The organism is Bacillus sp. FSL P2-0069 (assembly GCF_038593315.1).
Classification (GTDB): domain Bacteria; phylum Bacillota; class Bacilli; order Bacillales; family Bacillaceae; genus Bacillus; species Bacillus safensis.
Genome location: NZ_CP151984.1, coordinates 115,343 through 170,951, shown reverse-complemented (window position 1 = coordinate 170,951; position 55,609 = coordinate 115,343). Strand labels below are relative to the sequence as shown.

Annotated in this window: 70 protein-coding genes, 3 rRNA genes, 1 pseudogene and 2 other annotated features (1 of these 76 only partly in view); of the genes and pseudogenes, 3 read left to right on the top strand and 71 right to left on the bottom strand. The window is 43.0% G+C overall.

All coding sequences use genetic code 11. The annotated features are described in order from the left end of the window. Window positions 1-16: 16 nt before the first annotated feature. The 3 genes from rrf to NSQ34_RS00970 all read right to left on the bottom strand — a co-directional run bounded on the left by rrf (window position 17) and on the right by NSQ34_RS00970 (window position 4,855). A 5S ribosomal RNA gene (gene rrf, locus NSQ34_RS00980) occupies window positions 17-132 on the bottom strand. Window positions 133-193: 61 nt separating this feature from the next. Next, a 23S ribosomal RNA gene (locus NSQ34_RS00975) occupies window positions 194-3,124 on the bottom strand. A 182-nt stretch (window positions 3,125-3,306) separates the two neighbouring features. Further along, a 16S ribosomal RNA gene (locus tag NSQ34_RS00970) occupies window positions 3,307-4,855 on the bottom strand. Together the 16S, 23S and 5S rRNA genes form the textbook arrangement of a ribosomal RNA operon. A 376-nt stretch (window positions 4,856-5,231) precedes the next feature. Here NSQ34_RS00970 and pdaB point away from each other — a divergent pair. Further along, window positions 5,232-5,996: a polysaccharide deacetylase family sporulation protein PdaB gene (gene pdaB, locus NSQ34_RS00965; RefSeq protein WP_024425619.1), complete on the top strand. Its 765-nt coding sequence runs from the start codon at window positions 5,232-5,234 to the stop codon at window positions 5,994-5,996. On the opposite strand, the gene NSQ34_RS00960 is transcribed toward pdaB, so the two are convergent. Further along, window positions 5,989-6,591, bottom strand: coding sequence for a KinB-signaling pathway activation protein (locus NSQ34_RS00960; RefSeq protein WP_034283864.1), 603 nt, complete (start codon window positions 6,589-6,591; stop codon window positions 5,989-5,991). The two genes, pdaB and NSQ34_RS00960, sit on opposite strands and share 8 nt — an antisense overlap. 90 nt (window positions 6,592-6,681) lie before the next feature. Here NSQ34_RS00960 and gerD point away from each other — a divergent pair, with 90 nt between their 5' ends. Beyond that, window positions 6,682-7,257, top strand: a complete 576-nt coding sequence (gene gerD, locus NSQ34_RS00955; RefSeq protein WP_098677672.1) for a spore germination lipoprotein GerD — start codon at window positions 6,682-6,684, stop codon at window positions 7,255-7,257. A 41-nt stretch (window positions 7,258-7,298) separates the two neighbouring features. Here the strand turns inward: gerD and NSQ34_RS00950 are convergent, their stop codons facing one another. The 3 genes from NSQ34_RS00950 to NSQ34_RS00940 form a co-directional block, all read right to left on the bottom strand. Next, window positions 7,299-8,357, bottom strand: a complete 1,059-nt coding sequence (locus tag NSQ34_RS00950) for an Mrp/NBP35 family ATP-binding protein (protein WP_098677673.1) — start codon at window positions 8,355-8,357, stop codon at window positions 7,299-7,301. Between the two features lie 103 nt (window positions 8,358-8,460). After that, window positions 8,461-9,174, bottom strand: coding sequence for an N-acetylmuramoyl-L-alanine amidase CwlD (cwlD, locus tag NSQ34_RS00945; RefSeq protein ID WP_034283867.1), 714 nt, complete (start codon window positions 9,172-9,174; stop codon window positions 8,461-8,463). Between the two features lie 58 nt (window positions 9,175-9,232). Beyond that, a complete protein-coding gene (locus NSQ34_RS00940) occupies window positions 9,233-9,676 on the bottom strand; it encodes a DUF2521 family protein (RefSeq protein ID WP_034283869.1) in 444 nt (147 codons plus the stop codon). 152 nt (window positions 9,677-9,828) lie between these two features. On the opposite strand from NSQ34_RS00940, the gene NSQ34_RS00935 reads away from it, so the two are divergent. Next, entirely contained in the window at window positions 9,829-10,398 is a 570-nt protein-coding gene (locus tag NSQ34_RS00935; protein ID WP_098677674.1) for a DUF4825 domain-containing protein, read from the top strand. 37 nt (window positions 10,399-10,435) lie between these two features. Here the strand turns inward: NSQ34_RS00935 and NSQ34_RS00930 are convergent, their stop codons facing one another. The 64 genes and pseudogenes from NSQ34_RS00930 to gltX form a co-directional block, all read right to left on the bottom strand. Then, a complete protein-coding gene (locus NSQ34_RS00930) occupies window positions 10,436-11,254 on the bottom strand; it encodes a serine hydrolase (protein WP_242026033.1) in 819 nt (272 codons plus the stop codon). Next, complete coding sequence (locus NSQ34_RS00925; protein WP_242026031.1) at window positions 11,220-11,426, bottom strand: hypothetical protein; 207 nt, start codon at window positions 11,424-11,426, stop codon at window positions 11,220-11,222. Before NSQ34_RS00925 ends, NSQ34_RS00930 begins: the two co-directional genes overlap by 35 nt. Before the next feature lie 111 nt (window positions 11,427-11,537). Next, the gene (locus tag NSQ34_RS00920; protein ID WP_141545668.1) at window positions 11,538-12,011 is read right to left on the bottom strand and encodes a GNAT family N-acetyltransferase; all 474 of its coding nucleotides are present in this window, start codon (window positions 12,009-12,011) and stop codon (window positions 11,538-11,540) included. A gap of 278 nt (window positions 12,012-12,289) precedes the next feature. Continuing rightward, on the bottom strand, window positions 12,290-12,814 hold the full coding sequence (locus NSQ34_RS00915) for a GNAT family N-acetyltransferase (RefSeq protein ID WP_034283874.1): 525 nt from the start codon (window positions 12,812-12,814) through the stop codon (window positions 12,290-12,292). Window positions 12,815-12,990: 176 nt separating this feature from the next. Beyond that, window positions 12,991-13,383: a 30S ribosomal protein S9 gene (rpsI, locus tag NSQ34_RS00910; RefSeq protein WP_039175996.1), complete on the bottom strand. Its 393-nt coding sequence runs from the start codon at window positions 13,381-13,383 to the stop codon at window positions 12,991-12,993. A gap of 20 nt (window positions 13,384-13,403) precedes the next feature. Then, on the bottom strand, window positions 13,404-13,841 hold the full coding sequence (gene rplM, locus NSQ34_RS00905; protein WP_003217042.1) for a 50S ribosomal protein L13: 438 nt from the start codon (window positions 13,839-13,841) through the stop codon (window positions 13,404-13,406). Window positions 13,842-14,006: 165 nt separating this feature from the next. Further along, on the bottom strand, window positions 14,007-14,750 hold the full coding sequence (truA, locus tag NSQ34_RS00900; RefSeq protein WP_034283879.1) for a tRNA pseudouridine(38-40) synthase TruA: 744 nt from the start codon (window positions 14,748-14,750) through the stop codon (window positions 14,007-14,009). A gap of 11 nt (window positions 14,751-14,761) precedes the next feature. Next, window positions 14,762-15,559: an energy-coupling factor transporter transmembrane protein EcfT gene (locus NSQ34_RS00895; RefSeq protein WP_034283880.1), complete on the bottom strand. Its 798-nt coding sequence runs from the start codon at window positions 15,557-15,559 to the stop codon at window positions 14,762-14,764. Beyond that, window positions 15,556-16,425 carry an energy-coupling factor ABC transporter ATP-binding protein gene (locus tag NSQ34_RS00890; RefSeq protein WP_176967284.1) on the bottom strand — a complete coding sequence of 290 codons (870 nt, stop codon included), beginning with the start codon at window positions 16,423-16,425 and terminating at the stop codon, window positions 15,556-15,558. Before NSQ34_RS00890 ends, NSQ34_RS00895 begins: the two co-directional genes overlap by 4 nt. After that, complete coding sequence (locus NSQ34_RS00885; RefSeq protein WP_061110679.1) at window positions 16,401-17,243, bottom strand: energy-coupling factor ABC transporter ATP-binding protein; 843 nt, start codon at window positions 17,241-17,243, stop codon at window positions 16,401-16,403. The genes NSQ34_RS00890 and NSQ34_RS00885 overlap by 25 nt, the downstream gene beginning before the upstream one ends. 125 nt (window positions 17,244-17,368) lie before the next feature. Continuing rightward, the gene (rplQ, locus tag NSQ34_RS00880) at window positions 17,369-17,731 is read right to left on the bottom strand and encodes a 50S ribosomal protein L17 (RefSeq protein WP_003216944.1); all 363 of its coding nucleotides are present in this window, start codon (window positions 17,729-17,731) and stop codon (window positions 17,369-17,371) included. A gap of 75 nt (window positions 17,732-17,806) precedes the next feature. Beyond that, entirely contained in the window at window positions 17,807-18,751 is a 945-nt protein-coding gene (locus NSQ34_RS00875) for a DNA-directed RNA polymerase subunit alpha (protein WP_003217009.1), read from the bottom strand. Between the two features lie 175 nt (window positions 18,752-18,926). Beyond that, window positions 18,927-19,322: a 30S ribosomal protein S11 gene (gene rpsK / locus NSQ34_RS00870; RefSeq protein ID WP_003217231.1), complete on the bottom strand. Its 396-nt coding sequence runs from the start codon at window positions 19,320-19,322 to the stop codon at window positions 18,927-18,929. Between the two features lie 20 nt (window positions 19,323-19,342). Beyond that, the gene (rpsM, locus tag NSQ34_RS00865) at window positions 19,343-19,708 is read right to left on the bottom strand and encodes a 30S ribosomal protein S13 (RefSeq protein ID WP_003217023.1); all 366 of its coding nucleotides are present in this window, start codon (window positions 19,706-19,708) and stop codon (window positions 19,343-19,345) included. A gap of 21 nt (window positions 19,709-19,729) precedes the next feature. Further along, entirely contained in the window at window positions 19,730-19,843 is a 114-nt protein-coding gene (gene rpmJ, locus NSQ34_RS00860) for a 50S ribosomal protein L36 (RefSeq protein WP_003156543.1), read from the bottom strand. A gap of 31 nt (window positions 19,844-19,874) precedes the next feature. After that, the gene (infA, locus tag NSQ34_RS00855) at window positions 19,875-20,093 is read right to left on the bottom strand and encodes a translation initiation factor IF-1 (RefSeq protein ID WP_003217190.1); all 219 of its coding nucleotides are present in this window, start codon (window positions 20,091-20,093) and stop codon (window positions 19,875-19,877) included. After that, window positions 20,071-20,359, bottom strand: a pseudogene (locus NSQ34_RS00850) (RNA-binding protein). Before NSQ34_RS00850 ends, infA begins: the two are co-directional and overlap by 23 nt. 45 nt (window positions 20,360-20,404) lie before the next feature. After that, window positions 20,405-21,151, bottom strand: coding sequence for a type I methionyl aminopeptidase (gene map, locus NSQ34_RS00845; RefSeq protein ID WP_003217210.1), 747 nt, complete (start codon window positions 21,149-21,151; stop codon window positions 20,405-20,407). Next, window positions 21,148-21,801: an adenylate kinase gene (locus NSQ34_RS00840; RefSeq protein WP_034283883.1), complete on the bottom strand. Its 654-nt coding sequence runs from the start codon at window positions 21,799-21,801 to the stop codon at window positions 21,148-21,150. Before NSQ34_RS00840 ends, map begins: the two co-directional genes overlap by 4 nt. Window positions 21,802-21,856: 55 nt before the next feature. Then, window positions 21,857-23,149 carry a preprotein translocase subunit SecY gene (gene secY, locus NSQ34_RS00835; protein ID WP_024425603.1) on the bottom strand — a complete coding sequence of 431 codons (1,293 nt, stop codon included), beginning with the start codon at window positions 23,147-23,149 and terminating at the stop codon, window positions 21,857-21,859. Window position 23,150: 1 nt separating this feature from the next. Continuing rightward, complete coding sequence (rplO, locus tag NSQ34_RS00830; protein WP_003216888.1) at window positions 23,151-23,591, bottom strand: 50S ribosomal protein L15; 441 nt, start codon at window positions 23,589-23,591, stop codon at window positions 23,151-23,153. A 30-nt stretch (window positions 23,592-23,621) separates the two neighbouring features. Next, a complete protein-coding gene (gene rpmD / locus NSQ34_RS00825) occupies window positions 23,622-23,804 on the bottom strand; it encodes a 50S ribosomal protein L30 (protein WP_003217067.1) in 183 nt (60 codons plus the stop codon). Window positions 23,805-23,817: 13 nt separating this feature from the next. After that, window positions 23,818-24,318, bottom strand: coding sequence for a 30S ribosomal protein S5 (gene rpsE / locus NSQ34_RS00820; RefSeq protein WP_007496332.1), 501 nt, complete (start codon window positions 24,316-24,318; stop codon window positions 23,818-23,820). A 24-nt stretch (window positions 24,319-24,342) separates the two neighbouring features. Beyond that, window positions 24,343-24,705 (bottom strand): 50S ribosomal protein L18, encoded by a 363-nt coding sequence (gene rplR, locus NSQ34_RS00815; RefSeq protein ID WP_008356544.1) that lies wholly within the window; start codon window positions 24,703-24,705, stop codon window positions 24,343-24,345. Window positions 24,706-24,737: 32 nt separating this feature from the next. Then, on the bottom strand, window positions 24,738-25,274 hold the full coding sequence (gene rplF, locus NSQ34_RS00810) for a 50S ribosomal protein L6 (protein ID WP_024425602.1): 537 nt from the start codon (window positions 25,272-25,274) through the stop codon (window positions 24,738-24,740). A gap of 31 nt (window positions 25,275-25,305) precedes the next feature. Next, window positions 25,306-25,704 carry a 30S ribosomal protein S8 gene (gene rpsH, locus NSQ34_RS00805; RefSeq protein WP_007496327.1) on the bottom strand — a complete coding sequence of 133 codons (399 nt, stop codon included), beginning with the start codon at window positions 25,702-25,704 and terminating at the stop codon, window positions 25,306-25,308. Between the two features lie 31 nt (window positions 25,705-25,735). Further along, entirely contained in the window at window positions 25,736-25,921 is a 186-nt protein-coding gene (gene rpsN, locus NSQ34_RS00800; RefSeq protein ID WP_008356542.1) for a 30S ribosomal protein S14, read from the bottom strand. A 22-nt stretch (window positions 25,922-25,943) separates the two neighbouring features. Further along, the gene (gene rplE / locus NSQ34_RS00795) at window positions 25,944-26,483 is read right to left on the bottom strand and encodes a 50S ribosomal protein L5 (protein WP_003217159.1); all 540 of its coding nucleotides are present in this window, start codon (window positions 26,481-26,483) and stop codon (window positions 25,944-25,946) included. A gap of 25 nt (window positions 26,484-26,508) precedes the next feature. Continuing rightward, complete coding sequence (gene rplX, locus NSQ34_RS00790; RefSeq protein ID WP_008356538.1) at window positions 26,509-26,820, bottom strand: 50S ribosomal protein L24; 312 nt, start codon at window positions 26,818-26,820, stop codon at window positions 26,509-26,511. A gap of 35 nt (window positions 26,821-26,855) precedes the next feature. Next, window positions 26,856-27,224 (bottom strand): 50S ribosomal protein L14, encoded by a 369-nt coding sequence (rplN, locus tag NSQ34_RS00785; protein WP_003216882.1) that lies wholly within the window; start codon window positions 27,222-27,224, stop codon window positions 26,856-26,858. Window positions 27,225-27,263: 39 nt separating this feature from the next. After that, the gene (rpsQ, locus tag NSQ34_RS00780) at window positions 27,264-27,527 is read right to left on the bottom strand and encodes a 30S ribosomal protein S17 (protein WP_003216906.1); all 264 of its coding nucleotides are present in this window, start codon (window positions 27,525-27,527) and stop codon (window positions 27,264-27,266) included. Window positions 27,528-27,552: 25 nt separating this feature from the next. Then, entirely contained in the window at window positions 27,553-27,753 is a 201-nt protein-coding gene (gene rpmC, locus NSQ34_RS00775; RefSeq protein WP_003217155.1) for a 50S ribosomal protein L29, read from the bottom strand. After that, window positions 27,743-28,177, bottom strand: coding sequence for a 50S ribosomal protein L16 (gene rplP / locus NSQ34_RS00770; protein WP_003156478.1), 435 nt, complete (start codon window positions 28,175-28,177; stop codon window positions 27,743-27,745). The genes rpmC and rplP overlap by 11 nt, the downstream gene beginning before the upstream one ends. 1 nt (window position 28,178) lies before the next feature. After that, window positions 28,179-28,835 carry a 30S ribosomal protein S3 gene (gene rpsC, locus NSQ34_RS00765; RefSeq protein ID WP_003217241.1) on the bottom strand — a complete coding sequence of 219 codons (657 nt, stop codon included), beginning with the start codon at window positions 28,833-28,835 and terminating at the stop codon, window positions 28,179-28,181. Between the two features lie 3 nt (window positions 28,836-28,838). After that, entirely contained in the window at window positions 28,839-29,180 is a 342-nt protein-coding gene (gene rplV, locus NSQ34_RS00760; RefSeq protein WP_007496316.1) for a 50S ribosomal protein L22, read from the bottom strand. Between the two features lie 17 nt (window positions 29,181-29,197). Beyond that, a complete protein-coding gene (gene rpsS, locus NSQ34_RS00755; RefSeq protein ID WP_003216920.1) occupies window positions 29,198-29,476 on the bottom strand; it encodes a 30S ribosomal protein S19 in 279 nt (92 codons plus the stop codon). 57 nt (window positions 29,477-29,533) lie between these two features. After that, window positions 29,534-30,367, bottom strand: coding sequence for a 50S ribosomal protein L2 (gene rplB, locus NSQ34_RS00750; protein WP_024425599.1), 834 nt, complete (start codon window positions 30,365-30,367; stop codon window positions 29,534-29,536). A gap of 28 nt (window positions 30,368-30,395) precedes the next feature. Continuing rightward, the gene (gene rplW / locus NSQ34_RS00745) at window positions 30,396-30,683 is read right to left on the bottom strand and encodes a 50S ribosomal protein L23 (protein ID WP_003217016.1); all 288 of its coding nucleotides are present in this window, start codon (window positions 30,681-30,683) and stop codon (window positions 30,396-30,398) included. Next, window positions 30,683-31,306, bottom strand: coding sequence for a 50S ribosomal protein L4 (gene rplD, locus NSQ34_RS00740; RefSeq protein ID WP_024425598.1), 624 nt, complete (start codon window positions 31,304-31,306; stop codon window positions 30,683-30,685). The genes rplW and rplD overlap by 1 nt, the downstream gene beginning before the upstream one ends. 27 nt (window positions 31,307-31,333) lie before the next feature. Beyond that, on the bottom strand, window positions 31,334-31,963 hold the full coding sequence (gene rplC / locus NSQ34_RS00735; protein ID WP_024425597.1) for a 50S ribosomal protein L3: 630 nt from the start codon (window positions 31,961-31,963) through the stop codon (window positions 31,334-31,336). Window positions 31,964-32,000: 37 nt separating this feature from the next. Continuing rightward, window positions 32,001-32,309: a 30S ribosomal protein S10 gene (rpsJ, locus tag NSQ34_RS00730; protein WP_003156464.1), complete on the bottom strand. Its 309-nt coding sequence runs from the start codon at window positions 32,307-32,309 to the stop codon at window positions 32,001-32,003. A 218-nt stretch (window positions 32,310-32,527) separates the two neighbouring features. Beyond that, a complete protein-coding gene (locus NSQ34_RS00725; protein WP_034283889.1) occupies window positions 32,528-33,487 on the bottom strand; it encodes an alpha/beta hydrolase in 960 nt (319 codons plus the stop codon). A gap of 109 nt (window positions 33,488-33,596) precedes the next feature. After that, window positions 33,597-34,787: an elongation factor Tu gene (gene tuf, locus NSQ34_RS00720; protein WP_034283892.1), complete on the bottom strand. Its 1,191-nt coding sequence runs from the start codon at window positions 34,785-34,787 to the stop codon at window positions 33,597-33,599. Between the two features lie 118 nt (window positions 34,788-34,905). Next, on the bottom strand, window positions 34,906-36,984 hold the full coding sequence (fusA, locus tag NSQ34_RS00715) for an elongation factor G (protein WP_024425594.1): 2,079 nt from the start codon (window positions 36,982-36,984) through the stop codon (window positions 34,906-34,908). Window positions 36,985-37,038: 54 nt separating this feature from the next. Then, entirely contained in the window at window positions 37,039-37,509 is a 471-nt protein-coding gene (gene rpsG / locus NSQ34_RS00710; protein WP_003216884.1) for a 30S ribosomal protein S7, read from the bottom strand. Between the two features lie 121 nt (window positions 37,510-37,630). Continuing rightward, window positions 37,631-38,050: a 30S ribosomal protein S12 gene (gene rpsL, locus NSQ34_RS00705; protein WP_003216962.1), complete on the bottom strand. Its 420-nt coding sequence runs from the start codon at window positions 38,048-38,050 to the stop codon at window positions 37,631-37,633. A 113-nt stretch (window positions 38,051-38,163) separates the two neighbouring features. Further along, complete coding sequence (locus NSQ34_RS00700; RefSeq protein ID WP_024425593.1) at window positions 38,164-38,412, bottom strand: 50S ribosomal protein L7ae-like protein; 249 nt, start codon at window positions 38,410-38,412, stop codon at window positions 38,164-38,166. A gap of 145 nt (window positions 38,413-38,557) precedes the next feature. After that, a complete protein-coding gene (gene rpoC / locus NSQ34_RS00695; RefSeq protein WP_024425592.1) occupies window positions 38,558-42,157 on the bottom strand; it encodes a DNA-directed RNA polymerase subunit beta' in 3,600 nt (1,199 codons plus the stop codon). Between the two features lie 61 nt (window positions 42,158-42,218). After that, window positions 42,219-45,800: a DNA-directed RNA polymerase subunit beta gene (gene rpoB, locus NSQ34_RS00690; RefSeq protein ID WP_024425866.1), complete on the bottom strand. Its 3,582-nt coding sequence runs from the start codon at window positions 45,798-45,800 to the stop codon at window positions 42,219-42,221. A 255-nt stretch (window positions 45,801-46,055) separates the two neighbouring features. Next, the gene (locus NSQ34_RS00685) at window positions 46,056-46,661 is read right to left on the bottom strand and encodes a class I SAM-dependent methyltransferase (RefSeq protein WP_034283897.1); all 606 of its coding nucleotides are present in this window, start codon (window positions 46,659-46,661) and stop codon (window positions 46,056-46,058) included. Window positions 46,662-46,757: 96 nt separating this feature from the next. Next, the gene (rplL, locus tag NSQ34_RS00680) at window positions 46,758-47,123 is read right to left on the bottom strand and encodes a 50S ribosomal protein L7/L12 (RefSeq protein ID WP_008345418.1); all 366 of its coding nucleotides are present in this window, start codon (window positions 47,121-47,123) and stop codon (window positions 46,758-46,760) included. A 48-nt stretch (window positions 47,124-47,171) separates the two neighbouring features. Then, on the bottom strand, window positions 47,172-47,672 hold the full coding sequence (gene rplJ / locus NSQ34_RS00675; RefSeq protein ID WP_024425590.1) for a 50S ribosomal protein L10: 501 nt from the start codon (window positions 47,670-47,672) through the stop codon (window positions 47,172-47,174). A gap of 69 nt (window positions 47,673-47,741) precedes the next feature. Next, window positions 47,742-47,882: a sequence feature (ribosomal protein L10 leader region), on the bottom strand. 49 nt (window positions 47,883-47,931) lie between these two features. Next, complete coding sequence (gene rplA, locus NSQ34_RS00670; protein ID WP_007496292.1) at window positions 47,932-48,630, bottom strand: 50S ribosomal protein L1; 699 nt, start codon at window positions 48,628-48,630, stop codon at window positions 47,932-47,934. A gap of 99 nt (window positions 48,631-48,729) precedes the next feature. Further along, the gene (gene rplK / locus NSQ34_RS00665; protein WP_003216956.1) at window positions 48,730-49,155 is read right to left on the bottom strand and encodes a 50S ribosomal protein L11; all 426 of its coding nucleotides are present in this window, start codon (window positions 49,153-49,155) and stop codon (window positions 48,730-48,732) included. 171 nt (window positions 49,156-49,326) lie between these two features. Further along, window positions 49,327-49,860: a transcription termination/antitermination protein NusG gene (gene nusG / locus NSQ34_RS00660; protein ID WP_003217197.1), complete on the bottom strand. Its 534-nt coding sequence runs from the start codon at window positions 49,858-49,860 to the stop codon at window positions 49,327-49,329. A 171-nt stretch (window positions 49,861-50,031) separates the two neighbouring features. Further along, window positions 50,032-50,208: a preprotein translocase subunit SecE gene (gene secE, locus NSQ34_RS00655; protein WP_008345422.1), complete on the bottom strand. Its 177-nt coding sequence runs from the start codon at window positions 50,206-50,208 to the stop codon at window positions 50,032-50,034. Between the two features lie 34 nt (window positions 50,209-50,242). After that, window positions 50,243-50,392, bottom strand: coding sequence for a 50S ribosomal protein L33 (gene rpmG / locus NSQ34_RS00650; protein WP_008356502.1), 150 nt, complete (start codon window positions 50,390-50,392; stop codon window positions 50,243-50,245). 76 nt (window positions 50,393-50,468) lie between these two features. Beyond that, window positions 50,469-51,125 carry an RNA polymerase sporulation sigma factor SigH gene (sigH, locus tag NSQ34_RS00645; protein ID WP_008345424.1) on the bottom strand — a complete coding sequence of 219 codons (657 nt, stop codon included), beginning with the start codon at window positions 51,123-51,125 and terminating at the stop codon, window positions 50,469-50,471. 63 nt (window positions 51,126-51,188) lie between these two features. Next, window positions 51,189-51,701, bottom strand: a complete 513-nt coding sequence (gene rae1 / locus NSQ34_RS00640) for a ribosome-dependent mRNA decay endonuclease Rae1/YacP (protein ID WP_024425589.1) — start codon at window positions 51,699-51,701, stop codon at window positions 51,189-51,191. A 2-nt stretch (window positions 51,702-51,703) separates the two neighbouring features. Then, window positions 51,704-52,453 carry a 23S rRNA (guanosine(2251)-2'-O)-methyltransferase RlmB gene (rlmB, locus tag NSQ34_RS00635; RefSeq protein WP_024425588.1) on the bottom strand — a complete coding sequence of 250 codons (750 nt, stop codon included), beginning with the start codon at window positions 52,451-52,453 and terminating at the stop codon, window positions 51,704-51,706. Further along, window positions 52,437-52,868, bottom strand: a complete 432-nt coding sequence (locus NSQ34_RS00630) for a Mini-ribonuclease 3 (protein WP_046314371.1) — start codon at window positions 52,866-52,868, stop codon at window positions 52,437-52,439. The genes rlmB and NSQ34_RS00630 overlap by 17 nt, the downstream gene beginning before the upstream one ends. Window positions 52,869-52,871: 3 nt before the next feature. After that, window positions 52,872-54,272: a cysteine--tRNA ligase gene (gene cysS, locus NSQ34_RS00625; protein WP_034283904.1), complete on the bottom strand. Its 1,401-nt coding sequence runs from the start codon at window positions 54,270-54,272 to the stop codon at window positions 52,872-52,874. After that, window positions 54,269-54,922 carry a serine O-acetyltransferase gene (cysE, locus tag NSQ34_RS00620; RefSeq protein ID WP_034283914.1) on the bottom strand — a complete coding sequence of 218 codons (654 nt, stop codon included), beginning with the start codon at window positions 54,920-54,922 and terminating at the stop codon, window positions 54,269-54,271. The genes cysS and cysE overlap by 4 nt, the downstream gene beginning before the upstream one ends. Window positions 54,923-55,004: 82 nt before the next feature. Continuing rightward, window positions 55,005-55,235: a binding site (T-box leader), on the bottom strand. Then, window positions 55,235-55,609, bottom strand: partial view of a glutamate--tRNA ligase gene (gene gltX, locus NSQ34_RS00615; RefSeq protein ID WP_176967283.1) — the 3' portion only. Its footprint extends 1,077 nt past the window's final position; 375 of the gene's 1,452 nt are visible here — the last part of the coding sequence; the start codon falls outside the window, past its right edge; the stop codon is at window positions 55,235-55,237. It overlaps the preceding feature by 1 nt.

The following is a 55,609-nucleotide window of genomic DNA, read 5'->3' as shown; positions in this document are numbered from 1 at the left end:
AGGATATAAACAAAAAGCTTGGCGGCGTCCTACTCTCACAGGGGGAAACCCCCAACTACCATCGGCGCTGAAGAGCTTAACTTCCGTGTTCGGTATGGGAACGGGTGTGACCTCTTCGCTATCGCCACCAAACCTGATGGAGAGAATGTTCTCTCAAAACTAGATAACAATGTTCATGCTTCACATTAGAATATAGGTTAAGTCCTCGATCTATTAGTATCTGTCAGCTCCACGTGTCACCACGCTTCCACCTCAGACCTATCAACCTGATCATCTTTCAGGGATCTTACTTCCTTGCGGAATGGGAAATCTCATCTTGAGGGGGGCTTCATGCTTAGATGCTTTCAGCACTTATCCCGTCCGCACATAGCTACCCAGCGATGCCCTTGGCAGAACAACTGGTACACCAGCGGTGCGTCCATCCCGGTCCTCTCGTACTAAGGACAGCTCCTCTCAAATTTCCTGCGCCCGCGACGGATAGGGACCGAACTGTCTCACGACGTTCTGAACCCAGCTCGCGTACCGCTTTAATGGGCGAACAGCCCAACCCTTGGGACCGACTACAGCCCCAGGATGCGATGAGCCGACATCGAGGTGCCAAACCTCCCCGTCGATGTGGACTCTTGGGGGAGATAAGCCTGTTATCCCCGGGGTAGCTTTTATCCGTTGAGCGATGGCCCTTCCATGCGGAACCACCGGATCACTAAGCCCGACTTTCGTCCCTGCTCGACTTGTAGGTCTCGCAGTCAAGCTCCCTTGTGCCTTTACACTCTGCGAATGATTTCCAACCATTCTGAGGGAACCTTTGGGCGCCTCCGTTACATTTTAGGAGGCGACCGCCCCAGTCAAACTGCCCACCTGACACTGTCTCCCTGCCCGATAAGGGCAGCGGGTTAGAAGGTCAATACAGCCAGGGTAGTATCCCACCGATGCCTCCACCGAAGCTAGCGCTCCGGTTTCCAAGGCTCCTACCTATCCTGTACAAGCTGTACCAACATTCAATATCAGGCTGCAGTAAAGCTCCACGGGGTCTTTCCGTCCTGTCGCGGGTAACCTGCATCTTCACAGGTACTATAATTTCACCGAGTCTCTCGTTGAGACAGTGCCCAGATCGTTGCGCCTTTCGTGCGGGTCGGAACTTACCCGACAAGGAATTTCGCTACCTTAGGACCGTTATAGTTACGGCCGCCGTTTACTGGGGCTTCAATTCGCACCTTCGCTTACGCTAAGCGCTCCTCTTAACCTTCCAGCACCGGGCAGGCGTCAGCCCCTATACTTCGCCTTACGGCTTCGCAGAGACCTGTGTTTTTGCTAAACAGTCGCCTGGGCCTATTCACTGCGGCTTCTCGGGGCTTTAACACCCTAAGAAGCACCCCTTCTCCCGAAGTTACGGGGTCATTTTGCCGAGTTCCTTAACGAGAGTTCTCTCGATCACCTTAGGATTCTCTCCTCGCCTACCTGTGTCGGTTTGCGGTACGGGCACCTCTCACCTCGCTAGAGGCTTTTCTTGGCAGTGTGGAATCAGGAACTTCGCTACTAAATTTCGCTCGCCATCACAGCTCAGCCTTTACGGGAAACGGATTTGCCTATTTCCCAGCCTAACTGCTTGGACGCGGATATCCAATACCGCGCTTACCCTATCCTCCTGCGTCCCCCCATTGCTCAAATGGTGAGGAGGTGGTACAGGAATATCAACCTGTTGTCCATCGCCTACGCCTTTCGGCCTCGGCTTAGGTCCCGACTAACCCTGAGCGGACGAGCCTTCCTCAGGAAACCTTAGGCATTCGGTGGACGGGATTCTCACCCGTCTTTCGCTACTCATACCGGCATTCTCACTTCTAAGCGCTCCACCAGTCCTTCCGGTCTGGCTTCACAGCCCTTAGAACGCTCTCCTACCACTGTTCGTAAGAACAGTCCGCAGCTTCGGTGATACGTTTAGCCCCGGTACATTTTCGGCGCAGAGTCACTCGACCAGTGAGCTATTACGCACTCTTTAAATGGTGGCTGCTTCTAAGCCAACATCCTGGTTGTCTAAGCAACTCCACATCCTTTTCCACTTAACGTATACTTTGGGACCTTAGCTGGCGGTCTGGGCTGTTTCCCTTTCGACTACGGATCTTATCACTCGCAGTCTGACTCCCAAGGATAAGTCATCGGCATTCGGAGTTTGACTGAATTCGGTAACCCGGTAGGGGCCCCTAGTCCAATCAGTGCTCTACCTCCGAGACTCTTACCTTGAGGCTAGCCCTAAAGCTATTTCGGAGAGAACCAGCTATCTCCAGGTTCGATTGGCATTTCACCCCTACCCACACCTCATCCCCGCACTTTTCAACGTGCGTGGGTTCGGGCCTCCATTCAGTGTTACCTGAACTTCACCCTGGACATGGGTAGATCACCTGGTTTCGGGTCTACGACCACGTACTCATGCGCCCTATTCAGACTCGCTTTCGCTGCGGCTCCGCATCTTCTGCTTAACCTTGCACGGGATCGTAACTCGCCGGTTCATTCTACAAAAGGCACGCCATCACCCGTTAACGGGCTCTGACTACTTGTAGGCACACGGTTTCAGGATCTATTTCACTCCCCTTCCGGGGTGCTTTTCACCTTTCCCTCACGGTACTGGTTCACTATCGGTCACTAGGGAGTATTTAGCCTTGGGAGATGGTCCTCCCGGATTCCGACGGAATTTCACGTGTTCCGCCGTACTCAGGATCCACTCTGGAGAGAACAACATTTCAGTTACAGGGCTGTTACCTTCTTTGGCGGGCCTTTCCAGACCTCTTCGCTTATATCGTTCCTTTGTAACTCCGTATAGAGTGTCCTACAACCCCAAGAGGCAAGCCTCTTGGTTTGGGCTGTTCCCGTTTCGCTCGCCGCTACTCAGGGAATCGCATTTGCTTTCTCTTCCTCCGGGTACTTAGATGTTTCAGTTCCCCGGGTATGCCTTCTCATACTCTATGTATTCAAGTATGGATACTACTCCATTACGAGCAGTGGGTTTCCCCATTCGGAAATCTCCGGATCAAAGCTTGCTTACAGCTCCCCGAAGCATATCGGTGTTCGTCCCGTCCTTCATCGGCTCCTAGTGCCAAGGCATCCACCGTGCGCCCTTTCTAACTTAACCATTTCTTACTTTAGAAAGAATCACTATGTGTGATGAACTTTGCATTGCATTCAATGTGAATGTATTACTTATTGTTATCTAGTTTTCAAAGAACAATCCTGTCTCGCTAGAGACATGTTTTGAAGGAATGATCCTTCAAAACTAAACAAGACGAAAACGTACGCTGCTCCATATATCCTTAGAAAGGAGGTGATCCAGCCGCACCTTCCGATACGGCTACCTTGTTACGACTTCACCCCAATCATCTGCCCCACCTTCGGCGGCTGGCTCCATAAAGGTTACCTCACCGACTTCGGGTGTTGCAAACTCTCGTGGTGTGACGGGCGGTGTGTACAAGGCCCGGGAACGTATTCACCGCGGCATGCTGATCCGCGATTACTAGCGATTCCAGCTTCACGCAGTCGAGTTGCAGACTGCGATCCGAACTGAGAACAGATTTATGGGATTGGCTAAACCTTGCGGTCTTGCAGCCCTTTGTTCTGTCCATTGTAGCACGTGTGTAGCCCAGGTCATAAGGGGCATGATGATTTGACGTCATCCCCACCTTCCTCCGGTTTGTCACCGGCAGTCACCTTAGAGTGCCCAACTGAATGCTGGCAACTAAGATCAAGGGTTGCGCTCGTTGCGGGACTTAACCCAACATCTCACGACACGAGCTGACGACAACCATGCACCACCTGTCACTCTGTCCCCGAAGGGAAAGCCCTATCTCTAGGGTTGTCAGAGGATGTCAAGACCTGGTAAGGTTCTTCGCGTTGCTTCGAATTAAACCACATGCTCCACCGCTTGTGCGGGCCCCCGTCAATTCCTTTGAGTTTCAGTCTTGCGACCGTACTCCCCAGGCGGAGTGCTTAATGCGTTAGCTGCAGCACTAAGGGGCGGAAACCCCCTAACACTTAGCACTCATCGTTTACGGCGTGGACTACCAGGGTATCTAATCCTGTTCGCTCCCCACGCTTTCGCTCCTCAGCGTCAGTTACAGACCAGAGAGTCGCCTTCGCCACTGGTGTTCCTCCACATCTCTACGCATTTCACCGCTACACGTGGAATTCCACTCTCCTCTTCTGCACTCAAGTTTCCCAGTTTCCAATGACCCTCCCCGGTTGAGCCGGGGGCTTTCACATCAGACTTAAGAAACCGCCTGCGAGCCCTTTACGCCCAATAATTCCGGACAACGCTTGCCACCTACGTATTACCGCGGCTGCTGGCACGTAGTTAGCCGTGGCTTTCTGGTTAGGTACCGTCAAGGTGCGAGCAGTTACTCTCGCACTTGTTCTTCCCTAACAACAGAGCTTTACGATCCGAAAACCTTCATCACTCACGCGGCGTTGCTCCGTCAGACTTTCGTCCATTGCGGAAGATTCCCTACTGCTGCCTCCCGTAGGAGTCTGGGCCGTGTCTCAGTCCCAGTGTGGCCGATCACCCTCTCAGGTCGGCTACGCATCGTCGCCTTGGTGAGCCATTACCCCACCAACTAGCTAATGCGCCGCGGGTCCATCTGTAAGTGACAGCCGAAACCGTCTTTCATCCTTGAACCATGCGGTTCAAGGAACTATCCGGTATTAGCTCCGGTTTCCCGGAGTTATCCCAGTCTTACAGGCAGGTTACCCACGTGTTACTCACCCGTCCGCCGCTAACATCCGGGAGCAAGCTCCCTTCTGTCCGCTCGACTTGCATGTATTAGGCACGCCGCCAGCGTTCGTCCTGAGCCAGGATCAAACTCTCCGAAAAAGTACAAAACCGAAGTTTTGCTTTTCGCCAGTTTGACTGACTACCTATGAAGTTTCATAGGATTTTTTTATAAAAACTCGAATTAACAGGTACGTTTTGTCTTGTTTAGTTTTCAAAGATCATCTCCGCCGTTCTTAGCGGCTTTAATAATATAACATTTCGCTTCATCTTATGTCAACAACTTTTTTCAAGTTTATTTCCCGAAGCGTTTTGTGTTTGTCACTGTGTGTCAGCGACGATTAATAATATATCACGAAAACATTCTATTGGTCAACGCCTTTTCGAAACTTTTTTTGAAATAGTTTTATTAAGCATCTTAAACCCTTGTCCTGCATACAATCAAGTAACAATCTTGGACAAGGCAGGAGTGTTTGAATTGAGTCGATTATATGTGTTGCCTATTAAACGGCTGAAGCAAGTTGTCATTATTCTTGTAGCAGCCCTTGCAGCTGCAACCTTTTTTTATGTACAAAAGGCACCGCCGCTGTCGGTATTTAAAACTGAACATGGACCCCGAGCCATTTATAAAGGAGAGACTTCATCAAAACATGTCTCTCTCACTTTTAATATTGGCTGGGGGGATGAGAAGGCTGTTCCTATTTTAAATGTCCTTCGAGAGTACGGTATAAAGAACGCCACTTTCTTTCTGTCTGCTTCTTGGGCTGAGCGTCATCCTGATATCGTGAAACAAATTAGGGAGGACGGCCATCAAATTGGAAGCCTCGGCTATGCTTATAAAAATTATAGCCAGCTTGAAGATAGTGAAATCAAGCAAGATCTTGTCCGTGCACAAAATACATTTCAAAAGCTTGGACTAGATGACATTCAACTATTAAGACCGCCAACTGGACAGTTTAACGAAACAGCACTGAAAATTGCCACACAGTACGGTTATACCGTTGTTCATTACAGCATCAATTCACAGGATTGGCTGAATCCGGGTGTCGACCAAATTGTTCAAAATGTAAATGATCGAATGAAAAGCGGAGACATTGTTCTCCTTCACGCCTCAGATTCAGCAACCCAAACCGCTCAAGCCTTACCAGCTATTTTGAAACAAATAAAAGAAAAGCATTTAAAAAATGTGACAGTTGGCGAACTGATCTCCAACACGAAAACAAAGTCATCAGAAGTTAAGTAGCTTTCGCTTTTGAAAACCGCGGCATCGCTAAAAGCTGAAACGCATTACAGCCTAATAGCGGGAACAGCATTAAATACAGCCAGTCCTCTTCATTGACTCTGAGCGCCGGGAACCATTCTAACGACGTGATGACGACCATGAGAAACATTGCAGAAACAAATGTTTTCTTAGAGGACTGCTGCTGTTTAAAATAAGCCACGATCAATGCAAACACACCGATAAAAACAGGCAGCCACAAGTATGGAAGAAATGAATCATTCTCCCCGAAAAACAAAAATCGCAAGTAAGCTAAATCAAACAGCACAAAAATCACAAGAAACAGCTGAATGGTATTCCATAAAGAATGTGACCGGAAAATCTCTAACGCAAACCGGTGCACCGTCAAGAAGACAACAAACCCCATCTGGCTAATGACACTAAAGATCATCCCTACACCAATGAACCAAAACAATACAGATGCGATCTCTAGAATTTCAAACGATATAAAAAGCTTCTGATATTTCCCCCACTCCAGCGCAAAGCCTACCACGCTTGTAATGACCGCTCCAACAGCTAGCACAGAGAAGAAAAAACGAACTAAATCCCGACTTTTCATTGAATTGATCCAACCCCTATTTTTGTTATGTATAAATTTACGTGAAACATTCATATTAAAAGTAAGACATGTAACGAAAGGAGCCACAGTATGTCAAAAGGCATCTTGCGTATAATGAGCTGTTTTCTTCTTTTATCTCTAACAGCTTGTGCTCCCAAAACCCAATCCTCATCTAATATGGACTATGACGAAACAAAAAAAATGGTCGTCGATATATTAAAGACAGATGACGGTAAAAAGGCCATTCAACAGTTATTAAATGACGAGGCAATGAATGAAGCTTTGGTAATGGATGAACAAACTGTGAAAAAAACGATAGAGAAAACACTGACTTCTGATAAAGGCAAAGAGTTCTGGAAGAAGGTCTTTGAGGATTCTAAATTTGCCGAGACTTTCGCAAAATCCATGCAGCAACAGCATGAAAGAATGTTAAAACAGCTAATGAAGGATCCTGACTATCAACAGCTGATGATGGATATTCTCAAGGATCCTGAGATGGAAAAGAAATACGGTGAACTGGTAAAAAGCAAAGAGTTTAGAAAACACTTAGAAAAAGTCATTACGGAAACATTAAGCAGCCCTCTTTATAAGAAGAAATTCGAAGATGAGCTCAAAAAGGCAGCATCTGAAAGCAGCAGTGATTCCGGATCGCAAGGAAGCGATTAGTTAAACATCACCCGAGTGGCATTCATCCACTCGGGCTTTCATTATGCTTTCACTGCTAATTGTTCAATGACTTTATTCGCAATGTGTTGATACACTTCTCCTGTCGGATGACTTGCATCATAGACAGAAGGCGCAAAATCATCCTCATTCCAATCAGGCTGTCTTAAAGGAATTTGGCCAAGGACTGATACACGCAGCTCTTCAGCCAGCTTGTCCCCGCCGCCTTTTCCAAAGACGTATTCCTTTTCACCTGTTTTTTTGCTTTCATAATAGCTCATATTCTCAACGACCCCGAGCACCTCATGATCTGTTTGCAGTGCCATTGCGCCTGCTCTTGCTGCAACGAAGGCAGCCGTTGGATGCGGTGTAGTGACAATAATTTCTTTACAGCTAGGCAGCATTGTATGAATATCAAGCGCTACATCTCCCGTTCCAGGCGGAAGGTCTAATAGTAAGTAATCTAATTCTCCCCACTCAACTTCGTGGAAGAAGTTATTTAACATTTTTCCAAGCATCGGTCCTCTCCAAATAACCGGTGCATTTTCTTCAACAAAAAAGCCCATTGAAATCACTTTGACACCAAAGCGCTCCACAGGAATAATTTTTTCCCCTTTAACTGTTGGTCTGACAGTGATTCCCATCATATCCGGTACACTAAAGCCATAAATATCAGCATCAATCAGCCCGACTTTTTTCCCTAGACGAGCCAGCGCTACAGCAAGGTTAACAGAAACAGTCGATTTACCAACGCCGCCCTTTCCACTCGCAATCGCTAAGAACTCAGGCGGATTTTTAGAGTTAAGCAGGGTTTCTTCCTCATCTTGTGATGGCATAAACTTTTCAAGTGTTTCCTGAGGCAGTTCCTCAAAACGAAGTCCTACTGTGTTAACGCCTGCTGTTTTCAAGGCTTGTACGATGTCTTGCTGCAGCTTCATCTGCTCAGCAGTGCCTGTTTTGGCAATGGCCACCTTTAGGCTCACATGCTCTTTCTCAGGCTTTAGGCTGATTTCCTTGATGGCATCCAGCTCACCAAGCGGTATATGAAGGAAAGGTTCGTCCATCTTCCCAACTAGTTTTCTCACATCATCTTGTCCGATCATAGCAGAACCTCACCCTTTATTGAATTCGTTTACAATCCAAGTATATCATACATATCCTTACAATGTCTGTCCTGTTTGCCTGCGATCAAAAGGAAAAAGCCCCTTATTCAGGCGGCTCTTTTTGCTCTGTTAAATATCTTAAAATCCCTTTATAAATAGAGGCAGCAATTTGATCCTGATATTTAGGTGTTGCCAGCTGGCCAGCCTCTTTCGGGTTGGAGAGAAATCCAATTTCCACAAGAGCTCCTGGCTTTGTGACATTTTGCATTAAATAAATGCCATTAATCCGCTTCGCCTTTCGATCTGTGTTTTCAAGATTCCTGCGCAATTCATCTTGAATGAACTTCGCTGCCTTTTCATTTTCTTCATACTTTCCGTAAAAAAACGTCTGAGCCCCGCTCCATTTGTTTGATGGTATCGCATTTAAATGAATGCTTAAATAGAGATCCGCTTCAGATTCATTGATGACTTTGACGCGGTTCCTTAAATCCTCCGCTTTCTTTCTGGCATATCCCCTTGTATTCTTTGATGATAAATCAGAATCATCCTCTCGGGTCATGAGAACAAGCGCTCCCTGCTCCTGCAAATAGTCACGTATCTTCATGGATACATCCAGTGCAATCTCTTTCTCAAGCAGTTCTCCTCCTACAGCCCCTCCATCTGGACCGCCGTGCCCCGGATCTAAATAGATGATCTTCCCGCTTAGAGGCAAATTCCACGATTTCCACGAATCATCATTTAGAAATTGAAACCTGAATAAGAATAAGAGGACAATAAACCCAATTAAAAACCCTGTCCACTTCAGCTTTCTTTTCATCCCTGTCCCTCCCATACACCATTATTTTATAGATATGGGACAAGGACTGGAAATATGCTTAGTGCAGCCGAAGCTTGTGTCTTTTTTCTGATTCACGAAAGCCTTCCTGCCACCACATGCTTAAAAAATCCTTTGCAAATGGATATAAACATGACATTTTCCGCTCCATACGGAACATATTCCCCCACGATTGCAAGCATCCTGCCAGCTCTTCAATCAGCTCAGCTTCCTCCTGGAAGGACCGCTTTTTGATATCGTCGAATGATTCGCCGTATTTACTCGACTCACCGTATCTCCCGCCAGCTAAGAAAGCTTCAATGGCGAAATCGATGCAGCCATCACTCATAATACCCGCTGGATCATCTGCAAATGGAAACAGCTTCTTTGTGAATTTCTCGGAAGCAGCCGTTACTTGTTGAAGAGACAATGTACGCAAAAGCTTCTTTTCAAGCGTGACATCTCGTTTTGTTTTCAGTTGATAAAATGAAAGCACTTCTGCCATGGACTGAACTCCTTTTTTCTTTGTATTGTTCGTTGGTTTGAACAAAACATGCAGTTCAGTAAATGGAAATGACGGCCTGTGAACGATCGGAATGGAAAATTGTGATAAAATAGACATTTACATATAGAAAGAAAAATAAAGGGGCAAAATCAATGAAGAAATGGATGTATATCCTGCTGCTACTTACAGTCGTCCTATCTGCGTGCAGCAGTCAAGCCAGCGAGAAAAAGAGCGATATGAAAGGAATAGCAGACATATCCTTAAAACAACTTTCAACACACAAAAACACGTATCTCGGTGACAATTCAGCCATTCGTGAAATCTTATCAGATCTTCCTGGAGGCGTCATTCGTGAATTTGAAATCATCGATAGGAAAGCATTAGACGTCACGTATGGAGTAAAAGAAAATGCAGGCTATACAGAAGAACAGTTTGACGCCTTCTGGTTTGATCAAAAGGATACGATCGAAAAAACGTATTTATACAACGCCATCGCACTTTTTATTCTGGTCGATAACGTAGAGCAAGTGACACTTAACATGAGCTCTAAAGACGAGCCGTCCGTCACGTTTAAAAGAAAACAGCTAGAAAAAGAGCTCCCTCACCCTTTTAAAAAGTACAAAGACGATACAGCGCTTTGGCAAAAGGAACTGGTTGATGGAGTTGTGAAGTCAAAAAAGAAACGCCAAGATGTATACAAAGCGTTTCCAATGCAGAAATAATAAAACAGAGGGCGATATCCCTCTGTTTATTTGATAATTATGTAGTGAAAGCCTGAATCAATCGTTGTCGAAAGTTTTGATCCCCTGCTGCAGTAAACATAAATTCGTTGAATACTTCCCCAATCCAGTGAGAATTCTTCGCTTTTGGATCATTGATAAAAAGAGAAATGCATATAGATGAGATATCCGTTTTTCGATATAAATTAGCTGTGAAAACAAACAACGTCGCTCCGCCTTTATACCAAATATATTGATCTTTTTCCGTCTTCAATGTTTCTCCAAGCACAATTTGGCTAAAAAGACCCTTTTCTTCTGTTGTTAACAACTCATCCTGCAGACGTTTCATAAAATGTGCATATTGATTGGTTGTAGACTTTGTCAGCTTTTGTGTCAGTAATGATTGAATATGAAAGCTTAATAAGTCATTTTTCATCATTTTTTCTTCTAACACCTTTTTATGCTCTGGGTCATTTTTCATGATATTAAAAATCTCACTCATTAGAGATTTATATTGCTCATGAGATACACCGCTCATTTGCTTTAATGCATCCTGCTCATGATCAGATACATAAGCGGGCCACAACAACTTTGGCGTCAGCGGCATGAGTTCATCATGTTCTATAAGACCAGCTTCTTTCATCCGATCATTGATCTTTTCTAAGCCCAGCCGGTCAATCAAATAATCCGTACAAGCATTCGAACTGAATTGCATCATCCCTTTGGCAACATCTAATAAAGTCGCATGCTCAGAAAAATTATTGACCTCCAGCCAGTACTTGTGTGAACCACCGTCTGTTCCATCAATATAATACCGTTCTATATCAGACAATGCCACTGCTGGATACAGCTTTAACAAAATGAAATAAAACCACTAATTTCACCGTACTTGCAAGTGGCGTTTTTTGATCAGCATTCCACTCTAACACCACATCTTCATTTTCAATGATTGTCACTGATACTTCCTTTTTGTTCTTTGTTACAAATGTCAAAAGGTCTTCCATCGCTTCCTTTAAACCGATTTTCTGCAACATGTTTCTCCTTTCCAAATAACAGAGGATTTACATGTTTAATATAACAAATATTTCAAATAAAGGCACAAAAAAGGCAGAGGTTCGTGAATCCTCCGCTTCTTGTTGTCCTTATTCATGGGGCAGATGCAGCTTCATTCCTTCATGTGTGGCTTCAAACCCTAATTTCTCATAAAAATGGCGTGCTTCTGGCCTCTGTTTGTCTGTTGTCAGCTGAATCATATGACATCCGCGGTCGCTTGCGCGTTGTATAGCCCACTTTATGAGCATCGAGCCGACTCCTTTTCCTCTATGGGCCGAAGCCGTACGAACTCCTTCGATGGATGCTCTCCATCCTCCTTGATGTGTAAGAAATGGCGTCATGGTTAACTGAAGAACCCCAACTGCTTCTTCCTGGTCACACGCAACAATGAGTTCAATATTTGGATCAGCATCGATTGAATGAAAGGCTTTAATATAGCTTTCTAATAACGGGCGAGTGTAACGCTCTCTCTTTTGACCTAACTTATCATCTGAAAGCATGAAAATGATTTTGTCGAGGTCTTCTTGCACAGCTTCTCTAAATGTCAATTGATTTAAATTCAATGAAAGCACCTCCTATGATGGATGGAAACCATCTTCACTTACCAAAATACCAATTGCAACCGTTTTTTTTATAAGATTTGATCAGCTGCTTTTTTTAACCACATAACTAGGCGGCAGTGTGTACCCTTGGTTTTCTTGAATGGGAAAACTCAATGATAAGAAATGCTTCAAAGATCCTCATGGCGAAGTCCCTCTTCTGCTTATTTGATCTGATTATATCAACATCGAAAGCGGAGTGATATTTGAAATGGTGAATTACTTCATATCATGAAAACTTATCAAGCCCTCTTCACGAACCATTCCTCTTGTAAGATGGCATAGTAAAACTCATCCCACCACTCATTTCCTTGTGGTATACATTTTTTAAAATACCCCTCTCTCCTCATCCCCATTTTCTCCATCACTCTCCACGATGGCACATTCTCAGGCTGACAAGTGGCAATGATCCGATGTAAGTTTAGTGTGTGAAAACCATGATGTAAGACAGCATACGCCGCTTCTGATGCATAGCCCTTGTTTTGATAGGCAGGATTGAAGACCCAGCCAATCTCATATGTGTGCTCACCAAAGTAAGAATGAAACACGATATGTCCGATGCATATCTGATCTTCTTTTAATAGAACAGCAAAATTCTTGGCTTTTTTAAGACGATTATTTTTAACAAATTCCTTCGCATTTTCTTTAGAAAAAACACCTTCCGGAATATACTTCATCACCGCCGGATCAGATGTATATGCATAAACATCATGCCAATCATCCTCAGCAAATGATCGAATGAAACACCTTTCTGTTGTTAGATTCATATGACACCCCTCCATAGACTTCGTTTTTTAAACAGAAACCTTGCTATGATCCTATTTTATATGTTTCCAAACAGAAAAAAACACAAATAAAAAAGCACCAGCAGGATGCTGATGCTTTTTTTATAAGGTTTGTCTGTAACAAACCTTTGTAAAACGTCCATACAATATAAAATTGATTAACGTTTTGAGAACTGAGGTGCGCGACGTGCGCCTTTAAGACCGTATTTCTTACGCTCTTTCATACGAGGGTCACGAGTAAGAAGTCCAGCACGTTTAAGTGATGTACGGTACTCAGGATCTACTTCTAGAAGAGCACGAGAGATACCGTGACGAATTGCTCCAGCTTGACCAGAGAATCCACCACCGTGAACATTTACAAGAACATCGTAGCTGTTAGCTGTTTCTGTGATGTTCAAAGGCTGTTTCACGTCTTCGATTAAAGCAGCGAATGGAATGTATTCAGTAATTTCACGATTATTAACGACGATACGGCCTTCACCTGGAACTAAGCGAACGCGCGCTACAGAACTTTTACGACGACCTGTACCGTAATATTGAACCTGTGCCAAATTGTTAACCTCCCTTATAATTAACCGCGAAGTTCGTAAACTTCAGGTTGTTGTGCTTGATGTGGATGCTCAGAACCACGGTACACATTTAATTTTTTGAACATTTGACGACCTAGTGGACCCTTTGGAAGCATACCTTTGATAGCAAGCTCCAGCATTTTCTCAGGGTAGTTTGTACGCATCTCAAGAGCAGTTCTTTGTTTCAAACCGCCTGGGTGCATCGTGTGACGGTAGTAAATTTTGTCCGTCAATTTCTTACCTGTTAATTCAATTTTCTCAGCATTGATGATGATGACGTGATCACCTGTATCAACGTGTGGTGTATAAGTTGGTTTGTGCTTACCGCGCAAAAGTGATGCTACTTCAGTAGAAAGACGACCTAGAGTCTTGCCTGCCGCATCAACAACTAGCCATTTGCGCTCAATTGTGCTTGCGTTCGCCATTGGTGTTGTACGCATGAGTTTCCCTCCTAAATAAATCAATGAATTTTCCTTGAATCAAATGCTACGTTCTATTTCAAAACACAGATAAGTCTTCCGGGGCTTATTTGTGGGGTTGAAATACATACCATATGATATCTTATAACTTTCTGCTTCCTGTGTCAAGAACATGTTACACCTGGTTTAGTTGTCATAGAAAACTTCCCATAAATACAGTCCGTGACTAGGCGCAGTCTTGCCTGCCGCTTCGCGATTTCGGGCGGCAAGCATAGCTTTTATCTCCTCAGGGTGAAATTTACCAGAACCGATTTCAAGCAACGTTCCAGCGATAATCCGCACCATGTTGTATAAAAAGCCATTCCCTCTCACACGCATTTCAAGCCCGTCTGAGACGTTTTTCCACTCGAGGGCATAAATAACCCTCACCTTGTCCTGAACCTCTGTATTGGCCGCACAAAAGCTTGTAAAGTCATGTGTCCCAATCAGGTGCTCAGCGGCTTCTCTCATTTTATCGATATCCAGCCGGTAAGGATAGTGGCAGGCATACTGTCTCGTGAACACATTTTGGTGTGTTTCCGTTGAGACCTTATAACGGTACTCCTTCGAAACAACACCAAATCTGGCATGAAACGAGTCATCGACCTCCTCAGCCTTTAGAACACGGATATCATCCGGCAGCAAGCTGTTAAGGGCAAAAGGCCATCTCTCCATCGGGATCGAGAGCGGGGTGTCAAAATGGATGACCTGTCCCTTTGCATGGACACCGCTGTCCGTCCGGCCGGAAGCCACAATCGGAATCAGTTCATCCTGTTTGTGCATTCTTGCAAGGGCTGACTCTATCTCCGTCTGAACGGTTCGCTGCCCTGGCTGCACCTGATAGCCTTTAAAATGTGTCCCATCGTAGGATACGGTACATTTGACCTTCATCTAGGAATCACCTAATTTCTAAGCAGCACAAGGAGTGCTGTTAACAAGATGAATAAAAGCAGCGTGAACGTGTCCTTCATGCCCCAGACAAGCTGACGGTACTTCGTCCGTCCTTCTCCCCCGCGGTAGCCTCTCGCTTCCATCGCGGTCGCCAGTTCTTCTGCACGCTTAAACGCACTGACGAAAAGCGGAACAAGCAAAGGAACGATGGCTTTCATGCGATCCTTTAAAGGCCCGCTTGTAAAATCAACACCTCGTGCCATTTGTGCCTTCATGATTTTATCCGTCTCTTCTAATAACGTCGGAATAAACCGAAGAGAGATGGACATCATGAGAGCAAGCTCATGAACAGGCAGTTTGATTTTACGGAATGGGTGCAGAAGCTTCTCCATCCCGTCTGTCACTTCTATAGGCGTTGTAGTTAACGTAAGAAGTGTCGTCATCATGATGAGATAGACAAAACGGAGTGAAATGAATATTCCTTGCTTTAAACCTTCTTCATAAATATTCAGAAAACCAAAATGGAATAGCAAGGCGCCATCCTTTGTCATGAAAATATGCAGAATAAAGGTAAACAGGACAATCCATAGGATCGGCTTCATTCCCTTGAGAATAAAGTATAGCGGCACCTGAGAAACCATCACCACAAGGATGGTAAAGACACCTAAAAGCCCGTAAGTGATGTAATTATTAGCAAAAAAAACAATAAAGACAAAAAAGAAAATTGATAACAGCTTTGTCCTTGGATCAAGACGATGGACAAAGGATGAACCTGGCACATATTTGCCGATAATCATACTATCCATCATGATGTCGTGTCCTCCTGATAAAGAGCTGTTAAGGCTTCTGCCATTTCATCCATGGTCAGAAGCGGCCTTGGAAACGTAATACCAAGCTTTTCTTCTACAGTCTGCTGGAATTTAATCGTTTCTGGGAGGTCGAGACCAAACGAAGACATGTCTGTACGATTGGCAAACAACTCTCTCGGCGTGCCTGTCGCCTTCACTGTCCCTTTATGCATCACAATCATTTGATCCGCATAATGAGCGGCATCTTCCATACTGTGTGTGACCAGAATCGTGGTGAGGTTTGCCTTTTGATGAAGGTCATAGAACATGTCCATGATTTCCTTCCGCCCGCGTGGATCCAGCCCAGCAGTCGGCTCATCAAGCACAAGCACCTCTGGCTCCATCGCTAAAACGCCTGCAATCGCCACACGTCTCATTTGACCGCCGCTTAGTTCAAAGGGAGATCGAGATAATAAGGACTCAGGAAGACCAACCAGTTTCAGCATCTCCTTCGCCTTCGCTTCTGCCTTCTCTTGAGGAACGCCGAAGTTCATCGGGCCAAAGCAGATATCCTTGAGGATGGTTTCCTCAAAGAGCTGATGCTCAGGAAACTGAAACACGATGCCTACCTTTTTCCGGAGGGGTTTCATATCCTTCTGCTTTTTATTGGCTTGTAAAACTGTCTTTCCAAGCACAATGCTCCCCTTCGTTGGTTTGAGCAATCCATTTAAATGCTGCAGCAATGTAGACTTACCAGAGCCCGTATGACCAATGACAGCGACATAGCTGCCCTCTTTGATGGAAGCATTGACATCATACAAAGCGAGACGCTCAAACGGCGTTTTCATTTGATAACGATGCTCTAATTCTTTGATCGTAATGTCCATAGCTCTTTCACCAATCCTTCTTGTGTCAAATGGGCATTTGCAAGCGGCACACCTTGCTGCTTCAATTGCTTGCTCAATCGATAGGAAAATGGCAGATCAAGTCCAATCTGAACCAGCTGTTCATCTAGTTCAAATACTTCCTCTGGCGTTCCCTCGGCAAATTTCTTCCCGCCATTCATCACAATGACGCGGTCTGCTTTGGCAGCCTCGTCTAAATCATGTGTGATGGAAATGACTGTGACTGTTCCTTGTTCCTTCAGTAGTCTAACAGTCTCTAACACTTCTTCACGGCCAATCGGATCAAGCATTGATGTTGCTTCATCCAAGATCATGATGTCAGGGCTTGCGGCAAGCACACCTGCAATGGCGACTCTCTGCTTCTGCCCGCCTGATAGATGGTGCGGCTCTTGATCAAGAAACTCCTGCATATTGACCTGTTTGACAGCCCAATCTACACGTTCTATCATCAATTCCCGCTCAACCCCGTTATTTTCTAAACCAAAAGCCACATCATCACGAACTGTTGAGCCCACAAATTGGTTATCTGGGTTTTGAAAGACCATTCCGACCTTTTTGCGAATATCCCACACACTTTCTTCTTTAAGCTCAATCTCTCCAACCTTGACCGTACCAGCATCCGGTAAAATGAGCCCATTCAGCACACGGGCAAGTGTGGATTTACCTGAACCGTTATGACCAACAATGGCGAGCCATTCATTTTGATTCACATGCAGTGACACTTGATCTAAAGCGGGCTTGTCCACATCCTTGTGATAACGAAATACAATGTCCTTTACGTCAATTAATGTCTTCCCCATCTCTACCGGACCTCCTCTCAGCTCAACCTCTTCTTTGCTTATTCTTAAAAAAGCCGTAGTACCTAAAAAAGGGCATAGATCCAGTTATGAACTGTCCCGCCCTTTCTTAGATACACGATATGTGATTAAACTAATTCAATGACAGCCATTGGTGCGCCATCGCCGCGACGAGGTCCAAGCTTCATGATACGAGTGTATCCACCTTGGCGATCTTCGTAGCGAGTTGCAACGTCAGCGAATAATTTTTGAAGTGCATCTTGGTTTGTTTCAGCGTTAGCTACTTCATTACGAATGTAAGCTGCAGCTTGACGGCGAGCATGAAGATCTCCGCGTTTGCCAAGAGTGATCATTTTTTCAACTACAGAGCGAAGTTCTTTCGCACGTGTTTCAGTTGTTTCGATGCGTTCGTTGATGATCAAATCAGTCGTTAGGTCACGAAGCATTGCTTTACGTTGTGCACTAGTGCGTCCTAGCTTTCTGTATGCCATGTGATGTCCCCTCCTTAATTAGAGATGCTGTATGAATAAAAAACACACGAAAATCCTAGTTCACAATGAAACTAGTCAATCGTCTTTACGAAGACCCAGTCCAAGTTCTTCTAGTTTCGCTTTCACTTCTTCAAGAGATTTACGTCCAAGGTTACGAACTTTCATCATATCCTCTTCTGTCTTGTTAGCAAGCTCTTGAACAGTGTTAATACCCGCACGCTTCAAACAGTTGTAAGAACGAACAGAAAGATCAAGCTCTTCAATTGTCATTTCAAGCACTTTTTCTTTTTGGTCTTCTTCTTTCTCAACCATGATTTCAGCATGCTGAGCTTCGTCAGTTAACCCAACGAAAATATTCAGGTGTTCAGTTAAAATCTTAGAACCTAGAGCGATCGCTTCTTTCGGTCCTGTGCTTCCATCAGTCCATACATCTAGTGTTAATTTATCATAGTTTGTGATTTGCCCAACACGGGTGTTCTCCACTTGATAAGTCACACGAGATACAGGTGTATAGATTGAGTCGATCGGAATCACACCGATTGGCTGATCGTCTCTTTTGTTTGCATCAGCAGGATTATACCCGCGACCTCTTTGTGCAGTTAAGCGAACACGGAAGCTCGCATTCTTGCCAAGAGTTGCGATGTGAAGATCTGGATTTAAGATTTCAATATCGCTGTCGTGTGTAATATCAGCAGCTGTTACAGTACCTTCATCTTGTACATCAATTTCAAGCGTCTTCTCTTCTTCAGAGTAGATTTTGAGTGCAAGCTTTTTAATGTTTAAGATAATCGTTGTAACATCTTCAACCACGCCTTCGATCGTTGAGAATTCGTGTAAGACACCATCTATCTGGATCGATGTTACAGCTGCACCAGGAAGTGAGGATAAAAGGATACGACGAAGGGAGTTCCCTAAAGTGGTACCATATCCACGCTCAAGTGGCTCTACGACAAACTTGCCATACTTGGCATCGTCGCTGATTTCAACCGTTTCGATTTTTGGTTTTTCAATTTCGATCATCTAATAAAACCCTCCTTCAAAACGTCGAAACCTCGAATAGAATCATATGAGATTCCATCCGAAATTCCTCATTGTTTAGTCCCGTATGTGCTCAGGCAACGAGTCGTGTATTCGTCTCATAAATAACTGTATCATAACCCATTATTGACAGGGACACAAAATCTATACAAACAAATTACACGCGGCGACGTTTTGGTGGACGGCATCCGTTATGAGGAACTGGAGTTACGTCTCTAATTGCAGTAACTTCAAGACCTGCAGCTTGAAGTGCACGAATTGCAGCTTCACGACCAGAACCAGGACCTTTAACAGTTACTTCAAGTGTTTTAAGACCATGTTCGATAGAACCTTTAGCAGCAGTTTCAGCAGCCATTTGTGCAGCGAAAGGAGTAGATTTACGAGAACCTCTGAATCCTAATGCACCAGCACTTGACCAAGAAATTGCGTTTCCATGAACATCAGTAATCGTTACAATCGTGTTGTTGAAAGTGGAACGGATATGAGCGATTCCAGCTTCAATATTCTTTTTCACGCGACGTTTACGCGTATTTTGTTTACGAGCAGCAGCCATTCTTTAACTACCTCCTTTACTTATTTTTTCTTGTTAGCTACAGTACGACGCGGACCTTTACGAGTACGCGCGTTGTTTTTTGTGTTTTGTCCACGAACAGGAAGTCCTCTACGATGACGGATTCCGCGGTAGCTTCCGATTTCAATTAGACGCTTAATGTTAAGTGAAACTTCACGACGAAGGTCACCTTCTACTTTAAGTTTGTCAATGATATCACGGATTTTACCAAGTTCGTCTTCAGTTAGATCGCGAACGCGAGTGTCTTCAGAAACACCTGCTTCTTTAAGGACTTGTTGCGCAGTCGTACGACCAATTCCAAAAACATATGTTAAAGAAATGACAACACGCTTATCACGTGGAATATCTACACCAGCAATACGAGCCATGATTTGGGCACCTCCTTGTTATTAGCCTTGTTTTTGTTTATGTTTTGGGTTTTCACAGATCACCATTACTTTTCCTTTTCTGCGAATCACTTTACATTTTTCACAGATAGGTTTAACAGATGGTCTCACTTTCATGTGTTTCCAACCTCCTTCTTCCGGAGTTGCTTTATTTGTAACGGTACGTAATTCTACCACGAGTTAAGTCATATGGAGATAATTCTACCGTAACTTTGTCTCCAGGTAAAATGCGAATGAAGTGCATACGGATTTTTCCTGATACATGAGCCAAAACTGTATGACCATTCTCTAGTTCAACTTTGAACATTGCGTTTGGCAAAGTTTCTGCTACAGTACCTTCCACTTCAATTACATCGTCTTTCGCCATTCAAGTGTTCTCCCTTCTTCAAATCAGTAACTTGCTCTCTGACAAATGCCCAAATGAGAATCTCTCAATTGTTCATCTATCACCCGACCTGTTTTGAATATACTGTTCTGAACTTCCGGAGATACGCAATCATAAAAGGTTATATGATTGATATTTTTTCTTAGGAGAATGAAATTTACGCTTTTCTCCGTCTGCGATTAGTACATGGCAGCCAACGAACATGCCGATGACACCTGTATACTGATCTTGTTCTTTCTTTGGACTATACAGACAACCTGCCCGATTTGGGCCTGAAAGGCTTCAGTGAAGACCTAAATCTTAGTCAGTATATCAAAACCTGTATCTGTAATCGCAATCGTATGCTCAAAGTGAGCACACTTTTTCCCATCAACCGTTACAACCGTCCAGTTATCAGCCAATGTTTTCACATATCGGCTGCCTGCGTTCACCATCGGTTCGATGGCCAACACCATCCCAGGTTTTAGCCGCGGGCCTTTGTTGGGCGGACCATAATGAGGAATTTGAGGGTCCTCATGAAGATCCTGTCCGACCCCATGTCCAACATATTCTCTAACAACTGAAAAATTTTCATTTTCAACATACGTTTGTATGGCATGGGAAATGTTCGACAGACGTTCGCCTGGCTTTGCTTCCTGTAAGCCTTTATATAGAGATTCCTCTGTGACTTCCAGTAGTTTGCGGTCTTCATCACTGATTACCCCAACTGGATAAGTCCAAGCAGAGTCACCATGATAGCCATTTAACTTTGCGCCAATATCGATACTAATGATGTCACCATCACGTAAAACCCGTTTACCAGGAATACCGTGAACGAGTTCTTCATTCACCGAAACGCAAATGCTCCCGCGAAAACCATTATACCCTTTAAAAGATGGGATTGCACCCTGCTTTGTAATAAAACGTTCGGCAATTTGATCCAATTCTTTTGTCGAAATACCTGGTTTTATATGTTTCTTCAGCTCTTCATGAGTCAGTGCGACAATACGTCCAGCTTCTCTCATAATCTCAAGCTCGCGAGGAGTTTTACAGATAATCATTTATTTAATCCTCCAAGCAGGTCCTTGATATCTGCATACACATCGTTAATGTGCTTCGCACCATCAATGTTTACAAGATATCCTTTTTCTGAATAGAAGTTCAGTAAAGGTTCAGTCTGCTTTAAGTTTACTTCAAGTCTAGTCGAAACGGTTTCTGCATTATCATCTGCACGTTGATAAAGCTCGCCTCCACACTTGTCGCAAACATTTTCTTTCGCAGGTGGATTGAATACTAAATGATATGTTGCTCCGCAATTTTTGCAAATTCTTCGGCCAGTCAGACGCTCCATCAAAGCATCTTTATCGACTTTAATATTAATGACATAATCAATCGTTCTGCCAAGGTCCTTTAGAATTTCTTCTAAAGCTTCAGCCTGAGCGACTGTTCGCGGAAATCCGTCCAGAAGAAAACCTTGTTCACAATCATTTTTGCCAAGTCTTTCTCTAACAATACCGATTGTGACCTCATCAGGAACAAGCTCTCCTTTATCGATAAAGGATTTTGCTTCGAGCCCAAGTTGTGTCTCCTCTTTCATAGCAGCGCGGAACATATCTCCTGTTGAGATATGAGGAATCCCATAATCATCAACAATTCGTTCTGCCTGAGTGCCTTTACCAGCACCCGGAAGCCCCATTAAGACTAAGTTCATTTCGGATTTCCCCTTCCTTACTTAGAGAGGTTGGGCAGCTGCCCAGCCCTCTGTTTTATTTCATAAATCCACGGTAATTTCGTTTCACTAATTGGCTTTCAAGCTGTTTCATTGTTTCAAGTGCAACACCTACAACAATGAGAAGACTTGTGCCGCCAATTTGTGCAGCGGAAGGTAATCCAGCGAATTGAATGAAAAAGATAGGAAGTATTGAAATCACGGCTAAGAAAATGGCGCCCACAAACGTGAGTCGGTACAAAATGCTCGTAATTCTATCTTGAGTCATTTTCCCTGGACGAACTCCCGGGATATAGCCACCCTGCTTTTGCAGATTTTCAGCCATTTGTTCAGGATTGACTTGGACAAAGGCATAAAAATATGTGAAAGCAACAATCAGTGCTACATAAATCGTCATACCGATTGGCTTAGTATAGTCAAAGTTGTTGGTTATCCAAGTTGTCACATTATTGGTTCCGAAGAACGATGCGATCGTCTGCGGAGTAATAATGAAAGAAACGGCAAAGATGACTGGAATCACCCCTGCTGGATTCACTTTCAATGGAAGGTGCGTTGCTTGACTAGCAGACATTTGTGCACGGCCAGTTCCCTTTGAATATTGAATTGCAATCTTTCTCACTGCCATTTGAATGTAAATAACACCGATAACAATGACAAGAATGGCAATGACAATAAGGGCAATTTTAAGGATTTGCATGAACAGCTGTCCATCTCCACCTACAAATTGTTGAGCGTACACTTGTTTTAATGTTTGAGGGATACCAGCGATGATACCGGCAAAGATAATAATCGAAATACCATTACCAACACCGTGAGCAGTAATCTGCTCACCCAGCCACATTAAAAATGCTGTTCCCGCAGTGAGTACGACCGCAATTAAGAGATACGTTGAAACACCAGGGTTTTCAATCAGCATGCCTCCTGCCATATTGTTGAATCCATATGACATTCCCAGCGCCTGGATAAATCCTAGAACAATTGTAAAATACCTTGTGAATTGTGCTAATTTTCGGCGGCCAACCTCTCCTTGCTTTGACCACTCAGTAAACTTCGGAACAACATCCATCTGCAAGAGCTGAATGATGATCGAAGCAGTGATATACGGCATAATCCCCATTGCAAGAATGGAGAATTGGAAAAGTGCCCCGCCCCCAAACGTGTTGAGGATTCCGAAAACACTCATTTGATCCTGTGCCTGGAGAACATCGGCGTTCACATTAGGCACAGGGATGAAAGCACCTATACGAAAGACGACTAACATTAAAAGTGTGAATATAATCTTATTCCGTATATCTTTCACGCGCATAAAATTGGAGATTGTCTTAAACAAGTTAGATCACCTCGGCTGTACCGCCAGCAGCTTCAATCGCTTCTTTCGCAGAAGCAGAGAATTTATTGGCTTTTACAGTTAATTTTTTTTCTAATTTACCGTTGCCAAGAATTTTTACTCCTGCTTTTAACTTGCTTATTGCACCAGTCTCTAGAAGAAGTTCAGGAGTTACTTCCGTTCCTTCGTCAAAACTGTTTAATCTGTCTAAGTTGATTACCGCGTAATCTTTACGGTTAATGTTTGTAAAACCACGTTTTGGAAGGCGTTGGAATAAAGGCATCTGACCACCTTCGAAACCAGGGCGTACACCGCCGCCAGAACGAGCGTTTTGACCTTTATGACCTTTACCAGAAGTTTTACCGTTACCTGATCCAATACCACGACCAACACGGTTGCGTACTTTACGTGAACCTTCTGAAGGCTTCAATTCATGAAGTTTCATTTGGGCACCTCCTTATCGATTAAAAATGTTTTATTGTTCTTTAACAGAAACTAAATGAGACACCTTGTTAATCATGCCGCGGATCGCTGCATTGTCTTCATGTACGACTGTTTGGTTTGTTTTCTTAAGACCAAGAGTACGAACAGTGACACGCTGATCTTCAGGGCGACCGATTACACTGCGTTTGAGGGTAATTTCTAATTTATTTGCCATTATTGTTCCCTCCTTATCCTAACAGGTCTTCTACAGATTTTCCACGAAGCTTCGCTACATCTTCAGCACGTTTAAGCTCACTTAAACCTTGAAGTGTTGCGCGGATCATGTTGATCGGTGTATTAGAACCTAGAGATTTAGAAAGGATATCAGCTAGACCAGCAAGCTCAAGTACCGCACGAACTGGGCCTCCAGCGATAACTCCTGTACCTTCTGAAGCAGGCTTCAATAGAACGTTTCCTGCACCGAATCGACCGATGATTTCATGTGGAATTGTAGTTCCAACCATTGGTACTTCAATTAAATTCTTTTTCGCATCTTCAACAGCTTTGCGGATCGCTTCTGGTACTTCTTGTGCTTTACCAGTACCGAAACCTACATGACCGTTTTTGTCACCGACAACAACTAAAGCTGCAAAACGGAAACGACGTCCACCTTTAACAACTTTCGCTACGCGGTTAACCGTAACTAAGCGTTCTTCTAACTCTAATTTGCTTGGGTCAATACGACTCATTCGGATGTGTCCCTCCTTCTTTTATTAAAATTTAAGTCCAGCCTCACGAGCAGCTTCAGCTAGAGCTTTTACACGTCCATGATATAGGTATCCTCCGCGGTCAAATACCACGTTAGAGATTCCTTTTTCAACAGCACGTTTTGCAACAAGTTCGCCAACTTTCGTAGCAGCTGCAGTGTCAGAACTATTCTCGATCTTTAACTCTTTATCAAGAGTAGAAGCACTTACAAGTGTTACACCGTTAACATCATCAATTACTTGAGCGTAGATATTCTTGTTAGAACGGAAAACGTTAAGGCGAGGTCTTTCAGCAGTACCTGAAAGTTTCGCACGAACACGAGCATGTCTTTTAAGACGAGTAGCGTTTTTGCTAGTTTTCGTAATCATCCGAGTCACTCCTTTCTTCACATTAAGCGATCTTACTTACCAGTTTTTCCTTCTTTACGGCGAACGAATTCACCTTCGTAACGAATTCCTTTACCTTTGTAAGGCTCTGGAGCACGGACAGCGCGGATGTTAGAAGCTAGAGCTCCTACACGCTCTTTATCGATACCTTTAATGATTACTTTCGTTTGAGATGGAACTTCGATTTCAACTCCAGCCTCAGGAACGATTTCAACTGGATGAGAGTATCCAACGTTAAGAACAAGTTTGTTTCCAGATTTAGCTGCACGGTAACCGACACCGATAAGTTCTAAACCTCTTTCGAAACCTTTAGATACACCTTCAACCATGTTTGCAATCAAGCTGCGTGTTGTACCATGTAATGCACGGTGTTCTTTATTTTCAGACGGACGGCTTACAGTTAAGACGTTGTCCTCAATTTTAATTTCCATATCAGGGTGAAATGCACGAGTTAGTTCACCTTTTGGTCCCTTTACTGTCACTGTGTTATCGTTGTTTGTCACAGTAACTCCTGAAGGGATCTCGATTAGTTTTTTACCTATACGAGACATACCAAGCACCTCCATTCATCTTAAACTTTTTTTACCATACGTAAGCAAGTACTTCTCCACCAGCTTGTTTAGCACGGGCTTCTTTGTCCGATAAAACACCTTGTGATGTAGAAATAATTGCGATTCCAAGTCCGTTAAGTACACGTGGTACTTCATTTGATTTCGCATATACGCGTAAACCAGGTTTACTGATTCTTTTAAGACCAGTGATAACACGTTCGTTGTTTTGGCCGTATTTAAGGAACAAACGGATAATTCCTTGTTTGCTGTCTTCGACGTACTCAACGTCACGGATAAAACCTTCACGCTTTAAGATTTCAGCAATTTCTCTTTTGATTTTTGAAGCCGGTACTTCTAGCTTCTCATGACGTACCATGTTCGCATTGCGAATACGAGTCAGCAAATCTGCAATCGGATCTGTCATAACCATTATTTAATAACCTCCTTCCCATTTATGGGGATTACCAGCTGGCTTTTTTAACGCCAGGAATTTGTCCTTTATATGCAAGTTCGCGGAAACAAATACGGCAAAGTTTAAACTTACGAATAACTGAATGTGGACGACCACATCGTTCGCAGCGCGTATACTCTTGAACTTTAAACTTTTGTTTGCGTTGTTGTTTCGCAATCATAGACTTTTTAGCCACGATTTCGCCTCCCTTTCATTGATTATTTCTGGAACGGCATACCTACTTGAGTTAATAACTCACGTGCTTCTTCGTCCGTATTGGCAGTAGTAACGATAACGATATCCATACCGCGGACCTTTGTTACTTTATCGTAATCAATTTCTGGGAAGATTAACTGTTCTTTAATACCAAGCGTGTAGTTTCCACGACCGTCGAAAGATTTCTTAGAAATCCCGCGGAAGTCACGTACACGTGGTAAAGACACAGAAATAAGTTTATCAAGGAAATCATACATGCGCTCTCCGCGAAGTGTTACTTTCGCACCGATTGGCATTCCTTCACGTAGACGGAATCCAGCAATAGACTTCTTCGCACGAGTAACGACAGGTTTTTGACCAGCGATAAACGTTAATTCTTCAACAGCAGTATCGATTGCTTTAGCGTTTTGAACAGCGTCACCAACACCCATGTTGATCACGATTTTTTCGATTTTTGGCACTTGCATTACTGATTTGTATTCAAACTTAGAAACTAATGCAGGTGTAATTTCTTTTACATACTTTTCTTTAAGGCGGTTCATGAGAAAGACCTCCCTTCCTTATTTACTATTTATCTAGAACTTGCCCAGATTTTTTCGCTACACGGACTTTCTTTCCGTCCTCAACTTTATACCCAACACGTGTCACTTCACCCGTTTTAGGATCAAGCGGCATTACGTTTGATACGTGGATCGGCGCTTCTTGTTCAGAAATTCCGCCTTGAGGGTTAGCTTGGGTTGGTTTAGAGTGTTTTTTCACAAGGTTAATACCTTCTACTAAAACACGTTCCTTTTTAGGGAAAGCAGCAAGGATGACACCTTGTTTACCTTTATCTTTACCAGAGATAACCACTACTTTATCGCCCTTTTTAACATGCATTTAATCGCACCTCCTTGAGTCGCGGATTGTATTCATTAAAGTACTTCTGGTGCTAGAGAAACAATTTTCATATAGTTGTTTTCACGAAGTTCACGTGCTACTGGTCCGAAGATACGAGTTCCACGTGGGCTCTTGTCGTCACGAATGATGACACATGCATTTTCGTCGAAACTGATGTAAGATCCATCGTTTCTGCGAGCTCCGCTCTTAGTACGAACGATAACTGCTTTCACAACTTCACCTTTTTTGACAACGCCTCCAGGTGTTGCTTGTTTAACCGTACAAACAATGACATCACCGATGTTAGCCGTTTTACGTCCAGAGCCACCAAGAACTTTAATCGTTAGTACTTCGCGTGCGCCAGAGTTGTCAGCTACTTTTAAACGAGTCTCCTGTTGAATCATTAATGTTACCTCCTTTCGGAAAAAGAAATCCGAACTTTATTAGATAATAACGGCTTCTTCGACAACTTCAACTAGACGAAAGCGTTTAGTCGCAGATAAAGGACGAGTTTCCATGACCTTTACGATGTCTCCGATTTTTGCTTGGTTGTTTTCATCATGTGCTTTGAACTTCTTAGAGTATCTTACACGTTTGCCATAAAGTGAATGCTTTTTGTATGTTTCAACTACAACAGTGATGGTTTTATCCATTTTGTCAGAAACAACACGACCTTGATACACTTTACGTTGGTTACGTTCGCTCATGTTTGCGGGGCCTCCCCTCTAATTATTATTTATTAGCAGCGATTTCTCTTTGACGAATCACAGTTTTCATGCGTGCGATTGATTTACGCACTTCACGAATGCGAGCAGTATTTTCAAGCTGCCCAGTCGCTAATTGGAAACGAAGATTGAAAAGTTCTTCTTTAAGAGACTTTACTTTTTGTTCAATTTCAGCAGTGGTAAGGTCACGAATTTCATTAGCTTTCATTTGATTCACCACCAATTTCTTCACGTTTTACGAACTTCGTTTTAATTGGCAATTTGTGGGATGCAAGACGAAGAGCTTCACGAGCAACTTCTTCAGACACACCAGAAATTTCAAATAAAACTTTGCCCGGTTTCACTACAGCTACCCATCCTTCTGGAGCACCTTTACCGGAACCCATGCGGACCTCTAGAGGTTTAGCTGTGTATGGCTTAGAAGGGAAAATTTTAATCCAAACTTTACCGCCACGTTTCATGTAACGAGTCATAGCAATACGAGCAGCTTCGATTTGACGGTTTGTGATCCAAGAAGCTTCAAGAGCTTGGATACCGTACTCACCGAAATGTACTTCAGTACCGCCTTTTGCACGACCACGCATTTTTCCACGATGTTCTCTGCGATACTTCACGCGTTTTGGCAATAACATATTATTTTCCTCCTTCCGCAGTATTCTTCTTAGTTGGAAGGACTTCTCCACGATAGATCCATACTTTTACGCCAAGCTTACCATAAGTAGTGTCAGCTTCAGCAGTAGCATAGTCGATGTCAGCACGAAGTGTGTGCAATGGAACAGTACCTTCACTGTAATATTCAGAACGAGCAATATCTGCACCGCCAAGACGACCAGAAACCATTGTTTTGATTCCTTGTGCTCCAGCACGCATTGTGCGTTGGATTGTTTGTTTTTGTGCACGACGGAATGAAATACGGTTTTCAAGTTGACGAGCGATGTTTTCAGCAACTAGCTGAGCATCAAGATCTGCTCTCTTGATTTCAAGAATGTTGATGTGTACACGTTTGCCAGTTAGGCTGTTAAGAGCTTTACGAAGTGCTTCAACTTCAGATCCGCCTTTACCAATTACCATACCTGGTTTAGCCGTGTGGATTGTGATATTTACGCGGTTTGCAGCACGTTCGATTTCTACTTTAGAAACAGACGCGTCAGACAAACGCTTGCTGATGAATTCACGGATTTTCAAGTCTTCATGTAAGAAGTCAGCGTAATCTTTTCCTGCGAACCATTTAGATTCCCAATCACGAATGACGCCAATACGAAGACCTACTGGATTTACCTTTTGACCCACGGATTATCCCTCCTTCTTTTCTGATACAACGATTGTAATGTGGCTAGTACGTTTGTTAATTGCACTCGCACGACCCATAGCACGTGGACGGAATCTCTTAAGTGTTGGACCTTCGTCAACGAATGCTTGAGTAATCACTAGGCTGTTAGCGTCCAACTCGTAGTTGTGCTCAGCGTTTGCGATAGCAGATTTTAATACTTTTTCAATAATTGGTGAAGCAGCCTTAGGTGTAAGGTTTAAGATAGAAACTGCTTCTCCTACTTGCTTACCTCGGATCAGGTCCATTACTAGACGTGCTTTACGAGGAGCAATACGGACTGTTCTTGCGACAGCTTTAGCTTGCATTTAAAAGCCTCCTCTCATTAGCGTCTTGTTTTTTTATCGTCACTAGCATGACCTTTGTAAGTACGGCTTGGTGCGAATTCGCCCAATTTGTGACCTACCATATCTTCAGAAATGAAAACAGGTACATGTTTGCGTCCATCATAGACAGCGATTGTGTGACCGATGAATTGTGGGAAAATTGTAGAACGACGAGACCAAGTTTTTACGACTTGCTTTTTGTCAGTTTCATTCAATTTCTCGACTTTAGCCATCAAATGATCATCAACAAATGGTCCTTTTTTTAAGCTGCGAGCCATTGTGGAACCTCCCTTCGTGATTGAACTACGGTCCTAAATGAACCGTAGACAACCCCGTTACTTGTTTTTACGACGACGTACAATGAATTTATCAGACTTGTTGGTTTTCTTACGAGTCTTGAATCCAAGAGTCGGTTTACCCCATGGAGACATTGGTGATTTACGTCCGATTGGAGCGCGTCCTTCACCACCACCGTGTGGGTGATCGTTAGGGTTCATTACAGAACCACGAACTGTTGGGCGTACGCCTTTCCAGCGAGAACGTCCAGCTTTACCGATGTTGATTAATTCGTGTTGCTCGTTTCCAACTTGACCGATAGTCGCACGGCAAGCAGAAAGAATCATGCGAACTTCTCCTGAGTTCAAACGTACAAGAACGTATTTACCTTCTTTACCAAGAACTTGAGCAGAAGTACCAGCAGAACGAACTAATTGTCCACCTTTACCTGGTTTTAATTCAATGTTATGCACAACTGTACCAACTGGGATGTTGATAAGTGGAAGAGCATTACCTGGTTTGATGTCAGCTTCTGGTCCAGAAGTAACTTCAGTACCAACTTGGATTCCTTTCGGAGCAAGAATGTAACGTTTCTCACCATCTGCATAGTTTACAAGAGCGATGTTAGCTGAACGGTTTGGATCATACTCGATTGTAGCAACGCGTCCAGGTATACCGTCTTTATCACGCTTAAAGTCGATGATACGGTATTGACGTTTGTGACCGCCACCTTGATGACGAACAGTCAATCTACCTTGGTTGTTACGTCCGCCTTTTTTGTGTAGCGGTGCAAGCAACGATTTTTCTGGTTTGTCAGTCGTGATTTCAGCAAAATCTGAAGTAGTCATGCCACGACGACCATTACTGGTTGGTTTATACTTTTTAATCGCCATTTTGAATTTCCCTCCTTCTTTTTAAGATTTACGCTTCAAAAATTTCGATTTCTTTGCTGTCAGCAGTTAATTTCACGATCGCTTTTCTGCGACGGCTAGTCATACCAGTGTAGCGTCCAACGCGTTTTGATTTTCCTTTGTAGTTTTGAACGTTGACTTTCTCAACTTTCACTCCAAAGATTTCTTCAACAGCGTCTTTCACTTCTGTTTTGTTAGCTCTGACATCAACTTCGAACGTGTACTTCTTCTCTGTCATTAGATCAGCAGAACGTTCAGTAATGATAGGGCGCTTTAGAACATCACGAGGATCTTTCATTATGCAAGTCCCTCCTCTACTTTTTCAACCGCTGCTTTAGTGATCAGAAGTTTGTCGTGGTTGACAACGTCAAGAACGTTGATACCGTTAGCTTCAACAACTGTTACTCCAGGGATGTTACGAGCAGATAAAGCAACTGTTTCGTTTGCATCCGCAGTGACGATCAACGCTTTCTTCTCGACAGATAATCCTTTAAGGATGCCTGCGAATTCTTTCGTTTTCACTGCATCAAGAGTCAGATCTTCAAGAACGATGATGTTGTTGTCGATTACTTTAGAAGACAATACTGACTTGATAGCCAAGCGGCGAACTTTTTTAGGTAATTTATAAGAATAACTGCGTGGTGTTGGACCGAATACGATACCGCCTCCGCGCCATTGTGGTGAACGGATAGAACCTTGACGAGCACGACCTGTACCCTTCTGTCTCCAAGGCTTACGACCTCCGCCACGTACTTCAGAACGAGTTTTTACTTTGTGAGTTCCTTGACGTAAGGAAGCTCTTTGCATAAGAATAGCATCGAATACTACGCTTTCGTTTGGCTCGATTCCAAACACAGAAGCGTTTAATTCGATTTCACCGTTAGTAGAACCGTTTTGGTTATATAATGCTACTTTTGGCATGACTTGTTTCCTCCTTTCCTAAGAGAGTTATTTAGATTTAACTGCACTCTTTACAGTTACTAGAGATTTTTTAGCTCCTGGTACGTTTCCTTTGATCAATAGAAGATTGCGTTCTGCATCAACTTTAACGATCTCAAGGTTTTGGACAGTAATTTGCTCTCCGCCCATACGACCTGGAAGAAGTTTACCTTTGAATACACGGTTTGGATCAACAGGTCCCATTGAACCAGGACGACGGTGGTAACGTGAACCGTGAGTCATTGGTCCGCGTGATTGTCCGTGGCGTTTGATAGCCCCTTGGAATCCTTTACCTTTTGATGTTCCTGTTACATCTACGATATCTCCATTTGCGAAAATATCAACTTTGACTTCCTGACCAACTTCATACGCATCTAACTCCGCACCGCGTAATTCTTTTACGAAGCGCTTAGGAGCAGTTTCCGCTTTAGCAACGTGGCCTTTCTCTGGTTTGTTAGAAAGCTTTTCACGTTTGTCATCAAAACCGATTTGGATTGCTTCATAGCCATCCGTGTCAACAGTCTTCTTTTGAAGAACAACGTTAGCAGCAGCCTCAACAACAGTTACAGGGATAAGATCACCGTTTTCTGCGAATACTTGCGTCATACCAATTTTTCTACCTAAGATTCCTTTGGTCATTCGTCACACCTCCTATAATATGTGTTTTCTATTTGAATTAAAGTTTGATTTCGATATCTACACCAGATGGTAAATCTAAACGCATTAGTGCATCAACTGTTTGCGGAGTTGGATTCACGATGTCGATTAGACGTTTGTGAGTACGCATCTCGAATTGCTCACGAGAATCTTTGTACTTATGCACCGCACGAAGGATTGTGTAAACTGATTTTTCAGTTGGAAGCGGAATTGGACCAGATACACTAGCACCAGAACGCTTAGCCGTTTCAACAATCTTCTCAGCAGATTGATCAAGAATTCTATGATCATATGCTTTTAAACGAATACGAATTTTTTGTTTTGCCATTATTTTCCCTCCTTTTCGCCTACTTACGTTAGACAGTTCTCCGTGAGAAAAACCTGATCACCTCGCCATGGCAAAGCGGCCGGGTGTGTCAGCAACCTCTCACTTCATCGCAGTCAAAGACCAACATGCACTATTGTACCAAATTGGCCTGCGTGTTGCAATAATAAATCGGATAAATTTATGATTTGCACACTTTTCATATTATACAGGGATTCAGCCTATAAATCAAGCTTTCCCTGAAGATGATGTATAGCAGTCTTTCTTATGATACGTATAAATTCATCTGGTTCCTCAATGTGCGGGGAATGTGCAGAGTCTTTAAAGGTAAACCATTCTTTGATTGGTGCTTTTAATTGATCAACATATGGTTTTGATACAGCAGCTGGTGTAATCATGTCGTGATCGCCAATGAGAAAGTAGCACGGTATTAATATAGTAGAAACTCGGAATTGAATACTCTCATTCATTAGCTGATCCCATAGCTTGTCTTGACTAAACTTCTGTCCTTTCATGAACTTCCATTTATCTTTAAGCTGATATTGCTTACTAAAAAGAAACCCTTTTAGCATTTGAAAAACCGGTTTCCATCTATGTGTGAGACCTACGCTCGCAAACTCTTTATATAGAGAAAACAAGGCATGAGCTGATGTCCGTTTCCATGGAGGGGGCGTCAGTAATCGCAGACACCCAGTAAACAGACGATTGCGATGATATTTCTTCAAAAGGAGCTCGTACGATACGATATCTTCCTTTAACACATCTACTACCTGACTAATCCCGTAATATGCATGATAAAGATCTGGACGCTTATGTACTGCTTGTATGGCAATTAATGATCCCCACGAATATCCTGCGATATACAATTTTGAATGACCTAGATAAGTTAGAAGCTTCTCTGTCAGTTCAATCGTGTCTTCAATAAATTGCTGAATGGTCATCGATGCATCGGGAAGATTCTCTTGATAGGAAAGTCCTGCACCCCTCTGATCCCAATGGACAACTGTAAAGTCCTGATCAAGTTCCCCGTGAAAGGAATCAATATAACTGATTTGAGCCGAGCCGGGCCCGCCGTGTAAAAATAAAAGGACAGGCTTCGTTTCACTCGTCTGGTCTTCTTTCATCATAATCCATTGGTCAATCCCGCCGATCGACCATTTTTTCAAATATGTCTTTACCATTCCAGCGATCCTCTCGGTTCCATTTAGATTCTATAGCTTATAGTAGCCGTTCTGATCTGGAAAAGCAAAAAAAGAGACCCTTTTGCAAGGAGTCTCTTTTGTATGTTTATTACTTAATGATAGTTGAAACGACACCAGAACCTACAGTACGTCCACCCTCACGGATAGAGAAACGAGTTCCTTCTTCGATAGCGATAGTAGAGATAAGTTCAACTTCCATCTCAGTGTTATCGCCAGGCATTACCATTTCAGTACCTTCTGGAAGATGTACGATACCAGTTACGTCAGTTGTACGGAAGTAGAACTGCGGACGGTAGTTAGCGAAGAATGGAGTATGACGTCCACCCTCTTCTTTAGAAAGTACATAAACTTCAGCTTTGAAACGGCTGTGTGGAGTGATTGTACCTGGTTTAGCAAGTACTTGACCACGTTGGATATCTTCACGAGATACACCACGAAGTAGTGCACCGATGTTGTCACCAGCTTCAGCGTAGTCAAGAAGTTTACGGAACATTTCAACACCTGTAACAGTTGTTTTACCGTTTTCTTCTTGAAGACCGATGATTTCAACTTCGTCACCGACTTTAACTTGTCCACGCTCAACACGACCAGTAGCAACTGTTCCACGACCAGTGATTGAGAATACGTCCTCAACTGGCATCATGAATGGCTTCTCAGTGTCACGCTCTGGAGTTGGGATGTACTCATCAACCGCATCCATAAGTTCAAAGATTTTTGCTTCGTAATCAGCATCTCCTTCAAGAGCTTTAAGAGCAGAACCTTTGATAACTGGTACATCGTCACCAGGGAAGTCATAGTCAGAAAGAAGGTCACGAACTTCCATTTCAACAAGTTCAAGTAACTCTTCATCGTCAACCATGTCACATTTGTTAAGGAATACTACGATGTATGGTACACCTACGTTACGAGAAAGTAGGATGTGCTCACGTGTTTGTGGCATTGGACCATCAGCAGCAGATACTACTAAGATCGCGCCGTCCATTTGAGCAGCACCAGTGATCATGTTTTTAACATAGTCAGCGTGTCCTGGGCAGTCTACGTGTGCATAGTGACGAGTTTCAGTTTCATACTCAACGTGTGCAGTTGAGATTGTGATTCCACGCTCGCGCTCTTCTGGAGCACCATCGATTTGGTCATAAGCCATAGCTGTACCTTTACCAGATTTCTTATGAAGAACTGTTGAGATAGCAGCAGTTAGAGTTGTTTTACCATGGTCAACGTGTCCAATTGTACCAATGTTAGCATGCGATTTGGAACGGTCGAATTTTTCTTTAGCCATTCTAAAAATCCTCCTTAAAGGTTCATTGTATTTGGTATAGAGTGATAGAAAGTGAAGAGTTACCTCTCACTTTCTGATCTTCAATAGTAGTTATACTTTAGTTTAAAGGCAAAATCAATTATTCACCTTTATTTTTTTTGATGATTTCTTCACTGATGCTCTTAGGCACTTCTTCGTAGTGATCCATGTGCATAGTGAAAGTACCGCGTCCTTGTGTGTTAGAACGGAGTGCAGTAGCATATCCGAACATTTCAGAAAGTGGAACCATAGCGCGAACAACTTGAGCGTTACCGCGAGCTTCCATACCTTCTACACGTCCACGACGAGATGTGATATCACCCATGATGTCTCCCATGTATTCTTCAGGGATAACAACTTCCACTTTCATCATTGGCTCAAGTAGAACTGGGTTACATTTGCTGACAGCATTTTTCAATGCCATAGATGCAGCAATTTTGAACGCCATTTCGTTCGAGTCAACATCGTGGTAAGATCCATCAAATAATTTTGCTTTGATGTCGATTAATGGGAATCCAGCTAATACACCATTTTCAAGTGAATCTTCAAGACCTGCTTGAATTGCTGGGATGTATTCACGTGGAACAACCCCACCGACGATTGCATTTTCAAATTCGAATCCTGCGCCTTCTTCGTTTGGTTCGAATTCAATCCAAACGTGTCCGAACTGACCGCGTCCACCAGACTGACGTACGAATTTACCTTCAACTTTTGCACCAGAACGGAATGTTTCACGGTACGCAACTTGAGGAGCACCTACGTTAGCTTCAACCTTGAACTCACGCTTCATACGGTCAACAATGATATCAAGGTGAAGCTCACCCATACCAGAGATGATCGTTTGACCAGTTTCAGGGTTTGTTTGTGTACGGAATGTTGGATCCTCTTCAGCTAGTTTAGCTAAAGCGATACTCATTTTATCTTGGTCAGCCTTAGATTTAGGCTCGATAGCTACATCGATAACTGGCTCTGGGAATTCCATAGACTCAAGGATAACAAGATTTTTCTCGTCACAAAGAGTATCACCAGTAGATGTATCTTTAAGACCTACAGCTGCTGCGATATCCCCTGCATATACAGTAGAGATTTCTTCACGGCTGTTTGCGTGCATTTGAAGGATACGTCCAACACGTTCACGCTTGTTCTTAGAAGAGTTCTTCACGTATGAACCAGAATCAAGTGTTCCAGAGTATACGCGGAAGAAAGTTAGTTTCCCAACATAAGGGTCAGTCATAACTTTAAATGCAAGAGCTGCGAATGGTGCGTCATCAGTAGACTCACGAACAACCTCTTCATTTGAATCTGGCAGGATACCTTTAATTGCAGCAACATCAGTTGGTGCAGGAAGGTAGTCAAGCACAGCGTCAAGTACAAGCTGAACACCTTTGTTTTTGAAAGCAGATCCAACAAGAACTGGGTAGAATTCAACATTCAATGTTCCTTTACGGATTGCAGCTTTCAATTCAGGAATTGTGATTTCTTCACCCTCAAGGTATTTTTCCATAAGCTCTTCATCAAGCTCAGCAACAGCTTCAATTAGGCTGCTGCGAAGCTCTTCAGCTTTGTCTTTATACTCAGCAGGGATTTCTTTAGCATCAGAGCGAGTTCCAAGGTCATCTTCGTAGAAGTATGCTACGTTTTCTACAAGGTCGATGATTCCTTCGAATTGATCTTCAGCGCCGATCGGCAATTGAATTGCATGAGCGTTCGCTTGAAGACGATCTCTTAATGTGCTTACAGAGTAAAGGAAGTCCGCACCAGTTTTATCCATTTTGTTAACGAATACGATACGAGGTACTCCGTAAGTTGTTGCTTGGCGCCAAACTGTTTCAGTTTGTGGCTCTACACCTGATTGTGCATCAAGAACAGCAACCGCACCATCAAGTACACGTAAAGAACGTTCAACTTCAACAGTGAAGTCTACGTGTCCTGGTGTATCGATGATGTTTACACGGTAACCCTTCCATTGTGCTGTAGTAGCAGCAGAAGTGATTGTAATACCACGTTCTTGCTCCTGCTCCATCCAGTCCATTTGTGAAGCTCCTTCGTGAGTTTCACCAATTTTATGGATACGACCAGTGTAGTACAAGATACGCTCAGTCGTTGTCGTTTTACCGGCATCGATGTGAGCCATGATACCAATATTACGAGTTTTGTCTAAGGAGAACTCTCTTGCCATTGGGTAATTTCTCCTTCCTCATTAGGGAATAGTTTTTTTAGTTTGGTATAAATCCTACCAGCGGTAGTGAGCGAATGCTTTGTTCGCTTCTGCCATTTTGTGTGTATCTTCACGTTTCTTAACAGCAGCACCAGTGTTGTTAGCTGCGTCAAGGATTTCGTTAGCAAGACGCTCTTCCATCGTTTTTTCTCCACGAAGACGAGCATAGTTTACTAACCAGCGAAGACCTAAAGTAGTACGGCGGTCTGGGCGAACTTCTACAGGAACTTGGTAGTTAGCTCCACCTACACGACGTGCTTTAACTTCAAGAACTGGCATGATGTTTTTCAAGGCTTGTTCGAAAACCTCCATCGCTTCATTACCAGTACGTTCTTTGATGATATCAAATGACTTGTAGAGGATTGTTTGTGACTTTCCTCTTTTACCGTCGATCATCATTTTGTTGATCAAACGAGATACAAGTTTAGAATTGTAAATTGGATCTGGCAATACGTCTCTTTTTGCTACAGGACCTTTACGTGGCATCTGAATAGCCTCCCTTCTCTTTTAAAAGGATTTCTATCTGTCTCTCATCTCAATATCATTGTCAGCTGCCTGACTCCACTGATCTGATATCAACTTCTAAAAACCCTTATGTTTGTTTGTATTATTTGCTTTGTTTAGGGCGTTTTGTTCCGTATTTAGAACGTCCTTGCATACGACCGTCAACTCCGGCAGTATCAAGCGCACCACGAACGATGTGGTAACGTACACCCGGTAAGTCTTTTACACGTCCGCCACGGATAAGTACTACACTGTGCTCTTGTAGGTTATGTCCGATACCAGGAATGTAAGCTGTTACCTCAATCAGGTTAGACAAACGTACACGAGCATATTTACGTAGTGCTGAGTTTGGTTTTTTCGGTGTCATTGTACCGACACGAGTACAAACCCCGCGCTTCTGTGGAGATGTTACGTTAGTGTGCTCTTTTTTGAAACTGTTGTATCCTTTGTTAAGTGCAGGTGACTTTGAGTTTTCAACTTTACTCACGCGTCCTTTGCGTATTAGCTGATTAATTGTAGGCATGTTGTTATTCCTCCCTTCATTACTTTTTTTATAACCCACATACCCAGGTGGTTCATCAAAAGGCAAAAAACAATGCTTTTGCATTTTATACATGCAAAAACAAAACAAGTACGCTATAACATAATGGCAACAGCTGCTGCCCCAACTTCAATTCCGCAGGCCTTGCCGAGCTTTTTCATGGAATCTACCACTAAGATGTCTACACCCTTCTCTTGCGCTAGTTTCAATACACTAGCGGTTAAAGCAGGATCAGCATCTTTCGCTACGACGACTTCCTTAACTGAATCTCGTTTCAGAGCTTTTACTGTTTGCTTCGTACCAATAATAATGGATTGAGCCTGTGATACTTTATCATAAGACATCGAATATCCTCCAAAGTAACAGGTTTTATTTTGAGCACCTTGGTTATATTATCATCATGGCAGAAGGATGTCAATATCGTATGACAGATTATCTTGACATCCTTCACCATTTTTTGATGATTTTATAGGAATCTCATGAGAAAGATTACTCTACAGGAACCATGTCGTCAGACGGCTGCACTTGCGAAACCGGCTTAACTTTACGGTAGTTTGGCATTCCCGTTCCAGCAGGAACAAGTTTACCGATGATCACATTCTCTTTCAAGCCAAGCAGTTCATCACGTTTTCCTTTGATCGCCGCATCTGTTAGGACACGAGTCGTTTCTTGGAAGGATGCCGCAGACAAGAATGAGTCTGTTTCAAGTGAAGCTTTTGTAATACCAAGAAGAACTGGACGGCCTGTTGCAGGACGTTTGCCTTCGAATAGTACTTTTTTGTTCGCTTCAGTGAATTGATGTACATCAAGAAGTGTGCCTGGTAATACATCTGTATCCCCTGCATCAGCGACACGCACTTTACGAAGCATTTGGCGAACCATTACCTCTACGTGCTTATCTCCGATTTCTACCCCTTGCATACGGTATACTTTTTGTACTTCATGAAGCAGATATTCTTGAACAGCTGTCATGTCAGTCACTTTAAGAAGTTCTTTCGGATCGATCGAACCTTCTGTAAGTACTTGACCACGAGTAACTGTGTCACCTTCAACAACTTTCAGACGTGCATTGTAAGGAGCTGTGTAAGAACGAGTTTCAACTTCGCCTTGAACCACAATTTCCTGCTGCTTGTCACGAACATCGTTAATTTCAGCAACGACACCATCAATTTCAGAAATTGTCGCTTGCCCTTTCGGATTACGCGCTTCAAATAGCTCTTGGATACGAGGTAGACCTTGTGTGATATCGTCTCCTGCTACCCCACCGGTGTGGAACGTACGCATTGTAAGCTGTGTTCCTGGCTCACCGATTGATTGTGCAGCGATGATTCCAACTGCTTCACCGACTTCAACGTCAGTACCAGTTGCAAGGTTACGGCCGTAGCATCGTTTACATACACCATGAGGCGTGTTACATGTAAATGCTGAACGGATCCATACTTCCTCAATTCCTGCTTCAACTACTTCAAGTGCTTTATCTTCATCAATTAGTTCGTTTTCGGCTACAATGACTTCGCCTGTTTCAGGATGAACAATTGGTTTTCTTGCAAAACGTCCGATCAGACGTTCTTCAAGTTTCTCAATAATTTCATTTCCTTCTTTAATGGACTTCGCCAAGATTCCACGGTCTGTACCGCAATCTGTTTCACGGATGATAACATCCTGTGCAACGTCAACGAGACGACGCGTGAGGTAACCTGAGTCAGCTGTTTTAAGGGCTGTATCGGCAAGACCTTTACGCGCACCGTGAGTGGAAATAAAGTATTCCAATACGGTTAAACCTTCACGGAAACTAGATTTAATCGGAAGTTCGATGATACGTCCAGCCGGGTTGGCCATCAGACCACGCATACCAGCCAGCTGAGTAAAGTTAGATGCGTTACCACGCGCTCCAGAGTCACTCATCATGTAGATTGGGTTGACTTCATCAAGGGACTTCATCAGTTTACCTTGGATCACATCTTTAGAAGAACTCCAGATTGAAATAACTCTCTCATAACGCTCTTCTTCAGTAATCAAACCACGTCTGAATTGCTTCATGACGTTATCTACTTTTGCTTGTGCTTCTTCAAGAATTTGCTGCTTATCATCTAATACGACGATATCAGACACACCAACCGTAATACCGGCTTTAGTAGAGTATCTGAAACCAAGATTTTTCATGCGGTCAAGCATTTTAGATGTCTCAGTGATATGGAATCTCTTAAAGATTTCTGCAATGATTTTCCCTAAAATACCTTTTTTGAACGGCGCATTGATTTCTTGTTTCTCGATCGCAGCTTTTACATCCTCACCTTTTTCAAGGAAGAAACGATCAGGCGTTTTTTCTTCAATATTGCTCTTTGTCGGCTCATTCATGTATGGGAATGATTCCGGTAAGATTTCGTTAAAGATCAGTTTTCCAACTGTTGTAATCAACAATTTAGAACGCTGTTCATCAGTGAATGTCACATTCTTCAACGAGCTAGCTGCAACAGCTACACGTGTATGAAGATGCACATAACCATTTTGATAAGCTAGAAGGGCTTCGTCAGTATCTTTGAAGACCATACCTTCTCCGATAGCACCTTTGCGCTCAAGTGTAAGGTAGTAGTTACCAAGCACCATATCCTGAGATGGCGTAACAACTGGTTTTCCATCTTTCGGGTTCAAAATGTTTTGAGCCGCAAGCATTAAGATACGAGCTTCAGCTTGAGCTTCAGCAGATAATGGTACGTGAACCGCCATTTGGTCACCGTCAAAGTCAGCGTTGTAGGCTGTACATACAAGTGGATGAAGACGAATTGCGCGTCCTTCCACAAGTGTAGGTTCAAACGCTTGAATACCAAGTCTGTGAAGAGTCGGTGCACGGTTTAGTAAGACTGGATGCTCACGAATAACTGATTCTAATACATCCCATACTTCTGGCTGCACGCGCTCAATTTTACGCTTCGCACTCTTGATGTTGTGAGCTAATCCTTTTTCAACAAGTTCCTTCATCACGAATGGTTTGAATAATTCAAGAGCCATTTCTTTCGGAAGTCCACACTGATACATTTTCAAATGTGGTCCTACGACGATAACGGAACGTCCAGAATAGTCAACACGTTTACCAAGCAAGTTTTGACGGAAACGTCCTTGTTTCCCTTTCAGCATGTGAGAAAGAGATTTCAATGGTCTATTTCCTGGTCCTGTTACTGGTCGGCCTCTACGTCCATTATCAATCAAGGCATCGACAGCTTCTTGAAGCATACGCTTCTCGTTCTGAACGATGATGCTTGGCGCGCCAAGATCTAATAAACGCTTCAGACGATTGTTACGGTTGATGACACGACGATAAAGGTCGTTCAAGTCAGAAGTAGCAAAACGTCCACCATCAAGCTGAACCATTGGACGTAATTCTGGCGGAATAACCGGAAGTACATCAAGAATCATCCAAGATGGTTTGTTTCCTGAGTTACGGAAGGCTTCTAACACTTCAAGGCGTTTGATCGCACGTGTACGTCGCTGTCCTTGAGCAGTTTTCAGCTCTTCCTTCAGTGTATCTACTTCTTTTACAAGATCGATATCTTGAAGAAGTTTGTTGATTGCTTCTGCACCCATAGCTGCTTGGAATGTATTACCGTATTTATCTAAATAAGCACGGAATTCTTTCTCAGAAAGAAGTTGTTTCTTCTCAAGCGGTGTATTGCCCGGATCTGTCACGACGTAAGAAGCGAAGTAGATCACTTCTTCTAACGCACGTGGTGACATATCAAGAACAAGACCCATACGGCTTGGGATACCTTTGAAATACCAAATGTGGGAAACTGGGGCAGCCAGTTCAATATGCCCCATTCTCTCACGACGGACTTTTGCCCGTGTTACTTCTACACCACAACGGTCACATACAACACCCTTATACCGAACGCGTTTATACTTCCCACAATGACATTCCCAGTCTTTTTGCGGTCCGAAGATACGTTCACAAAAGAGACCATCTTTTTCAGGTTTCAGTGTACGATAGTTAATCGTTTCAGGCTTTTTCACTTCACCAAAAGACCAAGAACGGATTTTATCAGGTGATGCGAGACCGATGTTCATATACTCAAAATTGTTCACATCTAGCAAGGGGCCTACCTCCCTTTTAATCTTCGGGTTATACCCTAGTCACTTGCTCTAATCGTTTCTGCTATTCTTTTGTGACTGCGTCACGTTCAAGATCGACAGGTGCGAGGTCTGCAGCATCTTCGTCATTAGATAACGCTAATCCGTCTGCTTTCTTCGTTTCCTCATCGTCTTCTAAATCTCTCATTTCTATCTCTTCTTCATCGCCGGATAGGATTTTCACATCCATACCTAAACTTTGAAGTTCTTTGATTAACACTTTGAATGATTCAGGGACACCTGGTTCAGGTACGTTATCCCCTTTGACGATGGCTTCGTATGTTTTCACACGACCCACAACGTCATCTGATTTAACTGTTAAGATCTCTTGAAGTGTATATGCTGCACCGTAAGCTTCAAGTGCCCATACTTCCATCTCTCCGAAACGCTGACCACCAAACTGTGCTTTACCGCCAAGTGGCTGCTGCGTAACAAGTGAGTATGGTCCAGTTGAACGAGCGTGAAGTTTATCGTCAACCATGTGAGCCAGTTTGATCATGTACATGATTCCGACAGATACACGGTTGTCGAATGGTTCACCAGTTCGACCGTCATAAAGGACTGTTTTCGCATCACGGGACATACCTGCTTCTTCAAGCGTTTCCCAAACATCTTCCTCGCGCGCACCATCAAATACTGGTGACGCAATGTGGATGCCAAGGTAACGTGCAGCCATACCCATATGAAGCTCAAGTACCTGACCGATGTTCATACGAGATGGTACCCCTAGAGGGTTCAACATGATATCGATCGGTGTTCCGTCTGGAAGATAAGGCATATCTTCTTCTGGAAGGATTTTAGAGATAACCCCTTTGTTACCATGTCGTCCGGCCATTTTGTCACCTTCAGAAATCTTACGTTTCTGAACGATGTATACGCGGACTAATTGGTTTACACCTGGAGGTAATTCATCTCCATCTTCACGGTTGAAGACTTTTACATCGTGGATAATTCCGCCGCCGCCGTGTGGAACACGCAGTGACGTATCACGAACTTCACGAGCCTTTTCACCGAAGATTGCATGTAATAGACGTTCTTCAGCTGTTAGTTCAGTTACACCTTTAGGCGTTACTTTTCCTACAAGAAGGTCTCCATCTTTTACTTCTGCACCAATACGGATGATTCCGCGCTCGTCAAGGTTGCGTAAAGCATCTTCCCCAACGTTTGGAATATCACGAGTGATTTCTTCTGGTCCAAGCTTTGTATCACGAGCTTCTGATTCATATTCTTCAATATGAATAGACGTGTAGACGTCATCTTTTACAAGGCGCTCACTCATGATGATCGCATCCTCGTAGTTGTAACCGTCCCAAGTCATGAATCCGACCATAACGTTACGTCCTAGAGCCAATTCACCTTTTTCCATAGAAGGTCCGTCTGCAAGAATTTCTCCTTTAACGACTTCATCTCCAACACTTACGATAGGGCGCTGGTTGTAGCAAGTCCCTTGGTTAGAGCGGACAAATTTCAGCAGGCTGTATTTGTCTAGGTTTCCTTTGACTTGTTGTCCGTCAACGTCCTCATAACGGCGAACCCAAATATTTTTTGCTTCTACACGTTCTACAACACCTGGGTAGCGGCAGATGACTGCAGCACCAGAGTCTTTACCTGATACGTACTCCATCCCTGTACCAACAATCGGTGATTCCGGCTGCATCAAAGGCACAGCCTGACGCTGCATGTTCGCTCCCATTAGAGCACGGTTAGAGTCATCGTTTTCTAAGAATGGGATACATGCTGTCGCTGCAGAAACAACCTGCTTTGGCGAAACGTCCATGTAGTCAACGCGGTTTCGAGGAACAACGGTGTTTTCCCCTCTGAAACGAGCAATGATATTATCATCGATAAACGAACCATCATCAGCTAACTGAGCGTTCGCTTGTGCTACTACGTAGTTATCCTCTTCATCAGCAGTTAAGTAATCGATTCTCGGTGTCACTTTACCAGTTTCAGGATCAACCCGGCGGTAAGGTGTTTCGATAAATCCGAAGCGATTCACTTTTGCAAATGAAGATAGAGAGTTGATCAAACCAATGTTTGGACCCTCTGGTGTTTCAATCGGACACATACGTCCATAGTGAGAGTAGTGAACGTCACGAACTTCCATTCCTGCACGCTCACGTGTCAAACCACCCGGTCCAAGCGCTGACAGACGACGTTTGTGCGTCAATTCAGCAAGCGGGTTTGTTTGATCCATGAACTGAGAAAGCTGAGAACTACCAAAGAACTCTTTGATAGAAGCGATCACAGGACGAATGTTGATCAGCTGCTGAGGTGTGATCGTGTTTGTGTCTTGAATCGACATTCTTTCACGAACAACACGCTCCATTCTGCTTAAACCAATACGGAATTGGTTTTGCAGAAGTTCACCTACAGAACGCAGACGACGGTTACCAAGGTGGTCGATATCATCTGTGTCACCTACACCATGAAGAAGGTTGAAGAAGTAACTGATTGATGCAATGATGTCAGAAGGCGTGATGTTTTTCACAGCTTCCTCTACATATGCATTTCCAATCACGTTGATCACTTGCTCGCCTTCTTGATCAGTCGGTGCATAAATCTTAATAGATTGAAGTTCTACTTCATCTTCTACTACGCCACCATTAGGATAAAGCTTTCTAAATCCGATGCCGTTTTCTAAGTATGGAAGAACTTTATCAAGAACTCTTCTGTCTAAAATTTGACCTTTTTCTGCTAGAATTTCACCTGTTTCAGGATCAACTAACGTTTCAGCCAATTTTTGATTGAACAGTCTATTTTTAATATGAAGCTTCTTATTAATCTTGTAGCGTCCAACATTTGCTAGGTCATATCTCTTCGGATCGAAGAAGCGAGAGTCTAGCAAGCTTTTCGCATTTTCAACAGTTGGCGGCTCTCCAGGACGGAGGCGCTCGTAGATTTCGAGAAGTGCTTTATCTGCATTCTCTGTATTGTCTTTTTCCAGCGTGTTGCGTAAGTATTCATTCTCGCCAATGAGGTCAAGAATCTCTTGATCAGAGCTGAAGCCGAGAGCACGCAAAAGAACCGTAACCGGCAACTTACGTGTGCGATCGATGCGTACATAGACTACATCCTTCGCATCAGTTTCGTATTCTAACCATGCGCCACGGTTTGGAATGACAGTCGCAGTAAAACCTTTTTTACCGTTTTTGTCTACTTTACCACTGAAATATACACTTGGAGAACGCACTAACTGAGAAACGATTACACGTTCCGCACCATTAATGATAAAAGTACCTGTGTCTGTCATGATTGGGAAATCACCCATAAACACATCTTGGTCTTTTACTTCTCCAGTTTCTTTGTTAATTAAACGAACTTTTACTCTTAGTGGAGCAGAGTAAGTTACATCACGTTCTTTTGATTCTGCTACAGGATACTTAGGATCCCCTAGGCTGTAATCAATGAATTCAAGAGAAAGGTTACCAGTAAAATCCTCAATTGGGGATATATCTTGAAACATCTCTCTAAGACCCTCATCAAGAAACCACTGATAAGAAGAGGTTTGAATTTCAATGAGATTTGGTAATTCTAACACTTCGCTTATGCGTGCGTAGCTTCTGCGCTGGCGGTGTCGTCCATACTGAACTAGTTGACCTGTCAACTGATTCACCCCTCAAATCATGCGTATTATATGTGTAAAAAGTATTTCTGTCTTTCAAATGTCAGTAAAGAAATACTTTTACAAGACAAAAGAAAAAAGGGTTTCTAAAATAAGAAAACCACATCCAAAAACAAATACCGATTTTATTAGTTTTCCCAAGTATGCATAATTTATACAAAATAGTTGTTTTTTAAGCCTATCAAGCAAAATATACACATTGGCATTTTATAATGTTAACACAGCTAGGAAACTGCGTCAAACTTTTTTAGCTTTGATGATATAGTAGCCCTTTTTTTTCAGCACAACCTCGACTTCTTCAAAGAGCTGCTCTAATTTTTCAATCGCAGATGGTCCACCTTGCTTTTTCTGAATAACCACCCACAACTCACCTTCCGGCAATAAATGATCAGCACTTTTTTCAAAGATCGCATGTACAACTTTCTTCCCTGCCCGTATTGGGGGATTGGTCAGTATAGAGGCAAAAGCAGCTGAGGAATGAACATTCGAGAACAAATCACTTTGATAGATGCGGACATTATCAATGCGATTATGTTTAGCGTTTTCCTTTGAAAGTTCGACTGCTCTTTCGTTCACATCAATCATATGAATGGTACGGCTAGTCATTTCGTTTGCTAACGATAAGCCAATCGGTCCATAACCGCAACCGACATCTAAGACATCGCCATCCAAATCAGGTTCTTCGAAAGCTTCAATTAAAAGCCTTGAACCAAAGTCGACTTCTTTCTTAGAAAACACTCCACTGTCACTTGTAAAAGTAAAGGTACGGTTTCTCAAGGTGAAGTCCCATGTCTGTTTATTGCTTTTCACTGATGGCTTTTCCGTATAATAGTGGTCACTCATGGTGAATGGACCTCCTCTGGATTCAATCGTTTCAGGAGATTAGAAAAGAAAAAGCCCGCCAGTAAAAGCGAGCTTTCCCAAAAGATTAGGCGAAGATTACTTAACTTCTACAGAAGCGCCAACTTCTTCAAGCTTAGCTTTAAGTTCTTCAGCTTCTTCTTTAGCAATACCTTCTTTAAGTGGTTTTGGAGTGTTGTCAACAAGTTCTTTAGCTTCTTTCAAGCCAAGACCAGTGATTTCACGAACCACTTTGATAACTTTGATTTTTTGGTCTCCAGCACCAGCAAGTACTAGATCAAAATCAGTTTTTTCTTCAGCAGCAGCACCGCCACCAGCAGCTACAGCTACAGGAGCAGCAGCAGTTACGCCAAATTCTTCTTCGATTGCTTTTACTAAGTCGTTTAACTCAAGTACAGTTGCTTCTTTAACTGAAGCAATGATTTCTTCGATATTTAAAGCCATTTGTAATTCCTCCATTTTAAGTTTTTTTACGTAAACGTAAAGTACGCATTAAGCGCCTTGTTCTTCTTTTTGATCTGCAACTGCTTTAGTAGCAAGAGCAAGATTACGAACTGGAGCTTGAAGAACGCTAAGCAACATAGAAAGTAAGCCTTCGCGAGACGGAAGTTCCGCAAGAGCCTTCACTTCTTCTACAGTCGCTACGTTTCCTTCGATGACACCAGCTTTGATTTCTAAAGCTTCGTGGCTTTTCGCAAATTCGTTGATGATTTTCGCAGGTGCGATAACATCTTCGTTACTGAATGCGATAGCGTTTGGACCTGTTAAGAAATCGTTTAAACCCGTTAGTTCAACTTGTTCAACTGCACGGCGAGTCAAAGTGTTTTTGTAAACTTTGAATTCTACGCCAGCTTCACGAAGCTGTTTACGAAGTTCAGTCACTTCAGAAACAGAAAGACCGCGGTAATCTACAATGACAGTAGACATACTATCTTTAAATTTAGAAGTAATTTCATCAACGACAACTTTTTTAGTATCGATTGCATTGCTCATGGTTACACCTCCTGTACATTCTTTGTGTAACACTTATACCGATCAGGCCATCACGTTCCTAACGAACGGTTCTCCATATAAAAAGCCTCCATTAAGACATGGAGGCTGTATATACAAGCATACGTTAACGTAAGACTGTGACATATACACCTCGGCGGGTTATTTAAGCCATAAGGCCCCTGCTGTCTACGGTATAAATGGACATTATTCTATTTTACAACATTTTGATATTATCAAAATGGTTGTCATAAGTCAAGAATTATTTTGCAGAGAAAGAAGATGGATCCACTTTCACGCCAGGGCCCATAGTAGATGTAACAGAAACGTTTTTCACGTATACACCTTTAGCCGCTGCAGGTTTTGCTTTAAGGATTGTGTCATAGATTGTTGCAAAGTTCTCAACAAGCTTTTCGTCCTCGAAAGAAACCTTTCCGATTGGCGCGTGGATATTACCAGCTTTATCAACGCGGTATTCTACTTTACCAGCTTTGATTTCATTGATTGCTTTTTCAACTTCGAACGTTACAGTTCCTGTTTTAGGGTTTGGCATAAGACCTTTTGGTCCAAGTACACGACCGATCTTACCAACTTCACCCATCATGTCAGGTGTCGCAACGATTACATCGAATTCGAACCAGCCTTGTTGGATTTTAGTGATGTAATCAGAATCTCCAACGTAGTCTGCTCCAGCAGCTTCTGCTTCTTTTGCTTTTTCGCCTTTAGCGAACACAAGAACGCGTTGAGTTTTACCAGTTCCGTTAGGAAGTACAACTGCACCGCGGATTTGTTGATCGTTTTTACGAGGGTCTACGCCCAAACGAAAAGCAACTTCTACAGTCGCATCAAATTTCGCTGTATTTGCTTTTTTTGTAAGAGAAACAGCTTCAGCTACATCATACGCTTTAGTACGTTCGATCAGCTTAGCAGCTTCTACATACTTTTTACCTTTTTTAGCCATTATAAAAATCCTCCTTATGTGGTTTTAGCGGAATAACCTCCCACGAATAAGGGTTGCGAACTTGTCAAAACCAAACTCGCAACCCAACAAGACAAAAAATTAATCTTCGATGACAATACCCATACTGCGTGCAGTACCTTCAACCATGCGCATAGCTGATTCAACGCTAGCAGCGTTTAAGTCAGGCATTTTTGTTTCCGCGATTTCGCGTACTTTATCACGCTTAACAGTTGCCACTTTATTACGGTTAGGTTCACCAGAACCAGACTCAATACCAGCTGCTTTTTTAAGTAAAACTGCAGCAGGTGGAGTTTTAGTAATAAATGTAAATGAACGGTCTTCAAAAACCGAAATTTCAACAGGAATGATAAGACCAGCTTGGTCAGCTGTACGAGCGTTAAACTCCTTACAGAATCCCATGATATTAACACCGGCTTGACCTAGTGCAGGTCCAACTGGTGGAGCTGGGTTAGCTTTTCCAGCAGGAATTTGCAATTTAACAACTTTAACTACTTTTTTAGCCACGAGACACACCTCCTTAAAGTCCGTGATGTGGTAATAGGGGAATCCCCCTCCCACTCAACAACTTCATTCTTTATATGAATGACGAAATAACTAGCTAGCGATCTTGAGTGAACTCAAGACGTACCTTTGCTATATTACCACTTCTATACACTCATTTCAAGCTCTTTTAAATTACAATTTATCGATCTGCGTGAACTCAAGTTCAACAGGTGTTTCTCTACCAAACATATTAACGAATACTTTGACTTTGCTTTTATCGTAGTCAATTTCTTCAATAGAGCCAGTGAAGTTAGCAAATGGTCCATCGATGACCTTAACTGTTTCTTTCAGTTCAAAGTCGATTTCTGTTTTGCGTTCTTCAAGACCCATTCTCTTCAGAATGGTTTCAGCTTCGCCTGGCAGCAGCGCAGTCGGCTTTGAGCCTGATCCAGCTGATCCAACGAATCCAGTGACACCTGGTGTATTACGAACGACATACCAAGAGTCGTCAGTCATCACGATTTCCACTAGGACATAGCCAGGGAATACTTTCTTTTTGACAACTTTTTTCTTACCATTTTTAATATCCGTTTCTTCTTCTTCTGGTACGACGACGCGGAAGATTTTATCCTGCATGCCCATTGATTCAACACGCTTTTCCAAATTCGCTTTTACTTTGTTTTCATAGCCAGAGTACGTATGCACAACATACCAATTCTTTTCCATTTTCGTTCAGGACTATTTAGTCCTTCCCTCCCCACATTTCATAATGTCTATTTGACGAATCTCGAGTAACGGTAAATATTTTCAAGCAATTGAAAAAACCCGTAAAACGGGTTTTTTGGCAAGTCATATTATGATCTATTATAGCACGTTCAGCAGACCATTATTCAAGTATTAATGAATTAATTCGATTAATTGTGAGATTCCTATATCAAGAAAAGAGAAAAAGATGGCAAAGAATACGACTGTTAAAATAACAGTGATTGTGTAGCGGACCATTTCGTTCTTCTTTGGCCAGCTGACCTTTTTCATTTCTTTTCCGACACTTTTTAAGAAACTGATAATACGCATGTAAAAGACCTCCACAGATTAAAGAACGCAAATCTTACTTCGTTTCTAAATGTGTTTTATGTGAATTACAAGTCTTGCAATATTTCTTAACTTCTAATCTTTCAGCTGCTGAAGCAACACTTTTCATTGTCGTATAATTGCGGCTTCCGCAGTCTTTACAGGCTAGAGTAATCTTTTTCCTCATATTTACACCTATTTTCTCGACATCATTTCATTAGTACCTTATCACAGTGTCGAAAAAGCTGTCAATATAGGTTTGATTAGAGACTAATCTCGCGAAGCTCTAAATATTTCTCTAATTTTCTCTTTACTCTTTGGAGTGCGTTATCAATTGATTTCACATGACGATTTAAATCTTCAGAAATCTCTTGATAGGATCTGCCATCAAGATAAAGCACAAGTACCTTTCTTTCCAGCTCGCTTAGCAGTTCACCCATCTTCATTTCGATATCATCAAATTCTTCTTTGCTAATAATTAAGTCTTCTGGGTTAAGCGCTTTAGCACCGGAAATGACATCCAATAATGTTCTGTCCGATTCTTCATCGTAGATCGGCTTGTCTAATGATACATAGGAATTTAACGGGATATGTTTTTGGCGAGTAGCTGTTTTAATTGCGGTGATAATTTGGCGGGTAATACATAATTCTGCAAAAGCCTTAAATGAAGTAAGCTTGTCCTCTCTGAAATCGCGGATAGACTTATAAAGTCCGATCATTCCCTCTTGGACAATGTCCTCTCGATCCGCTCCTATCAAGAAATAAGATCTTGCTTTCGCACGTACAAAATTGCGGTATTTCGTTATTAAATAATCTAGCGCATCACTATCTCCGACATGAACCCTTTCAATGACTTGTTCATCTTCCAACTGGCAAAATTGCTCTCTGATGGACTTACCCTTGCTGTTGTTTAGATTCACTTCGATCCCCCCGACCGCACCTAGATAGAAATATTATACATTAATGGTTGAAATATCGTCAAGCTATTCCAGATTCCCGCGCCGCCATTTTTCAAACGTTTTCAATACATCTTCTGACAATTCAATCTTAGATGCTGGTTTATCAGAAGTAATCTTTTTGACCCTCGTTTCAATCTTTCGTTCTATCACTTCAATCTCTCTTAAAAGCTCACGAGCCGACTTCCGAAGAGCTCCTTGTCCAAAAATAGCCCATTGTTCCGTAAAATCTGAGGTTGCCACATGAATTTGCGTCCGTATATTATTCAAATCCTGCGCCAGCTTTTCAATCCGCTCATCCGCCGTTTCATTCTCTCTCGTAAAGATGACCTCTACTCGGTGGTTGGTCCGCTTCTTTTCAATTCCTTTGACCATATGGGCATCGAATACGACAATGACTCGATACCCTGTGTATGCTTGATATTCTGCTAAATGTTGAATCAGTACGTCTCTGGCTTCTTCAAAGCTGTTTTCCTTTAAGTGCTGCAGCTGAGGCCATGCACCTATCATGTTGTATCCATCGACTAAGAGGATATCCATCTCTATTCTCCTAACGGATAACGTTTTCGATACACTTCATACATCAATAAACCAGCGGCAACTGATGCGTTTAACGAAGTAACCTTCCCGGCCATAGGCAGTTTAATCAGAAAATCACACTTTTCCTTAATCAATCGGCCAATTCCTTTTCCCTCGCTGCCAATCACAAGAGCCAGCGGCATCGTGCCATCAAATTGTCTGTAATCCTGTTTAGCAGACGCATCTGTTCCCGCAACCCAGATTCCTCTTTCTTTCATTTCATCAAGGGCTCTTGAAAGATTGGTCACTTTTGCAACAGGAATATGCTCAATTGCTCCAGTGGATGCCTTAGCAACTGTTGTTGTTAGACCGACCGCTCTCCTTTTCGGAATGACAATCCCGTGTGCACCTACAGCATCTGCCGTTCTCATAATAGATCCTAAATTATGCGGGTCTTCAATCTCATCTAAAATCAGAAAGAAAGGCTGTTCATTCCGCTTTTCAGCGATTTGATACAGGTCGTCCAATTCTGCATATTCATATGCTGCTACTTGTGCAACGATTCCCTGGTGCTGACCTGTAACCATTTGATCAAGCTTTTTCCTCGGAACATACTGAATGGTGATATTTTGCTTTTTAGCGAGTTCAATGACCTGCTGGGCTTGTCCTTTTACAGTGTTTTCTGCCATCCAGAGCTTGTATAACTCCCGATCTGACTTCAGTGTCTCAATCACTGCATTTTTCCCAATGACATAATCATGTTGCTGACTCATTTGTCTTCCTCCCTGACGTTCCGATTTCAATCGCCTGACCAATCAGCTCTTCTAAGCGTTCGTCCTGCTTTTCGATAAATAAATAACCCATGAGCGCTTCAAACGCTGTACTATAACGATACGTTTGAACGTCTGTGTTTTTAGGCACTGTGCCTGATTTTGCGTTTCTTCCTCTTTTCAGCACCGCTTCTTCTGCTTCAGTGAAAAAGCCTTGCTGCTGAAGCGTAAATAAAATAGCAGCCTGTGATTTAGCTGAAACAATGTTGCTTGCTCGTTTGTGCAGCTCATTTGGTTTTGTCGCCCCCGTTTGGAGGAGGTGATGCCTCACATATACTTCAAAAATGGCATCACCCATATAAGCCAGCGCAAGTCCGTTCAGCTGTTTACCGTCTTTCAGCTTTTCAAAATTCAACATTGCCTATTCTCCTCTTTTCCAGCGAGTACCTTGAGGAGTGTCCTCCAACACAATATTCATGTTCTTTAATTGATCACGAATTTGATCAGATAGGGCAAAGTCACGATTTCTTCTAGCTTCATTGCGTTTTTCAATTAACGCTTCTACCTCTTCGTCAAGCGTGTGCTTTTCTTCTAATGAGAAGCCGAGAACAGACGTAATTTCTTGGAACAAGCCGATAAATGCCTTGATCACTTCCTCCGAAGTATGATCATTTTCCATATAATAATTCGCCTGTTTCGCTAATTCGAATAAAACAGAGATCGCATTTGCCGTATTGAAGTCATCATTCATTTCGGAAATAAATGTTGCACGCTGCTCTTCAATTTTTGCCAGCCATTCAGCATTGTCTTCCGTGATATTTGTGCTGCTCTCTAGACGGTGATGTAAATTCGCATACGATGTTTTGAGTCGGTTAAACGCACTCTTTGTACTTTCTAATAAATCCATTGAGTAATTAATTGGGTGGCGATAGTGAACCGACAACATAAAGAAGCGAAGCACATCAGGATCTTGTTCTTTCACAATGTCATGCACCAGCACAAAGTTGCCAAGTGATTTTGACATTTTTTCATTATCGATATTAATATACCCGTTATGCATCCAATACTTCGCAAAAGGCTTCCCTGTCAAAGCCTCAGATTGGGCAATTTCATTCTCATGGTGAGGGAATGTTAAATCCTGTCCGCCAGCATGAATATCGATCGTATCACCTAAATATTTTTTGACCATTGCCGAGCATTCAATGTGCCAGCCTGGGCGTCCTTCGCCCCACGGGCTATCCCAAGAGATTTCCTGATCCTTTGCAGCCTTCCAAAGAGCAAAGTCCAGTGCATCTCGTTTCTTTTCACCTACTCGAATACGGGCACCTGTCTTCAGTTCATCAATTGATTGGTGAGAAAGCTTTCCATAGCCTTCAAATGAGCGTGTGCTGTAATACACGTCGCCATCTGCTTCATAGGCGTAGCCTTTTTCAATCAATGTGGCAATAAACGCAATGATATCATCCATGTTTTCCGTCACTCGCGGGTGAAGGTCTGCTTTTTTGCAGCCGAGTGCACTGACGTCTTCGAAGTAGGCCTGGATAAACCGGTCAGCAATTGTCGGCACATCTTCTCCGAGTTCGTTGGCTGCTTTGATGAGTTTATCATCCACATCTGTAAAGTTTGATACAAAGTTCACATCGTAACCGCTGTATTCTAAATACTTACGTACAGTGTCATAAACAATAGCAGGTCTAGCATTCCCGATATGAATGTAGTTATAAACGGTTGGTCCGCACACATACATCTTGACCTTTCCTGGCTCAAGCGGGACAAATTCTTCCTTCTTACGTGTCAATGTATTATAAATATTGATTGTCATGATTGTTCTTCCTTTCTGCTCAATGAAGCCAGCTCACCTTTTAGCTTTTCCATTTCTCGTTCCAATTCTTTGAAACGATCGGAAATTGGATCTGGCAAATCTTGATGATTGAGATCACGATTGATTTTCTTTCCATTTTGAACGACGACTCGCCCAGGTATACCGACAACGGTGGAATGGTCGGGTACGTCCTTTAACACGACCGACCCCGCTCCAATCTTGGCTCCTTTTCCAACTGTAATGGAACCAAGCACCTTGGCACCTGTCGCAATGAGGGCATCGTCTAAAATGGTCGGATGCCGCTTTCCCTTTTCTTTCCCTGTTCCCCCTAATGTCACGCCTTGGAAAACAGTGACGTTGTCTCCAATTTCACATGTTTCCCCGATCACGACGCCCATGCCGTGATCAATGAAGAACCGCCTGCCAATGGTTGCCGCCGGATGGATTTCCACCCCTGTGAAAAAACGGCTGACCTGAGAAATGATCCGTGCAATAAAATACAGCTTCCGCTTATAAAATGCATGCGCAATACGGTGAGCCCAAATCGCATGAAGTCCTGAATAGGTTAGCACTACTTCAATATAGCTTCTAGCAGCAGGATCTTGATCAAACACAGTATCAATATCTTCTTTCAGCATTTTGAAAAACACATGCTCCCCCCGTTCTTCCCCATCAATCTCTCTTAGGACTTGCTCTCTTTTTTTGGACAAATAAAAAACGCCTCTGCCATATGACAGAGACGTTTTGAAAACGCGGTTCCACTCTGTTTAGAAAGCCACTTATCTTGAAGCCTTCTCAACTTAATCCCATAACGGAGGGTACCGCCCTTGCATACTAACGTACGTGTTCCTCAAGGGTCTTGAGGGTGCATTTCCAACATCTGCCCATAAGTCTCTTTCAGCCGGTGGAGACTCTTTCTGTGATGGACGAGTACATTGTACTTCTCCCTCGCAACGATTTCCTTATATTTGTTTAATGCGGTTTAATACCGTTTCTTTACCTAGTAATTCAATACTTTGCGGAAGTTCTGGGCCATGCGTTTGTCCTGTGACAGCCACACGAATCGGCATGAATAGTTTCTTGCCTTTATGCCCTGTTTCTTTTTGTACCGCTTTAATGGCAGCCTTGATTTCATCAGGTGTGAAAGACTCAAGCTGTTCAAGATGACCTGCAAAAGATGCCATGACTTCTGGTACTTGCTCCTCTGCTAGAACTTCCTTTGCCTCTTGATTATACTCAATTTGCTCCTTAAAGAACAACTCTGTCAACTCAACAATTTCTGCTCCGTAGCTTAATTGTTCGTGATACAGAGAAATAAGCTTGCGTACCCACGTGTT

Bases quoted from the DNA above. Each gene is read 5' to 3' on its own strand.
- map (WP_003217210.1), bottom strand. From the start codon at position 21,151: ATGATTATCTGTAAAACTCCTCGCGAGCTTGAGATTATGAGAGAAGCT.
- tuf (WP_034283892.1), bottom strand. From the start codon at position 34,787: ATGGCTAAAGAAAAATTCGACCGTTCCAAATCGCATGCTAACATTGGT.
- NSQ34_RS00885 (WP_061110679.1), bottom strand. From the start codon at position 17,243: ATGGGGAAGACATTAATTGACGTAAAGGACATTGTATTTCGTTATCAC.
- nusG (WP_003217197.1), bottom strand. From the start codon at position 49,860: ATGGAAAAGAATTGGTATGTTGTGCATACGTACTCTGGCTATGAAAAC.
- rlmB (WP_024425588.1), bottom strand. From the start codon at position 52,453: ATGAGTCAGCAACATGATTATGTCATTGGGAAAAATGCAGTGATTGAG.
- rpmJ (WP_003156543.1), bottom strand. From the start codon at position 19,843: ATGAAAGTGAGACCATCTGTTAAACCTATCTGTGAAAAATGTAAAGTG.
- rplR (WP_008356544.1), bottom strand. From the start codon at position 24,705: ATGATTACGAAAACTAGCAAAAACGCTACTCGTCTTAAAAGACATGCT.
- rplJ (WP_024425590.1), bottom strand. From the start codon at position 47,672: ATGAGCAATGCAATCGATACTAAAAAAGTTGTCGTTGATGAAATTACT.
- NSQ34_RS00895 (WP_034283880.1), bottom strand. From the start codon at position 15,559: ATGATGGATAGTATGATTATCGGCAAATATGTGCCAGGTTCATCCTTT.
- NSQ34_RS00890 (WP_176967284.1), bottom strand. From the start codon at position 16,425: ATGGACATTACGATCAAAGAATTAGAGCATCGTTATCAAATGAAAACG.
- rplD (WP_024425598.1), bottom strand. From the start codon at position 31,306: ATGCCAAAAGTAGCATTATATAACCAAAACGGTTCTACTAACGGTGAA.
- fusA (WP_024425594.1), bottom strand. From the start codon at position 36,984: ATGGCAAGAGAGTTCTCCTTAGACAAAACTCGTAATATTGGTATCATG.
- rplM (WP_003217042.1), bottom strand. From the start codon at position 13,841: ATGCGTACAACACCAATGGCGAACGCAAGCACAATTGAGCGCAAATGG.
- secE (WP_008345422.1), bottom strand. From the start codon at position 50,208: ATGCGTATTATCAGTTTCTTAAAAAGTGTCGGAAAAGAAATGAAAAAG.
- rpsQ (WP_003216906.1), bottom strand. From the start codon at position 27,527: ATGAGCGAACGTAACCAACGTAAAGTGTATCAAGGTCGTGTTGTTTCT.
- rplB (WP_024425599.1), bottom strand. From the start codon at position 30,367: ATGGCGATTAAAAAGTATAAACCAACCAGTAATGGTCGTCGTGGCATG.
- rplL (WP_008345418.1), bottom strand. From the start codon at position 47,123: ATGGCTTTAAATATCGAAGAAATCATTGCTTCAGTTAAAGAAGCAACT.
- NSQ34_RS00960 (WP_034283864.1), bottom strand. From the start codon at position 6,591: ATGAAAAGTCGGGATTTAGTTCGTTTTTTCTTCTCTGTGCTAGCTGTT.
- rpsM (WP_003217023.1), bottom strand. From the start codon at position 19,708: ATGGCTCGTATTGCTGGTGTAGATATTCCACGTGATAAGCGTGTTGTC.
- rplF (WP_024425602.1), bottom strand. From the start codon at position 25,274: ATGTCTCGTATAGGTAAAAAACTAATCGAGATCCCTTCAGGAGTTACT.
- rpmC (WP_003217155.1), bottom strand. From the start codon at position 27,753: ATGAAAGCTAATGAAATTCGTGACCTTACCACTGCTGAAATTGAACAA.
- rplQ (WP_003216944.1), bottom strand. From the start codon at position 17,731: ATGGCATACAGAAAGCTAGGACGCACTAGTGCACAACGTAAAGCAATG.
- NSQ34_RS00935 (WP_098677674.1), top strand. From the start codon at position 9,829: ATGAAGAAATGGATGTATATCCTGCTGCTACTTACAGTCGTCCTATCT.
- rplW (WP_003217016.1), bottom strand. From the start codon at position 30,683: ATGAAAGATCCTCGTGATGTTCTAAAGCGCCCTATCATTACTGAACGT.
- rpsH (WP_007496327.1), bottom strand. From the start codon at position 25,704: ATGGTTATGACAGATCCGATTGCAGATTTGCTGACTCGTATTCGCAAT.
- rplN (WP_003216882.1), bottom strand. From the start codon at position 27,224: ATGATTCAACAGGAGACTCGTTTAAAAGTAGCTGACAACTCTGGCGCA.
- NSQ34_RS00940 (WP_034283869.1), bottom strand. From the start codon at position 9,676: ATGGCAGAAGTGCTTTCATTTTATCAACTGAAAACAAAACGAGATGTC.
- rplO (WP_003216888.1), bottom strand. From the start codon at position 23,591: ATGAAACTTCATGAATTGAAGCCTTCAGAAGGTTCACGTAAAGTACGC.
- rplP (WP_003156478.1), bottom strand. From the start codon at position 28,177: ATGTTATTGCCAAAACGCGTGAAGTATCGCAGAGAACATCGTGGAAAA.
- rplX (WP_008356538.1), bottom strand. From the start codon at position 26,820: ATGCATGTTAAAAAGGGCGATAAAGTAGTGGTTATCTCTGGTAAAGAT.
- rpsJ (WP_003156464.1), bottom strand. From the start codon at position 32,309: ATGGCAAAACAAAAAATTCGTATTCGTTTAAAAGCATATGATCATAGA.
- NSQ34_RS00630 (WP_046314371.1), bottom strand. From the start codon at position 52,868: ATGTTGAATTTTGAAAAGCTGAAAGACGGTAAACAGCTGAACGGACTT.
- rpsS (WP_003216920.1), bottom strand. From the start codon at position 29,476: ATGGCTCGCAGCTTAAAAAAAGGACCATTTGTTGATGATCATTTGATG.
- rpsL (WP_003216962.1), bottom strand. From the start codon at position 38,050: ATGCCTACAATTAATCAGCTAATACGCAAAGGACGCGTGAGTAAAGTT.
- rpmG (WP_008356502.1), bottom strand. From the start codon at position 50,392: ATGAGGAAAAAGATTACTCTAGCCTGTAAAGACTGCGGAAGCCGCAAT.
- NSQ34_RS00840 (WP_034283883.1), bottom strand. From the start codon at position 21,801: ATGAACTTAGTCTTAATGGGGCTTCCGGGTGCTGGTAAAGGCACTCAG.
- NSQ34_RS00725 (WP_034283889.1), bottom strand. From the start codon at position 33,487: ATGGTAAAGACATATTTGAAAAAATGGTCGATCGGCGGGATTGACCAA.
- rplE (WP_003217159.1), bottom strand. From the start codon at position 26,483: ATGAACCGCCTTAAAGAAAAGTATGTAAAAGAAATTACACCTGCATTA.
- rpmD (WP_003217067.1), bottom strand. From the start codon at position 23,804: ATGGCAAATAAATTAGAAATTACCCTCAAACGCAGTGTAATCGGTCGC.
- NSQ34_RS00915 (WP_034283874.1), bottom strand. From the start codon at position 12,814: ATGAATCTAACAACAGAAAGGTGTTTCATTCGATCATTTGCTGAGGAT.
- cwlD (WP_034283867.1), bottom strand. From the start codon at position 9,174: ATGAAAAGAAAGCTGAAGTGGACAGGGTTTTTAATTGGGTTTATTGTC.
- rplC (WP_024425597.1), bottom strand. From the start codon at position 31,963: ATGACCAAAGGAATCTTAGGTAGAAAAATTGGTATGACGCAAGTATTC.
- truA (WP_034283879.1), bottom strand. From the start codon at position 14,750: ATGAAGGTCAAATGTACCGTATCCTACGATGGGACACATTTTAAAGGC.
- rae1 (WP_024425589.1), bottom strand. From the start codon at position 51,701: ATGGATATCCTCTTAGTCGATGGATACAACATGATAGGTGCATGGCCT.
- NSQ34_RS00875 (WP_003217009.1), bottom strand. From the start codon at position 18,751: ATGATCGAAATTGAAAAACCAAAAATCGAAACGGTTGAAATCAGCGAC.
- NSQ34_RS00950 (WP_098677673.1), bottom strand. From the start codon at position 8,357: ATGATCGGACAAGATGATGTGAGAAAACTAGTTGGGAAGATGGACGAA.
- rpsE (WP_007496332.1), bottom strand. From the start codon at position 24,318: ATGAGTCGTATTGACCCAAGCAAATTAGAGTTAGAAGAACGCTTAGTT.
- rplV (WP_007496316.1), bottom strand. From the start codon at position 29,180: ATGCAAGCTAAAGCTGTCGCAAGAACAGTCCGTATTGCTCCTCGTAAA.
- cysS (WP_034283904.1), bottom strand. From the start codon at position 54,272: ATGACAATCAATATTTATAATACATTGACACGTAAGAAGGAAGAATTT.
- NSQ34_RS00685 (WP_034283897.1), bottom strand. From the start codon at position 46,661: ATGAGTGACCACTATTATACGGAAAAGCCATCAGTGAAAAGCAATAAA.
- infA (WP_003217190.1), bottom strand. From the start codon at position 20,093: ATGGCGAAAGACGATGTAATTGAAGTGGAAGGTACTGTAGCAGAAACT.
- NSQ34_RS00700 (WP_024425593.1), bottom strand. From the start codon at position 38,412: ATGTCTTATGATAAAGTATCACAGGCTCAATCCATTATTATTGGTACG.
- rplA (WP_007496292.1), bottom strand. From the start codon at position 48,630: ATGGCTAAAAAAGGTAAAAAGTATGTAGAAGCTGCTAAGCTGATCGAA.
- gerD (WP_098677672.1), top strand. From the start codon at position 6,682: ATGTCAAAAGGCATCTTGCGTATAATGAGCTGTTTTCTTCTTTTATCT.
- rpsK (WP_003217231.1), bottom strand. From the start codon at position 19,322: ATGGCTGCTGCTCGTAAACAAAATACGCGTAAACGTCGCGTGAAAAAG.
- rpsG (WP_003216884.1), bottom strand. From the start codon at position 37,509: ATGCCACGTAAAGGTCCTGTAGCAAAAAGAGACGTATTGCCAGATCCA.